The organism is Enterobacter sp. 22452 (genome assembly GCF_052045065.1).
In the GTDB taxonomy this organism is placed as follows: domain Bacteria; phylum Pseudomonadota; class Gammaproteobacteria; order Enterobacterales; family Enterobacteriaceae; genus Enterobacter; species Enterobacter mori.
Window position 1 is genome coordinate 312069 of the sequence record NZ_JBQEOB010000002.1, and the last position, 57671, is coordinate 369739.

At 54.6% G+C, this 57671-nt stretch carries 53 protein-coding genes and 1 pseudogene (2 of these 54 cut by a window edge); 27 read left to right on the top strand and 27 right to left on the bottom strand.

Translation table 11 applies throughout. The annotated features are described in order from the left end of the window. The 7 genes from ACTJJA_RS06685 to ACTJJA_RS06715 all read left to right on the top strand — a co-directional run. Positions 1-221: the 3' portion of a PTS sugar transporter subunit IIB gene (locus tag ACTJJA_RS06685; protein WP_440666960.1), read on the top strand. 91 nt of this gene lie to the left of the window's left edge; 221 of the gene's 312 nt are visible here — the last part of the coding sequence; the start codon falls outside the window, past its left edge; the stop codon is at positions 219-221. A 14-nt stretch (positions 222-235) separates the two neighbouring features. Further along, a complete protein-coding gene (locus ACTJJA_RS06690; RefSeq protein ID WP_015366646.1) occupies positions 236-1558 on the top strand; it encodes a PTS sugar transporter subunit IIC in 1323 nt (440 codons plus the stop codon). Positions 1559-1582: 24 nt separating this feature from the next. Beyond that, the gene (locus ACTJJA_RS06695; protein ID WP_440666963.1) at positions 1583-1897 is read left to right on the top strand and encodes a PTS lactose/cellobiose transporter subunit IIA; all 315 of its coding nucleotides are present in this window, start codon (positions 1583-1585) and stop codon (positions 1895-1897) included. 43 nt (positions 1898-1940) lie between these two features. Beyond that, positions 1941-2846 (top strand): ROK family protein, encoded by a 906-nt coding sequence (locus tag ACTJJA_RS06700; RefSeq protein ID WP_440666965.1) that lies wholly within the window; start codon positions 1941-1943, stop codon positions 2844-2846. Positions 2847-2923: 77 nt separating this feature from the next. Next, the gene (locus ACTJJA_RS06705; RefSeq protein WP_440667705.1) at positions 2924-3883 is read left to right on the top strand and encodes a LacI family DNA-binding transcriptional regulator; all 960 of its coding nucleotides are present in this window, start codon (positions 2924-2926) and stop codon (positions 3881-3883) included. 21 nt (positions 3884-3904) lie between these two features. Continuing rightward, entirely contained in the window at positions 3905-4111 is a 207-nt protein-coding gene (locus ACTJJA_RS06710) for a hypothetical protein (protein ID WP_440666967.1), read from the top strand. A gap of 167 nt (positions 4112-4278) precedes the next feature. Continuing rightward, positions 4279-5313 (top strand): aldo/keto reductase, encoded by a 1035-nt coding sequence (locus ACTJJA_RS06715; protein WP_440666969.1) that lies wholly within the window; start codon positions 4279-4281, stop codon positions 5311-5313. A 64-nt stretch (positions 5314-5377) separates the two neighbouring features. Here ACTJJA_RS06715 and ACTJJA_RS06720 read toward each other — a convergent pair whose 3' ends face one another. Next, on the bottom strand, positions 5378-6325 hold the full coding sequence (locus ACTJJA_RS06720; protein WP_440667707.1) for an aldo/keto reductase: 948 nt from the start codon (positions 6323-6325) through the stop codon (positions 5378-5380). Between the two features lie 280 nt (positions 6326-6605). Continuing rightward, positions 6606-7592 carry an aldo/keto reductase gene (locus ACTJJA_RS06725; RefSeq protein WP_440666971.1) on the bottom strand — a complete coding sequence of 329 codons (987 nt, stop codon included), beginning with the start codon at positions 7590-7592 and terminating at the stop codon, positions 6606-6608. A 215-nt stretch (positions 7593-7807) separates the two neighbouring features. On the opposite strand from ACTJJA_RS06725, the gene ACTJJA_RS06730 reads away from it, so the two are divergent. Beyond that, positions 7808-8716, top strand: a complete 909-nt coding sequence (locus ACTJJA_RS06730; RefSeq protein ID WP_440667709.1) for a LysR family transcriptional regulator — start codon at positions 7808-7810, stop codon at positions 8714-8716. Between the two features lie 36 nt (positions 8717-8752). Here ACTJJA_RS06730 and ACTJJA_RS06735 read toward each other — a convergent pair whose 3' ends face one another. Together ACTJJA_RS06735 and ACTJJA_RS06740 are read right to left on the bottom strand one after the other, a co-directional pair. Beyond that, on the bottom strand, positions 8753-9652 hold the full coding sequence (locus tag ACTJJA_RS06735; RefSeq protein ID WP_440666972.1) for a LysR substrate-binding domain-containing protein: 900 nt from the start codon (positions 9650-9652) through the stop codon (positions 8753-8755). Positions 9653-9796: 144 nt separating this feature from the next. Further along, complete coding sequence (locus ACTJJA_RS06740; protein ID WP_440667711.1) at positions 9797-10150, bottom strand: oxidoreductase; 354 nt, start codon at positions 10148-10150, stop codon at positions 9797-9799. Between the two features lie 3 nt (positions 10151-10153). Between ACTJJA_RS06740 and ACTJJA_RS06745 the strand changes: the two genes are divergently transcribed. From ACTJJA_RS06745 to ACTJJA_RS06770, 6 genes and pseudogenes are all read left to right on the top strand, one after another. Further along, positions 10154-10372, top strand: a complete 219-nt coding sequence (locus ACTJJA_RS06745) for a winged helix-turn-helix transcriptional regulator (protein WP_440666974.1) — start codon at positions 10154-10156, stop codon at positions 10370-10372. Between the two features lie 184 nt (positions 10373-10556). Further along, positions 10557-10865: a hypothetical protein gene (locus ACTJJA_RS06750; RefSeq protein ID WP_056774970.1), complete on the top strand. Its 309-nt coding sequence runs from the start codon at positions 10557-10559 to the stop codon at positions 10863-10865. 104 nt (positions 10866-10969) lie between these two features. Then, positions 10970-11542 carry an NAD(P)H-dependent oxidoreductase gene (locus tag ACTJJA_RS06755; protein WP_440666977.1) on the top strand — a complete coding sequence of 191 codons (573 nt, stop codon included), beginning with the start codon at positions 10970-10972 and terminating at the stop codon, positions 11540-11542. A gap of 107 nt (positions 11543-11649) precedes the next feature. Beyond that, positions 11650-12345 carry an antibiotic biosynthesis monooxygenase gene (locus tag ACTJJA_RS06760; protein WP_440667713.1) on the top strand — a complete coding sequence of 232 codons (696 nt, stop codon included), beginning with the start codon at positions 11650-11652 and terminating at the stop codon, positions 12343-12345. Between the two features lies 1 nt (position 12346). Next, positions 12347-12439: pseudogene (locus ACTJJA_RS06765) on the top strand (carboxymuconolactone decarboxylase family protein); the annotation flags it as partial. Positions 12440-12455: 16 nt separating this feature from the next. Continuing rightward, entirely contained in the window at positions 12456-13025 is a 570-nt protein-coding gene (locus ACTJJA_RS06770; RefSeq protein ID WP_440666978.1) for a hypothetical protein, read from the top strand. Between the two features lie 42 nt (positions 13026-13067). On the opposite strand, the gene silA is transcribed toward ACTJJA_RS06770, so the two are convergent. From silA to ACTJJA_RS06790, 4 genes are read right to left on the bottom strand one after another with little or no spacing between them, the layout of a single operon-like run. Then, positions 13068-16208 (bottom strand): Cu(+)/Ag(+) efflux RND transporter permease subunit SilA, encoded by a 3141-nt coding sequence (gene silA / locus ACTJJA_RS06775; RefSeq protein WP_440666980.1) that lies wholly within the window; start codon positions 16206-16208, stop codon positions 13068-13070. A 10-nt stretch (positions 16209-16218) separates the two neighbouring features. Next, positions 16219-17469 (bottom strand): efflux RND transporter periplasmic adaptor subunit, encoded by a 1251-nt coding sequence (locus ACTJJA_RS06780; protein ID WP_440666982.1) that lies wholly within the window; start codon positions 17467-17469, stop codon positions 16219-16221. A gap of 11 nt (positions 17470-17480) precedes the next feature. Then, positions 17481-17822, bottom strand: coding sequence for a cation efflux system protein CusF (gene cusF / locus ACTJJA_RS06785; protein ID WP_440666984.1), 342 nt, complete (start codon positions 17820-17822; stop codon positions 17481-17483). 29 nt (positions 17823-17851) lie between these two features. Beyond that, positions 17852-19237 carry an efflux transporter outer membrane subunit gene (locus ACTJJA_RS06790; RefSeq protein ID WP_440666986.1) on the bottom strand — a complete coding sequence of 462 codons (1386 nt, stop codon included), beginning with the start codon at positions 19235-19237 and terminating at the stop codon, positions 17852-17854. Between the two features lie 190 nt (positions 19238-19427). Here ACTJJA_RS06790 and ACTJJA_RS06795 point away from each other — a divergent pair, with 190 nt between their 5' ends. Then, entirely contained in the window at positions 19428-20111 is a 684-nt protein-coding gene (locus ACTJJA_RS06795; RefSeq protein ID WP_440666988.1) for a copper/silver response regulator transcription factor, read from the top strand. Then, entirely contained in the window at positions 20101-21558 is a 1458-nt protein-coding gene (locus tag ACTJJA_RS06800) for a Cu(+)/Ag(+) sensor histidine kinase (protein WP_440666990.1), read from the top strand. The genes ACTJJA_RS06795 and ACTJJA_RS06800 overlap by 11 nt, the downstream gene beginning before the upstream one ends. A gap of 3 nt (positions 21559-21561) precedes the next feature. Here ACTJJA_RS06800 and ACTJJA_RS06805 read toward each other — a convergent pair whose 3' ends face one another. After that, a complete protein-coding gene (locus ACTJJA_RS06805) occupies positions 21562-22467 on the bottom strand; it encodes a LysR family transcriptional regulator (RefSeq protein ID WP_440666991.1) in 906 nt (301 codons plus the stop codon). Between the two features lie 117 nt (positions 22468-22584). On the opposite strand from ACTJJA_RS06805, the gene ACTJJA_RS06810 reads away from it, so the two are divergent. Further along, entirely contained in the window at positions 22585-23970 is a 1386-nt protein-coding gene (locus ACTJJA_RS06810) for an MFS transporter (RefSeq protein ID WP_440666993.1), read from the top strand. Between the two features lie 79 nt (positions 23971-24049). Here the strand turns inward: ACTJJA_RS06810 and ACTJJA_RS06815 are convergent, their stop codons facing one another. Genes ACTJJA_RS06815 through ACTJJA_RS06825 form a run of 3 tightly spaced genes read right to left on the bottom strand, consistent with a single transcriptional unit; the run spans position 24050 to position 26760 of the window. Beyond that, on the bottom strand, positions 24050-25045 hold the full coding sequence (locus ACTJJA_RS06815) for a DUF2891 domain-containing protein (protein ID WP_440666995.1): 996 nt from the start codon (positions 25043-25045) through the stop codon (positions 24050-24052). A gap of 9 nt (positions 25046-25054) precedes the next feature. Further along, positions 25055-26041 carry a DUF979 domain-containing protein gene (locus ACTJJA_RS06820; RefSeq protein WP_100166635.1) on the bottom strand — a complete coding sequence of 329 codons (987 nt, stop codon included), beginning with the start codon at positions 26039-26041 and terminating at the stop codon, positions 25055-25057. Beyond that, positions 26038-26760 (bottom strand): DUF969 domain-containing protein, encoded by a 723-nt coding sequence (locus tag ACTJJA_RS06825; protein ID WP_010431244.1) that lies wholly within the window; start codon positions 26758-26760, stop codon positions 26038-26040. Before ACTJJA_RS06825 ends, ACTJJA_RS06820 begins: the two co-directional genes overlap by 4 nt. A gap of 201 nt (positions 26761-26961) precedes the next feature. Here ACTJJA_RS06825 and ACTJJA_RS06830 point away from each other — a divergent pair, with 201 nt between their 5' ends. Continuing rightward, on the top strand, positions 26962-27507 hold the full coding sequence (locus tag ACTJJA_RS06830) for a winged helix DNA-binding protein (RefSeq protein WP_010431247.1): 546 nt from the start codon (positions 26962-26964) through the stop codon (positions 27505-27507). A 1-nt stretch (position 27508) separates the two neighbouring features. Here the strand turns inward: ACTJJA_RS06830 and glgX are convergent, their stop codons facing one another. Genes glgX through treZ form a run of 3 tightly spaced genes read right to left on the bottom strand, consistent with a single transcriptional unit; the run spans position 27509 to position 33852 of the window. Next, complete coding sequence (gene glgX, locus ACTJJA_RS06835) at positions 27509-29584, bottom strand: glycogen debranching protein GlgX (RefSeq protein ID WP_440666997.1); 2076 nt, start codon at positions 29582-29584, stop codon at positions 27509-27511. A gap of 15 nt (positions 29585-29599) precedes the next feature. Next, positions 29600-32068, bottom strand: coding sequence for a malto-oligosyltrehalose synthase (treY, locus tag ACTJJA_RS06840; RefSeq protein ID WP_440666999.1), 2469 nt, complete (start codon positions 32066-32068; stop codon positions 29600-29602). Then, complete coding sequence (gene treZ, locus ACTJJA_RS06845; RefSeq protein WP_440667001.1) at positions 32065-33852, bottom strand: malto-oligosyltrehalose trehalohydrolase; 1788 nt, start codon at positions 33850-33852, stop codon at positions 32065-32067. Before treZ ends, treY begins: the two co-directional genes overlap by 4 nt. Before the next feature lie 131 nt (positions 33853-33983). Between treZ and ACTJJA_RS06850 the strand changes: the two genes are divergently transcribed. Both ACTJJA_RS06850 and ACTJJA_RS06855 read left to right on the top strand, forming a co-directional pair. Continuing rightward, positions 33984-34511, top strand: a complete 528-nt coding sequence (locus ACTJJA_RS06850; protein WP_336665902.1) for a GNAT family N-acetyltransferase — start codon at positions 33984-33986, stop codon at positions 34509-34511. A gap of 77 nt (positions 34512-34588) precedes the next feature. Beyond that, the gene (locus ACTJJA_RS06855) at positions 34589-35335 is read left to right on the top strand and encodes a 5'-nucleotidase, lipoprotein e(P4) family (protein WP_440667004.1); all 747 of its coding nucleotides are present in this window, start codon (positions 34589-34591) and stop codon (positions 35333-35335) included. Positions 35336-35453: 118 nt separating this feature from the next. Here ACTJJA_RS06855 and ACTJJA_RS06860 read toward each other — a convergent pair whose 3' ends face one another. The 3 genes from ACTJJA_RS06860 to ACTJJA_RS06870 all read right to left on the bottom strand — a co-directional run bounded on the left by ACTJJA_RS06860 (position 35454) and on the right by ACTJJA_RS06870 (position 39347). Next, positions 35454-36809 (bottom strand): NosD domain-containing protein, encoded by a 1356-nt coding sequence (locus tag ACTJJA_RS06860; protein WP_440667005.1) that lies wholly within the window; start codon positions 36807-36809, stop codon positions 35454-35456. A gap of 43 nt (positions 36810-36852) precedes the next feature. Continuing rightward, entirely contained in the window at positions 36853-38241 is a 1389-nt protein-coding gene (locus ACTJJA_RS06865) for a glycoside-pentoside-hexuronide (GPH):cation symporter (RefSeq protein WP_440667007.1), read from the bottom strand. Positions 38242-38339: 98 nt separating this feature from the next. Next, on the bottom strand, positions 38340-39347 hold the full coding sequence (locus tag ACTJJA_RS06870; RefSeq protein WP_440667009.1) for a LacI family DNA-binding transcriptional regulator: 1008 nt from the start codon (positions 39345-39347) through the stop codon (positions 38340-38342). A 252-nt stretch (positions 39348-39599) separates the two neighbouring features. Between ACTJJA_RS06870 and ACTJJA_RS06875 the strand changes: the two genes are divergently transcribed. Both ACTJJA_RS06875 and ACTJJA_RS06880 read left to right on the top strand, forming a co-directional pair. After that, the gene (locus ACTJJA_RS06875) at positions 39600-40586 is read left to right on the top strand and encodes an MBL fold metallo-hydrolase (protein WP_440667011.1); all 987 of its coding nucleotides are present in this window, start codon (positions 39600-39602) and stop codon (positions 40584-40586) included. 1 nt (position 40587) lies between these two features. Further along, positions 40588-41499, top strand: coding sequence for a LysR family transcriptional regulator (locus tag ACTJJA_RS06880; RefSeq protein ID WP_440667013.1), 912 nt, complete (start codon positions 40588-40590; stop codon positions 41497-41499). On the opposite strand, the gene ACTJJA_RS06885 is transcribed toward ACTJJA_RS06880, so the two are convergent. Then, a complete protein-coding gene (locus ACTJJA_RS06885; RefSeq protein ID WP_420984466.1) occupies positions 41490-42374 on the bottom strand; it encodes a LysR substrate-binding domain-containing protein in 885 nt (294 codons plus the stop codon). The two genes, ACTJJA_RS06880 and ACTJJA_RS06885, sit on opposite strands and share 10 nt — an antisense overlap. A gap of 112 nt (positions 42375-42486) precedes the next feature. Here ACTJJA_RS06885 and ACTJJA_RS06890 point away from each other — a divergent pair, with 112 nt between their 5' ends. From ACTJJA_RS06890 to ACTJJA_RS06900, 3 genes are all read left to right on the top strand, one after another. Then, a complete protein-coding gene (locus ACTJJA_RS06890) occupies positions 42487-43974 on the top strand; it encodes a UbiD family decarboxylase (RefSeq protein WP_440667015.1) in 1488 nt (495 codons plus the stop codon). Positions 43975-44095: 121 nt separating this feature from the next. Further along, on the top strand, positions 44096-44383 hold the full coding sequence (locus tag ACTJJA_RS06895; RefSeq protein ID WP_010431276.1) for a VF530 family DNA-binding protein: 288 nt from the start codon (positions 44096-44098) through the stop codon (positions 44381-44383). A 7-nt stretch (positions 44384-44390) separates the two neighbouring features. Beyond that, on the top strand, positions 44391-45683 hold the full coding sequence (locus ACTJJA_RS06900; RefSeq protein WP_440667018.1) for a glycoside hydrolase family 10 protein: 1293 nt from the start codon (positions 44391-44393) through the stop codon (positions 45681-45683). Positions 45684-45727: 44 nt separating this feature from the next. On the opposite strand, the gene dsbG is transcribed toward ACTJJA_RS06900, so the two are convergent. The 3 genes from dsbG to ACTJJA_RS06915 are packed head-to-tail and all read right to left on the bottom strand — an operon-like array spanning position 45728 to position 47525. After that, the gene (gene dsbG, locus ACTJJA_RS06905) at positions 45728-46504 is read right to left on the bottom strand and encodes a thiol:disulfide interchange protein DsbG (protein ID WP_440667019.1); all 777 of its coding nucleotides are present in this window, start codon (positions 46502-46504) and stop codon (positions 45728-45730) included. Between the two features lie 41 nt (positions 46505-46545). After that, complete coding sequence (locus tag ACTJJA_RS06910; RefSeq protein WP_440667715.1) at positions 46546-47106, bottom strand: RNA polymerase sigma factor; 561 nt, start codon at positions 47104-47106, stop codon at positions 46546-46548. Between the two features lie 5 nt (positions 47107-47111). Continuing rightward, the gene (locus tag ACTJJA_RS06915; protein WP_440667021.1) at positions 47112-47525 is read right to left on the bottom strand and encodes a hypothetical protein; all 414 of its coding nucleotides are present in this window, start codon (positions 47523-47525) and stop codon (positions 47112-47114) included. Between the two features lie 526 nt (positions 47526-48051). Here ACTJJA_RS06915 and ACTJJA_RS06920 point away from each other — a divergent pair. Then, on the top strand, positions 48052-48411 hold the full coding sequence (locus tag ACTJJA_RS06920; RefSeq protein ID WP_440667022.1) for a LecA/PA-IL family lectin: 360 nt from the start codon (positions 48052-48054) through the stop codon (positions 48409-48411). Positions 48412-48762: 351 nt separating this feature from the next. Further along, on the top strand, positions 48763-50553 hold the full coding sequence (locus tag ACTJJA_RS06925) for a hypothetical protein (RefSeq protein ID WP_440667024.1): 1791 nt from the start codon (positions 48763-48765) through the stop codon (positions 50551-50553). Between the two features lie 88 nt (positions 50554-50641). Here ACTJJA_RS06925 and ACTJJA_RS06930 read toward each other — a convergent pair whose 3' ends face one another. From ACTJJA_RS06930 to ACTJJA_RS06950, 5 genes are all read right to left on the bottom strand, one after another. Continuing rightward, a complete protein-coding gene (locus ACTJJA_RS06930) occupies positions 50642-52192 on the bottom strand; it encodes a methyl-accepting chemotaxis protein (RefSeq protein ID WP_440667026.1) in 1551 nt (516 codons plus the stop codon). 89 nt (positions 52193-52281) lie between these two features. Next, entirely contained in the window at positions 52282-53298 is a 1017-nt protein-coding gene (locus ACTJJA_RS06935) for a LacI family DNA-binding transcriptional regulator (RefSeq protein WP_010431293.1), read from the bottom strand. A gap of 28 nt (positions 53299-53326) precedes the next feature. Beyond that, positions 53327-54733 carry a sucrose-6-phosphate hydrolase gene (locus ACTJJA_RS06940; protein WP_440667028.1) on the bottom strand — a complete coding sequence of 469 codons (1407 nt, stop codon included), beginning with the start codon at positions 54731-54733 and terminating at the stop codon, positions 53327-53329. Continuing rightward, on the bottom strand, positions 54733-56103 hold the full coding sequence (locus ACTJJA_RS06945) for a sucrose-specific PTS transporter subunit IIBC (protein WP_010431297.1): 1371 nt from the start codon (positions 56101-56103) through the stop codon (positions 54733-54735). The genes ACTJJA_RS06940 and ACTJJA_RS06945 overlap by 1 nt, the downstream gene beginning before the upstream one ends. A 67-nt stretch (positions 56104-56170) precedes the next feature. Continuing rightward, positions 56171-57671, bottom strand: partial view of a carbohydrate porin gene (locus ACTJJA_RS06950; RefSeq protein ID WP_440667031.1) — the 3' portion only. It continues 17 nt past the right edge of the window; 1501 of the gene's 1518 nt are visible here — the last part of the coding sequence; its start codon lies beyond the right edge, outside the window; it ends in the stop codon at positions 56171-56173.

Consider the following 57671-nt stretch of genomic DNA (forward strand, 5'->3'; position numbering starts at 1 on the left):
AAGCAGAAATCAAAGCGTATGGCGTTGCCGAATTTGCCGAGCAGGTTGGTCACTACCAGGTGGTATTGCTTGGACCACAGGTGAAGTACATGCAAAACGATCTTCAGAAACAAGCCGATAAATACGGGATCCGCGTTGAGCCAATCAACATGATGGATTACGGCATGCAAAAAGGGGGTGCCGTTCTCGATTTCGCCCTCTCCCTGATAGATAACAAATAACGAAGGGAAAACCTATGAGCTCTCTGTACGCAAAACTAATTCAGGTTATCGAAAAGAAAATTACTCCGATGGCGGGCGCCGTCGGCCAGCAAAAATATGTCACCTCCATTCGTGACGGCTTCATTACCGCTCTGCCGTTCATGATCGTGGGTTCTTTTATGCTGGTGTTTATCTTCCCGCCCTTCTCGCCCGACACGTCCTGGGGCTTCGCCCGGGCATGGCTGCAATTCTCGCTCGATCACCGTGAAGCCCTCATGCTGCCCTTTAACTTCAGCATGGGAATTATGACGATCTTTATTTCCGTCGGGATTGCCGCAAGTCTGGCCAAACACCACGATCTCGACGCACTTACCGCCGGGATGCTTTCTTTAATGGCCTTTTTGCTTGTTGCTGCACCATTGAAGGACGGGCAGATTTCAACGGCCTACTTCTCCGGTCAGGGGATCTTTACCGCCATTCTGGTGGCTATTTACTCCACGGAACTTTACGCCTTCCTGAAGCGACATAATATTACCATCCGCCTGCCGCCGGAGGTCCCAACCGGCGTAGCGCGCTCGTTTGAGATCCTCATCCCGGTACTGGCAATCGTCATCACGCTGCATCCGCTGAACCTGCTTATTGAAGCGCAACTGGGGATGATTATTCCCGAAGCGATTATGTCGCTGGTGAAACCGCTGGTTGCCGCGTCCGATACGCTCCCCGCAGTGCTCCTCTCGGTGCTGGTGTGCCAGGTGCTCTGGTTTGCCGGTATCCATGGTGCGCTGATCGTCACCGGTATTATGAACCCTTTCTGGATGGCAAACCTGTCCGTAAACCAGGCGGCAATCGCCGCGGGTGAAGCTATCCCGCATATTTACGTTCAGGGTTTCTGGGACCATTACCTGCTAATCGGTGGTGTTGGCTCGACGCTGCCGCTGGCCTTCCTGTTGCTGCGCAGCAAAGCCATCCATTTGCGGACTATTGGGCGAATGGGCGTGGTACCAGGGGTGTTTAACATTAACGAACCCATTCTGTTTGGTGCGCCCATCATTATGAATCCTCTGTTTTTCCTGCCGTTTGTGCTGGTCCCGATGGTCAATGCCACCTTCGCATGGTTTGCACTGGATCTCGATTTAGTCAGCCGTGTGGTATCGATGACGCCATGGACAACACCTGCACCCATTGGCGCATCATGGGCAGCCAACTGGAGCTTCAGCCCTGTGATCCTGTGCCTGATATGCATGGTGACATCTGCCGTCATGTACTTCCCCTTCCTGAAGGCCTACGAAAAACAGCTTCTGGAACAAGAGCATGAAAACGCGGTTGAACATGCAGAAGATGCGGCTCAATCCGCCTGAAAGTAGAACGTAGAGGAAAAAAACATGGAATTAGAAGAACAAGTTATGGGCATCATCATTAACGCGGGTCAGTCGCGCAGCCTGTGTTATGAAGCCCTCGGCTGCGCAAAGCAAGGTGATTTTGAAGCCGCAGATCAACTGATGAAAGAAGCGACACATTTTGCCCGCGAAGCACACCTTGTTCAAACCCAGCTTATTGAAGCTGATGAAGGCGAAGGGAAAACCAAAATGACGCTGGTGATGGTGCATGCGCAGGACCACCTGATGACCTCCATTCTTGCCAAGGAGCTGGTGACCGAACTTATTCACATTTACCGCACACGCCGGCACCAGGCATAACGACAGCAGAGAGGCTGCGGCCTCTCTTATGACAGAGGATTGTATGCATTATCTTGGACTGGATATCGGTGGCACAAAAATGGAAGCTGTATTGCTTTCAGCTCAGGGCGATTATCTCTGGCGTAAGCGCCAGCCGACTCAGAAAGAAAGTTACGCTGAATTTATGCTGCATCTGGTGAGCCTTATTGATGATGCCCGCGCGGCTAGCCCGGAACCCTTCACCGTAGGGATCGGTCTGCCTGGCGCAATTGACCCGCAAACGGGGCTCATCAAAAATTGCAATTGCCTGGTTCTTAATGGCCACGATCTGAAAGCCGATCTTGCCGCACGTATCCAGCAGCCAGTGTGGATTGCCAACGACGCTGATTGTTTTACTCTCTCTGAAGCGGTAGATGGCGCTGGTGCAAAGGCAGACACCGTATTTGGTGTGATTATCGGTACGGGGTGTGGCGGTGGGATCGCCGTGCGCCGGCATTTGTTACAAGGTCCAAACGCCATTGCCGGCGAATGGGGGCACAACCCGCTTCCGGGGTACGCACCAGCGATTGATGGCCCCGCTCAGCCCTGCTACTGCGGCAAGTACAACTGTATTGAATCCTTTATTTCCGGTACCGGTTTTGCCCGTCGTTTCCCGGGAAACCTGACCTCTCAGGAAATTATCAGCTCTGCAGAACAGGAAGAACCGAAGGCACGCGAACACTGGCGGCATTTTATTGATGCATTTGCCCGTAGCCTGGCGTCAGTCATCAATATTCTGGATCCCCAGGTCATTGTGTTAGGAGGAGGATTGTCGAATGTCAGCAGAATCTATGATGACCTGCCTGTCGCGATTCTTCCTTATCTCTTTTCTGAAACCTGCCATACGCGCATTGTTCCGGCGCGCTTTGGCGACGCCAGCGGCGTACGTGGCGCAGCCTGGCTTCCCCGGCTGAGCGCGAACGAAGCATGAGCGTCATGACCGGCTACGGGACGATTCTTCGGGAGGGTTATGATAAGATGATGAAAACTCACCACGCAGAAAACGCTATGCCAACGATTGATGATGTATCTCGATTAGCCAATGTTTCCAGAGCAACGGTTTCCCGCGTGCTGACGGGGACCCGAGGTGTTCGCGAAGAGAGCCGTGAGGCGGTATTACGGGCTGTAGAAGAACTCAACTACCGCCCCAGCTTCGCCGCGCAAAACCTGGCGAGTCAGTCATCAAGCCATATCGGTGTGGTGCTTTCCTCACGTGATGAAAGCAGTGGCGCGCGTATTCTCCCCGCGCTTGCGCGCGCAATGAAAGTGTTGAACAAAACGCTGATCGTCGAGTATGTGGATAATGACGTCGAACATGCAGCTTCGGTAGATGATTTACAACGGCAATGCGCCGCCGTTGTGGTGTTTGGACCAGTTGTACCAGGCTGTGGCGATAACGTGATTTCTTTCGACCGCCCCGTGGTGGACGCGAAAAGTCAGGGCTACGATTTCGCCTTTGCTACGGAGAGCGCCTGCCGCTACATGATAGGTAAAGGCCATCGCAACATCGCGCTGGTTATCGATAACGAGACGGATGACGCAAGCAAGCGAATGGTTGAAGGTTATCGCAACGTGTTGCAGAACTACTCATTTCCGTTTAATCGCCAGTTGGTATTAACAGCCAATGAGAGTGTCGAACGCGCGCTGTTAACGCTTATTAATAGTTTGAGCAAGTTCTCTTCCATCGTTGTTAAGCGTGATGCTTACGCTGCAGAGGCCATGCGCCTGTTCCGCGAATTTAATATTGCCGTGCCTCAGGAAGTATCCCTCCTCAGTCTTGAGGATTCACCGTTGGCCACGCAGTTATACCCGCAACTGACCTGCATTTCCTGGCCAATGGAACCCCTCCTGCACCAGTGCGTACAGCGCATTAAAAGCATCGTTGAGGGTCGTCCGCTTCGCGAAACGGAACTGCCACCGATAATTGGTAAGCTTACGCCTCGCCAGTCGGTGTTGGAAATGAGTTAAATATTTTTCAGGAGTGAAGAGATGAATGCAGTCCAGCTTTTGTGTTCTCTGGCATTGATTTTGGTCGCATCCTTTCGCATTTTTGCGCAGGAACCAGGGCTCCCGCTGAAGGAACAGGTCAATACAGATGAAGGTACAATCTGCGTTTATGAACGCGGGGAACACCGTGAAAAAATTGTTATTCCTGTTGGTCAGGCGTGCCCGAAAACCTCACCCAACAAAAATTAATGATGTCAGTGTGTGGGCGCTGTCCTTGTATGTAAAATCTACCGACGATTACGCCCATCTGTGAAAAAAACTCACAACACCATTCGATGACGCATGCTGGTTCCCTTCATGTCAGTACATTACCCTGTCACATACAGAATTGCTGGCAATAAAAGAAGGAACACAGAATGAAGTATGTGAATCTGGGTCGTAGCGGTTTGCAAGTCTCCCGTCTTTGTCTCGGTTGTATGAGCTATGGTGAACCTGAACGTCTGCCTCAACCCTGGTCCCTGGATGAAAAGGCGTCACGTCCGCTCATTCGTCAGGCGCTTGAAGCGGGCATTAATTTTTTTGATACCGCGAATATCTACTCGGGCGGAAGTTCTGAAGAGATCACTGGAAAAGCGCTGAGAGAAATGGCCAGACGCGATGAGATCGTTGTGGCGACAAAGACCTTCTTTCCGTGGCGCAACTCACCCAATACCGGGTTTCTTTCCCGCAAGGCCATTTTTCAGTCTATTGACGATAGCCTGATGCGCTTAGGTATGGATTATGTGGATCTCTTTCAGATTCACCGATTTGACCATTCCACGCCTGTTGAAGAGACCATGGAGGCTCTGCATGACCTCGTAAAATCAGGAAAAGTGCGTTACATCGGCGCATCATCTATGGAAGCCTGGCGCTTTGCAAAAATGCAGCATACGGCAGAGCGTAACGGCTGGACCCGATTTATTACGATGCAACCGCAATACAACCTGCTTTACCGGGAAGAAGAGCGCGAGATGCTGCCCCTGTGTGAAGACCAGGGCGTGGGTGTGATCCCCTGGAGTCCGATGGCACGCGGCAGGCTCACGCGCGACTGGAGTGTCACGTCCCGACGAACGCAAAACGATGCCTTTGCGTTAAAAATGTATGAGAACGCAGCCCTTCTGGATAAGCCCGTTATTGATGTTGTTGCCAGCATTGCTGAAAAGCACGATGTGCCAAGAGCCCATGTTGCAATTGCCTGGTTGCTATCAAAAACGGTCATCACAGCCCCGATCATTGGCGCGACGAAACCAGAACATCTTTCCACGGCTATCAGCGCGCTGGACTTTTCACTTAGCGATGCCGAAATCATGGAACTCGAGGCACACTATCTGCCGCACCCCGTTGACGGGATCATTCCCCCGCTTCCGGATACGCCACCTTCACTCACGCCGCCTTCAGCAATACAGCACTGAACACAGAGGGAGACTTTACCTTCAGTCTCCCTGTGACAGTAAGTATAAAGGTGGCCATCACCGTTTAACTTTTATCAAACTGACTTTCGGTAAACGGATCTGCGCGACCGCCCTGCAATGGGATCTTGGCAAGCGCCGCATCGATTTCGCGTAACTCGCTGTCCGTCAACCGGACTTGCGGTGCACCGCTATTTTCTATCAGGTGCGGATATTGCGTCGTACCCGGGATGGGGACTATCCATGGCCGCTGAGCCATCACCCAGGCCAGCGCGAACTGAACCGGAGTGGTGTTTTTGCGGCGGGCCCACGACTGCGCAAATTCAAGCAGTACCATGTTTTTGGCCAGGGCATCGGCCTGGAAGCGTGGCAGGTTATGCCGCCGATCTGTGCTGTCGAACCGCTGATCTGGATTGACTGCCCCGGCAAGGAAACTCCGGGCAGTCGGGCAGTAAGGTACAAAGCCGATACCCAGCTCTTCGAGCGTTGGAAATATCCGCGTCTCCGGTTCACGCCACCACATGGCATACTCACTCTGTACTGCAGTCACAGGGAGTACCGCATGTGCGCGGCGGATTGTCCTGGCACTCGCTTCCGACAGTCCCCAGTGTTTCACTTTACCCTCCTGGATCAACGCCTTCACGGTTTCCGCTACATCCTCAATCGGCACATTCGGATCGGGGCGATGCTGATAAAGAAGATCGATGTGGTCCGTTTTCAGCCGCTTTAGCGAGCCCTCTACGGCACGGCGAATATGGTCAGGATGGCTGTTGAGTGAGGTCGGCTTCCCCTCCTCCACGCCGAAACCGAACTTAGTGGCAATTACCACACGATCGCGAACGGGGGCCAGTGCTTCCCCGACAAATTCTTCACTGAGATGCGGGCCATACACCTCGGCAGTATCAAAGAACGTGATGCCTTGTTCGAAGGCGGCCCGGATGAGCGAAACCATGGCTTTACGATCGCGCGGACCACCGCCGTAATACCCCACCATGGGCAGACACCCCAGTCCCATGCTTGAAACCTCCAGCGAGCCGAGTTTACGCGTGGTTAAGGTCTCCTTCTGGACGGGAACAGCATCCGAAGGGGCGTTCGACGTGTCCTGACCAGCCGGTTTAGCCATCACTGCTCCGCTCCTGCCAAGGGTGGTAGCGGCCAACGCCAGACCGGCGCCGGCGATCAGAAAATTGCGACGAACCCGGGAAGCGGGTACAGAAGCAGAATGCTGGTCATGCATCATCTTGCTCATAAACTGGAACTCCCTATAGCGAGGAAAGGATTCATTAATGTGGTCATTACCAGGCATAAGCCTGGGGCGCTTCTCCCCCGGGTCCGGGCCAGATTTCGTCGAGGCAGCTCATGGTGTCGTCTGATAGCGTGATTGTCGTTGCGTGAAGCGCCTCCCGGAGTTGTTCGACCGTACGAGGCCCGATAAGTGGAGCAGTAACGACAGGATTCTGCAGGAGCCACGCAAGCGCCACATCGGAAGGGGTTTCGCCGAGGTCCTCACATAATCCTTCGTAGGCTTCCAACTGCGGACGGTGCTGTTCGATTAGACGAGCAAACGCGGGTCTCGCACGGCGCCCGCTTGCCATCTTTTTCAGTACGCCGCCAAGCAACCCTCCGGCAAGTGGGCTCCAGGGAATCAGCCCCAGGCCAAAATGACGGCATGCGGGAATGACCTCCAGCTCAACAGTTCGGGCTGTCAGATTGTAGAGACTTTGCTCGGCGACAAGGCCCAGGGAATGACGAACCGTGGCTACTGACTGCGCAGTCGCAATGTCCCAGCCCGCGAAATTGCTGCTACCGATATAAAGCACTTTTCCCTGCTGAACAAGGAGCTCCATGGCCTGCCAGACCTCTTCCCATGGTGTATAGCGATCGATGTGATGCATTTGATAGACGTCAATATGGTCGGTCTTAAGCCGTCGCAAGCTGTCCTCGCAGGCCTTGCGAATATGATAAGCAGAAAGACGGCGATCGTTCGGACCCGGTCCCATAGGCTGATAGGCTTTCGTCGCCAGAACGATACGGTCACGGCGGCCACCCTGCTGAAGCCAGCGACCAATGATTTCTTCGGACAGCCCCGACCCTTGCTGGATATCGGGTGATTGTTCGGTGCCATACACGTCTGCTGTATCAATGAAATTGATACCCGCCTCAAGCGCTTCATCCAGAATGCGGGCGCTGGTTTTCTCGTCGGTGACGTCACCAAAATTCATGGTTCCGAGACAAAGGCGGCTGACTTTCAGGCCAGTGCGGCCAAGATGCGTATAGTTCATACACGGCTCCGTTAGGTGAATGTTCCGTCCTGACCGACGGCCAGAGCGCATAATTTTCAAGAATAACGAAGCACAACGTGTTCAGTGAGAGGCGATGAGTGGATGGACTTGTGAAAAAAATTCAGCAACGGATTAGCCCTGGTCGGTCTATGGTGTATATCATTTTCGTATCAACGCATTCGGGCCTTAACGCCGCAAGAGGAAAACTATTCTGTATGCAAATAAGCAGAGCTGATGTCGCCGATCTCATTTATTTCATGGCTATTGCACGTCATCGCAGTTTCAGCCGTGCGGCGATTGAATTAGGTGTCAGTGCATCAGCGCTTAGTCATGCCCTGAAGGGACTGGAAACCCGGCTCGGGGTTCGCCTGCTTAATCGCACGACCAAGAGCGTTACCCCTACGGCTGCAGGTGAAGAACTGGTTCAGTCTGTCCTTCAGCCTTTCGACAAGATAGAAGGCGCGCTTGAATCGCTTAACCGGTATCGTAATACCCCTACCGGACGTATCCGCATCAATGCAGCCGTTGAAGCGGCCAATCTTTTGCTTGCGCCGGTTATGCCCGCGTTTATGGATCGCTATCCCGATATTGAAATCGATATTGTGGCCAGCAACCGTATGGTTGACGTCACTGATGCGGGCTTCGATGCCGGTATCCGCTATGGTGGCACTGTCCCGGAAGACATGGTTGCCCGGCGTTTATCTGCCGATATACGCTGGGTTATCGCAGCATCCCCCGACTACCTGGAACGTTACGGAACGCCTGAACATCCGGATGATTTGTCACACCATCGCTGTATAAGCAATCGTCTCGGCGACGATCGGATTTATCGCTGGGAACTTGAGCGAGACGGCGAAACGTACCAAATCACTGTGCCTGGCTCTGTGACGGTCAATCAGGCTGAAACGGGCCTTGTGGCCGTATTAGGCGGAGCCGGCCTGATGTATTTTCCGGAGCCTCTTGTTGCACCCTATGTGAAGGATGGACGGCTCCGCCTGGTGCTTACGGAATGGTCCCCGCTGGAGGAAGGTTTTTATATCTATTATTCAAGCCGCCGGCAACTGCCGACCGGGCTTCGCCTTCTGATTGAGTTCATACAGGAAGCCAGGCCGCTGGGGTTGTGAAATAGCGCTTCCATACGGGACGATGCGTAATCGTCTTTATCGCCCCGTAGCGGATATCAGAAAATCAATCAGGGCCTTTACTCTTTTCGTTTTACCCGCGTTTTTGGGGTAATAGAGATAGACTGGCGGGTAGGTTTTCCAGTAACTCTCCATCACGGGGATAAAGTGCTCCCTGTCGGGCTGTAACTGCCAGATGGGTTCAAACAGGCGTCCAATTCCCAGCCCGTTACGGATCCCGTCTGCCATAACGTCGATATCGTTACTGATTAACTGCCCGGGCATTTCAACCGTCAACTGCTCTCCGCGGTCGTTCAGGATCAACGGAAGGATGCGGTTGTTAGTAATAAAACGGTAGCCAATCAGCTTGTGCTGACTGAGATCTGACGGTACCTCAGGCGTTCCATGCTCGCGGAGATAGGCTGAGGATGCATATAACCCTTCACGAAAGGGTTTCATTAACGGCCGTGCCACCACCCCACCCTCAAGGATATCGCCAAAACGGATCCCAAGATCAAAACGCTCTTCGATGATATTCACGGTACCGTCGTAAACCGAAATTTCCAGCTGTATACCCGGGTATTGCTGACAGAATTCCGCCATTGCAGGCTTAAGAATTAACAGATAGGCAAAACGCGAGAGCGTGATACGCACCACACCAGAGGGCTCCTGATTCTGATCGCGAATGCTTTCAAGCGAATTTTCCAGCGACTCCACCGCCGCAGCGGTCTGTTCCAGCAACAGCTGCCCGGTTTCCGTCAGCTCAATACGGCGGGTCGTACGCACAAAAAGCGGATGGCCAATATGCTCTTCCAGCAGCTTAAGCGCATTGCTGACGGAGGGAGGCGTAATTTCCAGTTTTCTTGCGGCTGCCGAAATATTGCCCTCACGTGCAATGCTCTGAAAGATCCGTATCTGGTTATACAGGGCGTTATTCATAATGTGTTCCTTAAGCAATCACTGCTTAATTATTAAGTACAGCCTAAAGATGCTTAAGTCAATAATATCCATTTAGTACATTTTTACTGATGCTGCGATTCACTGTTAACCACGTATTTTGAAATACACCTGTACTCATGTTTTTTAACTTTTATTGTTTAGTGCGGGATAGTCAGTGTAGCCCACCGCATCGTTCTGTCCCGGCTCATAGAAGGTTGCAGAGTCCGGAACGTTGAGATCGCTGCCGCACGCAAATCTTGCGGGTAAATCGGGATTGGCAATAAATGGAACGCCATAGGCGATGAGATCGGCCTCACCCTTGTTAATTGCATCCTCACCGGTCTGAGCATCATATCCACCATTCAGAATAAAAGTTCGCGAGAAACACTGACGAAGATAAGGTGCAATCCGCTGTGAACCTGCGACCGGAGCATCGGGCCCGGCAATACCTTCGGTTACGTGAATATACTCAGACGTACCATCGGTCAGGTTTCTCAGAGAATGCTGACGTTAACACTGAGAAATCTTGAACGAGACGGGTTAGTATCGCGGACGGTATTCCCTTCGATCCCGCCACGTGTTGAATATGAGCTAACTCCACTTGGACGGACATTAATGGGGCCAGTTATGACACTTATAGACTGGTCCTTGATTCATCAGAGCGAGGTTGAAAAGGCACGTTCTGAATATGAAAACCAGCCCGAACTTTCGACTGATTAAGCCAGAATATTCATATACAGATGCAGGAACAGACATCTCTGGCATAGATTTACCCTGTCGCACTCCTCACCTGATTATTAAGTACAGACTAAATATGCTTAAGCCAATGACCACCTAATCTTCTCAAAATGGCGCTCATATACTCTTCTCTCTTTCACTTTAAACCCGAGAACAAGAGACACTTATGCGAATTTTATGTCTGGACATCCCCGCACCTGGAGCATCGCTGGAAAAATATGCTCCACACCTTAACGCTGAAGCGCTGCACGCCTGGGGATTGTATAAATCCGGCTTCATCCGCGACATCTACTTCCGTCAGGACAGACCAGGCGTCGCTATTTTTCTTGAATGTGACTCTGTCGAAGAAGCGATGAACGTAATGGCCGAATTCCCGCTGGCAAAAGCAGGCTTATTAAGCTTTGAGTGCATTCCGCTTGGTTCCTTTATTAACTGGGAAAATCTCTTTGCCGCTGAATTTAAAAATAAAGAGTGAGGCCCGTTATGAAACCTGCAGATAAATCCGTGCTGTGTGTCGTTTCCAGCCATCCGATTAAAGGCGCATCCGGTGTACCAACCTGGCCGGTTTAACGTATTGAAATGAAAAATATCCTTGTTATTTCAGGTCATCCTGAGCTGAATCATTCCGTCGCCAACGCCACTATCCTTGATGAAGTGGCGACCGCCCTTCCCGATGCTGAAATTCGTCGTCTGGACTGGCTCTATCCGGACGGCAAATTCAATATCGCTGCGGAGCAGGAAAGCCTGCTCAGGGCCGATGTGATTGTCTGGCAGTTTCCTTTTTCCTGGTATGGGCTGCCCGGGTTAATGAAACAATGGCTGGACGAGGTCTTTGTCCACGGCTTCGCGCATGGCTCAACGGCGAAACTGGGCGGTAAAAAGCTGATCCTCTCCTTCACTACGGGGGCGCCACAGGCGCTCTATACCGCTGACGGTTTCTTTGGCCATGCCATTGAAGAGTATCTTATTCCGTTCGAGACCACGGCAAGGCTGTGCAATCTTGAGCTGCTGACGCCGGTTTATACCTGCGGTATCAGCTATGCCGACCGGGATGCCGACAAAATCGCGCAGCAAAAAACGCTTGCCCGGGAACACGCTTCAAGGCTTGTCGATCTGCTCAATTCCGTCGTGAATAATGCAGAGGGAGAATAACGATGCAGTATACCCGGCTCGGGAAAATCTTCGGTCTGTGCGCGGTAGCAAACAGTAATTTCAGTAAAAGGATCAACGTGAAAAAGCCCCTTATGCTTTTAATTTGTATGCTAATAAGCAGCCCTGTCTGTGCAACAAAACCGGACACGCAGAATAAGCCCGTGATGAATATCTTCGAGCTTGGCGTCAGACCCGATCGGGACAAAGAGTTTGAAGACGTGGCCAGGCAGACGATTTCCGCTTCGGTTGATCATGAAGCAGGTACGCTGGCAATGTACGCCCTGCAACGAAGCGACAATCCACGTCAGGCATTCATGGTCGAATTCTATGAAAACGAGAGTGCTTACCGCAAACATTTGAATGCCGAACCGTACAAGGCATTCGCTGCCCGAGCACCTGACATTATCGATCGAAAAAAGAAAATCACCCTTGAGCCACAGTTTCTGGGGGACAAACACATCCTACCGGATGAGCGGACCATCAATAATCTGGTGATCGTCGAGGTAAAGCCTGAATTTCAGAGCGAATTTAAAAACATCGTCCTTCCTGAAATGGCGGAGTCGCTCAAAGTAGAGAAAGGCGTGTTAGCCATGTATGCCGGTACAGATTCAGAGACTCCAAACCGCTGGTATTTCTATGAGATTTACGCCAGTGAGGAGGATTATCAACTGCACCGACAAACGCCGCACTTCCTGGATTACCTCAGGCAAACGGCGCATATGAGCGCCAGGAAGGACGCTATCCCGGTACAACCGGTATTTCTTCGTAACAAAGGCGGAATCAAACAGGATAGTAAGGATTAACATGAAAAGCGTACTTGCAGCGGCGGCTATGTCGCTTGTTATTTCTGATTTTGCCAATGCTGAGGAAACAAGAGGTAAAGCCATGATGAAAATAAACGCTGAGTATTCAAATGTTTAAAGTTTTAACCCGTCGCCTGCAACGCTGTAACGAGGCTGCCGCCAGCATAAACCATGCCGCCCCGACGCAGCTGCAGCAGCTGAAGACGCAGCTGGCCGACGAAATGGGTAAGCCTGTGGGACTGCATACCATGGGGATTCCCGCGGCGATCAGTACGCTTGGGGTGATTGTCAGTTTCGCCATTCCGCAGCTGTGGCTGGAGTATGGCGTACTCGCCGCACTCGGCCAGCCGGCCGAACGCGTATTCGTGTGGGTTGTGCTGATCGCCCTGCTGTTCGCCGGCATTAACGGCGTGACCATGTTTATGATGGGCAAAGGCAGCATGCGCGCCGTGCGGTTACACCTTACGCTGGCGGTGATAAGCCTGGTATTAACGGCGGCCTATCTGCTGGCCGCGCTGAGCGGTAGCGCTGCTCCGGGCGTCAGCCTGACCGCAGCGCTGGTAAGTATTGTCATGCTGGGGCTGAGCGGCAGCTGCATCCTCTCTACCGTTTTCTATAAGATGCTGCTGTTTACTCTGCATAACAGAGCCTGGCGCAAGCTTATCAGCCAGACGCGCTAAGCATTTATCCCGTAAAAACCCCGCCATCGCTGGCAGGTTTTTTTATGGCTTTTTATGCCTGCGCAACCAGATCAGCTTGTACGCCGCGGGAATAATAAACAGCGACAACAGCGGCGCCGTGATCATCCCGCCAATCATCGGTGCCGCTATCCGGCTCATGACCTCTGATCCGGCACCGGTTCCCCAGAGAATCGGCAGCAGACCCGCAATGATCACTGCTACGGTCATGGCCTTTGGCCGCACGCGTAGAACGGCGCCATGATAGAGGGCGTCATCAAGCCCCTGTTCGGTGAACGTTTCGCGCTGGGACAGCGCCGGATGCGCTTCAATGGCCTGACGCAGATACATCAGCATGACCACCCCAAACTCTGCCGCCACCCCGGCCAGGGCGATAAACCCGGTTCCGGTTGCGACAGACATATGGAAGCCCTGCCAGTACAGGAACCATATCCCTCCAACCAGTGCGAACGGCAGGCTCATCAGAATCAGTAAGGCTTCATCCATGCGACGGAAGGCCAGATATAACAGAATGAAAATGATCATCACCGTCATCGGTACCATCAGCTTCAGTTTTTTATTGGCATGCTCGAGTAATTCAAACTGTCCAGAGAATGACACGCTGGTCCCCGGCCTCAGTTTGACCTTCTGGCTGATGGCTGTCTTAATGTCGTTTACCACCGACACCATATCCCTGCCCCGCGCATCAATGTAAATCCAGCTGGCGGGACGGGCATTTTCCGTTTTCAACATGGTTGGACCGGAAACGACGTTAATCTCTGCCACATCGCCAAGGGTGATTTGCTGCTTCATCGGCGTAAGGATCGGCATCTCCTTCAGCGCCTGCGGGCTGTTCCGGTAATCCTGCGGATAGCGGATATTGATCGGATACCGGGCCACGCCTTCAACCGTTTCCCCTACCGTCGCGCCACCGATGGAGGAGGAGACGAAGAGTTGCACATCGCCCACCGTCATGCCGTAGCGGGAGGCTTTTTCACGGTTGATATCCACATCAACGTAGCGCCCCCCTTCCAGACGCTCAGCCAGTGCTGAGACCACGCCCGGCACGGTTTTGGCTACCGCCTCAATGTTCTGCGCCGTTGCGTCGATATCCGACAAAACGGTACCCGACACCTTGATCCCTATCGGACTTTTGATCCCGGTTGAGAGCATATCAATGCGGTTACGGATGGGCGGCACCCAGAGATTGGCAAGCCCCGGCAAACGAACCGTCTGATCCAGTTCATCGATAATCTTGTCAATCGTCATGCCCGGCCGCCACTGGTCTTCCGGCTTGAGCTGAATGGTCGTTTCAACCATTTCAAGCGGCGCGGAATCTGTTGCGGTTTCAGCCTTACCCGTCTTACCAAACACGGAAGCCACCTCCGGGACGGTTTTGATTAACTTGTCCGTGGTCTGTAATAGCGCCGCCGCTTCTGCCGGAGAGACGCCCGGCAGGGTCGACGGCATATACAGCAGATCGCCCTCATTGATCTTCGGCAGAAACTCACCGCCCACCTGACTTAAAGGCCAGATAACCGTGAAGATGGATAACGCCGCAACCAGCAGGGTGGTTTTTGGCCAGCGAAGCACCTTAAGCAGCAGCGGATGATAGGCTCCGATCAACAGCCGGTTCAGCGGGTTACTGTTCTCAGCGGGGATTTTTCCCCGGATCCAGAACCCCATCAGAATCGGAATGACGATGATAGCCAGCGCGGCCGCCCCCGCCATGGCGTACGTTTTCGTGAAGGCCAGCGGACCAAACAGCCGCCCTTCCTGCCCTTCAAGGGTAAAAATCGGAATGAAGGATAAGGTGATGATCAGCAGGCTGATAAACAGCGCGGGGCCAACCTCCACTGAGGCGTTGGTGATCACCTGCCAGCGGGTGGCGTTATCAATCTGCTCCCCGGGATGCTGATGATCCCACTCCTCGAGCCGTTTATGCGCATTTTCAATCATCACAATGGCGGCATCCACCATTGCGCCGACGGCGATGGCGATCCCACCCAGCGACATAATATTGGCGTTCAGCCCCTGGGCGTGCATGACGATAAAGGCAATGCACAGGCCGAGCGGCAGAGAAATGATGGCGACCAGCGCAGAGCGGACGTGCCAGAGGAACAGGGCGCAGACAATAGCCACCACGATAAACTCTTCAAGCAGCTTTGAACTCAGGTTGTCGATTGCCCGGTCGATTAGCTGGCTGCGATCGTAGGTGGTCACAATCTCAACGCCTTCCGGCAGACTGGCTTTCAGCGTCTCCAGTTTATCCTTCACCGCAGTAATGACCTCACGCGCATTTTTGCCCGAACGCAGGATCACGACGCCCCCGGCGACTTCCCCCTGCCCGTTTAGTTCGGCTATACCGCGTCGCATTTCCGGCCCCGTCTGCACGCGAGCAACATCACGGAGATAAATGGGTACCCCGTTTTCCCCGGTTTTCAGGACGATATTATTGAAGTCATCGAGGGTCTGGAGATAACCGCTGGCGCGAACCATATACTCCGCTTCCGCGATTTCAATGGATGAGCCCCCTGCTTCCTGGTTGGACGATTCAAGGGCCTGCTTAACCTCAGGCAGGCTTACGCCGTACTGGGCCAGTTTTAACGGATCGACCTGAATCTGGTACTGCTTCACCACGCCACCGACCGACGCCACCTCGGCCACGTTCGGAATGGTTTTCAGTTCAAATTTGAGGAACCAGTCCTGAAGAGATCGCAGTTCCGCGAGATCGTGTTTTCCGCTGCGATCGACCAGCGCATACTCAAATATCCAGCCCACGCCCGTGGCATCAGGCCCGATTTCAGCGCTCACCCCTGCGGGCAGTTTACCCTGCACCTGATTCAGATACTCCAGCACGCGTGACCTGGCCCAGTAGAGATCTGTCCCGTCTTCAAAAATGACATACACGTAGGAATCACCAAACTGAGAAAACCCGCGCACGGTCTTTGCGCCCGGCACCGACAGCATGGTGGTGGTGAGCGGATACGTTACCTGGTTTTCAACAATCTGCGGAGCCTGGCCGGGATAGCTGGTTTTAATAATCACCTGAACATCAGACAGATCGGGCAAGGCATCGACCGGCGTGTTGATGATGGTCCAGGTTCCCCAGACGCTAAGAAACAGCGCCCCCATCATCACCAGAAAACGATTGGCGACTGACCGCCGGATAATCCATTCAATCATCGTCGTCTCCTTAGTGACCAGCATGCGCGTCGTCAGGTTTTGCAGGATGCCGCATGCGCTCCAGCGCACCGGTAATATTGGCCTCAGAGTCAATCAGGAACAGACCGCTGACCACCACCGACTCCCCTTCATTCAGGCCTGAGCCAATACCGGACTGTTGCTGAGATTCGTGCAGCACGTGGATCGGTTTCGGCACAAAACGCCCCTCCGCATCGACCGTAATCACGCGCTGTTCCTTGCCGGTATCGATAACGGCCTGAGACGGGATCAGCAGCATGTCCTGGCTTTGGGTATTCAGTTTCAGATAAGCGTTCATACCCGGTTTCAGACGTTCATCTTTATTGGAAACCTGCAGGCGCACCTGCAGCGTGCGAGTGGCCGGGTCCACGCTCGGCAGAAGGTTCCATTTTTCAACCGGGAACGATGTGTCCGGATAAGCCGGTACGGAAACAGCAAACTGCGACGTGTCTTTCAGGAGATACGCGATGGACTCAGGGATGGCTGCGCTGATCCAGACGGGGTCCATCCCCTGAATCTGTGCCACCACTTTATCTTTTGAAATATTCATTCCGGTGCGCAGGTCAAACGCGGTGATCACCCCGTCGATGGGGGCTTTAATGGTAAATCGGGTCTGAATCGTTCGGCTTGCGCGCAGCCTTTGTATATCATCGTCTGGCATGCCTGCCAGCCGCAGCCGCTCAAGCACCCCTTTAATCTGGGTAGGCGTTCCGCCGGTGCCGGATAACAGCAAAAACTCACTCTGCGCTTCGACCCAGTCCGGGATCGTGATATCAATCAGCGGTGTGCCTTTCTTCACATGGTCGCCCGTTGTCAGCGGGTACACCTTCTCAACGAAACCTTCAGCGCGCGCCTGCACAATGACAAACTGATAGTCGTTATAGCTGACGTTGGCCGGGATGGTCTGGGAATAATTCAGCTTCCCTCGCGTGACTTTTTGCGTTTTTAATCCCAGATTCTGAACCTGTGTCGGATCAATACGAATACCGGCGCTGCTTTTCTCGTCGTCTTCATCCGCATATTTCGGCACCAGGTCCATATCCATAAAAGGCGATTTACCGGGTTTATCAAATTTAACGTCTGGTTTCATCGGGTCATACCAGAAAAGTACCTTTCGCTCGGGTACTGTCTTTTCTGTTTTATCCACTGAATGCATCATCTGCCAGGCCGTCACTGAAATCAGCCCGCCTGCGATGAGGCTGGAAATAATCATTGCAGCATATTTTATTTTAAAAGACGCCATGCCGTTTCTCGCTATTTAATGCTCTTCAGTAAAGAGATATTGCCCTGCTGCACAAACGAAAAATTAACCTGGCTACCCACTTTTAACGCCGTAATACTCTCGTCAGCCTGGGTAAAGGTGAAGCGCATGGTCATCGCGGGCCAACCCACCGCCGGGATAGCATCATGAGAAATGGTGATTTTCTTATTGGTGAGATCAATGTCCTTCACAATGCCAGTTCCTTCGATTACCTGCTCTGAAGCGGCGTCGCTGGCAGCAGCCATTTCACTATGCTGATGAACTTCAGCCTGAAGGCCAGCAGAAAACATCACAGAGAGAGCACCAAATACAACGGCTTTAATGGAATTACGCATATTCATTGTCCTGTTAAATGATAAATAAGTTATTCAACCCAGCCGCCACCCAGTGCGGTGTAGAGATTAATTTCATTCACCTGTCTGGAATTGGTCAGGTCGAGTAGAGTTTGCTGTGTGGCGAAAAGGGAGCGTTCAGCATCAAGCACTTCGATATAGCTCACCGCGCCGCTGGCATATAATCCTCTGGCGCGCTGAAGGGTAATTTGCAGTGAATCCAGATAACGCTTCTGCGCATCATTTTGCTTGCTAATGCTTTCACGCAGGGCGAGCGCATCCGCAACGTCTTTAAATGCAGCCTGAATTTTTTGTTCGTAATTCACAACCGACTGCTGCTGGCGAATTTCAGCCAGCTTCAGGTTGGCGTTATTCCTTCCGGCATTGAAAATCGGAATGTCGATTTTAGGAATAAAATTCCACATTCCGCTCGCCGGTGTGAATAGGCTGGATAACGCCGTACTGCTTGTTGAAAGTCCACTGGTCAGCGAAATGGAGGGGAAAAAAGCGGCTCGCGCAGCGCCAATATTGGCATCAGCCGCTTTCAGCTGATACTCCGCCTCCATGATATCCGGGCGCTGAAGCAGAATGTCTGATGACAGATTGGGCGGCAACTTTACGGGTGTCAGAGCGCTATCGCTCGCACCGTTTTCTGCCGGGAGCACGCGATACGTGCCCAGCACTCGCTGCAGGGCATTATTGGCCTGCGCCAGCTCGCCCTCTCTTTTGGCAATCTCCGCGCGGGTGCTTTCGATTTGTCCACGAGCCTGCTCCAGCGCGAGGACATTCGTGCTGCCCGTCACCAGCTGCTGCTCTACAAAAGCATAAGACTGTTGATAATTTTTCAGCGTCTCGCGCGCAATACGCAGCTGTTTGTAGGCCAGCTGCTGGCTGAAATAACTCTGCGACACGCTGGAGACAAGCAGAATATGTACCGCCCGGCGGGCTTCTTCGCTGGCAAAAAAGTTTTGTCTGTCTGCCTCACTCATGTTCCTGAGCTTGCCGAAAAAATCGAGTTCGTAGCTAAGCTCAAGGCCCGCGTCATACTCTTGTGATGTCGGCTTGTCACTTTTCAGCCCGCCGCTGTAAGTAATACCTGACGACGCATTCAACTGCGGATAGCGGTCTGCATCCGTGATGTTAAACTGCGCCCGGGCCTCTTCCACCTTCAGGGCCGCCATGCGCAAATCGCGATTGTTGCTCAGGGCCTCGGCGATCAGCCTTGTCACCTGCGGATCGGCAAAAAAGTTGCGCCACCCGCTGTCCTGATAATTCTGCGCTGCGGGCATCAGACCGTTGCGAGACAGTGAAAACTGCTGTGGGACCGGTGCCGCGGGTCGCTGGTATTCAGGGGCCAGAGAAACGCAGCCTGCAAGAAGGAAAATAGTGCTGATGCTAAGTCGTTTTAAGGTGAACATAACGCTTCTCGTCCAGGCAGACCTGGTAAATGATTCCAATGAAGTCCAGAGTGTTATCAGGGTTACTCTAACGAAATCATCCTGTTTGCCTGGTGACAGGATAATGACAATGTTGTCATTTTTAGCGTAAGCCGTTGATTACGGCCTTCGGCGCAATAGAATGTCGCGAGCAGCCAGCCAGGGGAGCAAGATGAAAATACTGATCGTTGAAGACGAGATTAAAACAGGCGAATACCTCAGCAAGGGGCTGACGGAGGCGGGCTTTGTGGTGGATTACGCTGACAATGGCCTGAACGGATATCATCTCGCCATGACCGCCAGGTATGATCTGCTGATTCTGGATATCATGCTGCCTGATGTGAACGGCTGGGATATCGTCCGCATGCTGCGTTCTGCCGGGAAAGGGATGCCGATACTGCTACTGACGGCCCTCGGCACGATTGAACACCGGGTTAAGGGGCTTGAGCTGGGTGCAGATGATTACCTGGTAAAACCTTTCGCGTTTGCTGAGCTTCTCGCTCGGGTGAGAACGCTGCTAAGGCGCGGTAATACGGCGATAGCCGAGAGCCAGTTCAACGTGGCGGACCTGACGATCGATCTCATCTCCCGGAAGGTCACCCGCGCCGGAAACCGTATTCTGTTAACCAGCAAAGAGTTCAGCCTGCTGGAGTTTTTCATCCGGCATCAGGGCGAAGTCCTGCCCCGCTCCCTGATTGCTTCGCAGGTGTGGGACATGAACTTTGACAGCGACACCAACGCCATCGACGTCGCGGTTAAGCGCCTGCGCGCCAAAATAGATAATGATTATGAGCCAAAACTGATCCAGACCGTCCGCGGCGTCGGTTATATGCTGGAGGCGCCGGATGCACAATAAGCCCGCCAGGCGTCCATTCTCTCTTGCCCTGAGGCTGACGTTTTTTATCAGCCTCTCTACGATCCTCGCTTTTTTCGCTTTTACCTGGTTTATGTTGCATTCGGTTGAAAAGCATTTTGCCGAACAGGATATTAGCGATCTGCAGCAAATCAGCACCGCAATGCACCGCATACTGCAGTCACCGGCCGATCCCGATGAACGAAAGGTCAGTAAAATCAAAGAGTCGATTGCCAGTTACCGCAACGTCGCCGTGTTGCTTCTGGATCCTCAGGGGAATGAACTGTTCAGTTCAGCGCAAGGCGCGGCATTACGCCCTGCGGTAAATACGGCGGATTTTGGCACACACCGCCGCGCGCAGGATGTGTTTCTCTGGACGGTAGAAGATCCGTCCATGCCCGCGCATTCCGGCCCCGAAATGAAAATGGAAACCTACCGAATTATCGCCTCTTCTGGGACGGCTGCATTTCAGGGAAAAACGCAGAACTACGTCATGCTTATCGGGCTTTCCATCAATTTTCATCTTCACTACCTCGATGCGCTAAAAAAGAATCTGCTCGCGATTGCTGCTGTTATCAGCGTGCTGATTATTCTTGTCATCCGCATCGCGGTTCGCCAGGGACACCTGCCCCTGCGTAACGTCAGCACCGCTATCAAAAATATCACCTCTGAGAATCTGGATGTGCGGCTGGAGCCGTCCCGCGTGCCTGTTGAGCTGGAACAGCTGGTGATCTCGTTCAACCATATGATTGAAAAAATTGAGGATGTCTTTACCCGTCAGGCCAATTTTTCTGCCGATATCGCGCACGAAATCAGAACCCCCATCACCAACCTGATGACGCAAAGCGAGATTGCCCTAAGCCAGAACCGGACGCAGAAAGAGCTTGAAGACGTGCTCTATTCCAGCCTTGAAGAGTACACCCGGATGACCCGCATGGTCAGCGACATGCTGTTTCTCGCCCAGGCGGATAATAACCAGCTGATCCCTGACCGGGTCATGTTTGATTTACGTGCAGAGGTGATGAAAGTTTTCGATTTCTTCGAAGCCTGGGCGGAAGAGCGCAACATCACGCTCAAATTCAACGGGATGCCCTGCCTGGTTGAAGGCGATCCCCAGATGTTCAGGCGAGCAATCAATAACCTGTTATCCAATGCCCTGCGCTATACGCCGGAAGGACAGGCTGTGACCGTCTCACTCACAGAACAAGATAGCTATTTTGTTCTGATGATTGAAAACCCCGGCACGCCCATCCCGGAAGCGCATTTGCCGAGACTGTTCGACCGCTTCTATCGGGTGGATCCGTCCAGGCAACGTAAAGGCGAAGGCAGCGGGATCGGGCTTGCCATCGTCAAATCCATTGTGGTTGCTCATCATGGAAAAGTGCGTGTGGAATCGGACGCTCGCTCGACGCGGTTTATCTTGTCTGTGCCAAAGGCGATATCGCGCTAAGGCTCACTGCGCATCCTGACAGACTTCGCGCACTTTCTCTCTCAACCAGCGGTGCCCCGGATCCTGCTCCATTCGCGGGTGCCACATCTGGGAAACCGTAATGGTCCGGGCTTTAAACGGCAGTTCGAAGACGTGCAAATTTTCCGTCATGGTTTGATTGCGCAGATACAGTGCGGGAACCATCGCAATGAGATCGGACGCCAGCGCCACGGATAACGCCGTCGGGAAGCCCGGCACCACGCTGGCCACTTTACGTTTCATACTCTGTTCCGCCAGAACGTCATCGACGAAGCCGTGTAACGAACCATCGGGCGAGGCGACCACATGGCCCCATGACACATAATCGTTGATGCTGATTGCCGACAGCGCGGCCAGCGGATGTCCTTTGCGTACCGCCCCCACAAACCGGTCCTGAAATAACCGCTGCAAACGTATCTCCGGTCCCATGTTGCCCTGTACGCCAATTTCCAGGTCAACCAGCCCCTCGCGCAAGTACCGCGACGTTTTTTCAGGCTTCGGTGCGAAGCGTATGCAGACCTCTGGGGCAACCGCGGCAACGGCGGCAATCAGGGCAGGACCAAAGGCCACCACGAAGCCATCATTTGCCCGAATGGTGAAAAGTCGCGCCAGATTTTGGACGTTAAGCGTCTCGGTGGAGGGCTGGAGCACCGCTCTCGCCTCGTGCACGGCGTTTCTGGCCCGGTCCCGGGTGGCTTCTGCCCAGGGCGTCAGCACCATATGACGTCCGGCCCGAACCAGAATCGGATCGCCGGTGACTTCACGCAGCCTGCTCAGCGTTCGGCTCATGGCGGAGGTGCTCAGGTTTAAACGCCGCGCCGCAGCCGCTACGCTGGCTTCAGCCAGCAAAACGTCGAGGGCAACCAGCAAATTGAAATCAGGGTCGGTCACGTTATCTCCTCATATAAGGCGTTATACGCAACGAATGAGTGCACAGGCTGCGTCTTCCGCCTTGTATACCCCATGATTATAGTTTCGTCATCACTATTCTTTTCTGGAGTAAATATCATGACGCTGTTTTCAAACCAGCCCGGCGATGAGGGATTACCGGGACATGAACGTGCCCGGGTCATGGTCGCGCTGATGACCACCACGCTGATGGGGGTCTTTGATGGCACCATGATTAACGTTGCGTTGCCCTCCATGGCAAGCGCGATGCAGGTCTCTGCGAATGTCGCTGTATGGTTTGCCAACGGTTACCTGCTGTCGGCGGCGATGACGCTGGCTATCTTCGCGGCGCTGGCAGCGCGAATGGGCTATCGCCCGGTGTTTCTGGCGGGTCTTGCGACGTTCACGCTTACCTCCCTAGGCTGCGCGCTGGCGACGACGCCCGAAATGCTGATCGGGATGCGTGTTTTGCAAGGCATAGGGGGGGCGGCCACGTTGAGCATCGCCCCGGCGATACTGCGCTCCGTTTTCCCTGGACGACTGCTTGGCCGCGTTCTGGGTCTGCACGCCCTGCTGATTGCCGCCAGCACGGCCATAGCGCCGGTGCTGGGCGGCACGATCCTGGAGGCGCTACGCTGGGAATGGCTGTTTGCAATTAACATTATTCCGGGAAGTGTCGCACTGCTGCTGGCCTGGAAGGCGTTACCGCGCGGTTCGGCTTCCAGTAAAACGCCCTTTGACACCGCAGGTGCTGTACTCTCGGCGATTCTGCTCGGTTCGACAATCATGACCGCGAACAGTTTCCAGCACGTCAGCCATGAGGCGGCGTTCTGGGCGGGTATTGCCCTACTCAGCGCCACCGCGTTCATCTGGCATATTCGCCGCATCCAAAGTCCCTTGCTGCCCCCCGTTATCTTCCGCAACGGTCGCTTTACGCTCGCCGCACTCACCTCACTTGCGTCGTTTGTCAGCCAGGGCATCACCTTTATCGCGCTGCCGTTTCTGTTTCAGAGCGTGTATGGCTACAGCCCGCTGGAATCGGCCCTTCTGTTCACGCCCTGGCCGATTGGCATCGTGCTCATCGCGCCGCACGCGGGCCGTTGGGCAGATACGATTTCCGCGCCGCTGATTTCCACCATCGGGCTGATGATTTTTGCCGTTGGGTTGATCCTGCTGGCGACGTTACCGGCAAGCCCTCCCACATGGGATATCTGCCTGCGCAGTCTGGTGTGCGGTATTGGGTTTGGCTGCTTCCAGAGCCCCAATAATCGGGAAATGCTCGCTAACGTGGCGCGCGAGAATGCCAGCTATGCGTCCGGGGTATTGTCCATCGTCAGGACGTTCGGGCAGTGTCTGGGTGCAGCCGTGGTAGGGGTTTGGCTGGCCGCGACGACGGGCTCGGACCAGGCCGTTCACTTTGCGCTGTGGACTGCGGTGGTAGCCTCGGCCGGGTCGGTGTTGTTTAGCCTGAGCCGACTACGCCCTGCGGTTCGGGCATCAGCCTGATTCGCCCGGCGGCGCTACGCTTGCACAATGTAGGCCGGGTAAGCGCAGCGCCACCCGGCAAAAAAGACGACTGGTTTATTTACTCCAGCGCCAGCAGCGCAAAGCTCGCCAGCCAGTGCCCGCCGCTATAGTGGCTGCCCACCACGTGCTCGACGCTTGCCGTCAGGTGTTTCGCCACGGCATCACGCAGCGCCTGCTGTCCCGGATGGTTCTCCGGCAACGCCTTTGCGATGTGTTTCATACACCAGGCGCGGCTGAGGTTTAACCCGTCCAGATGGGCAATTTTCGGATCGGTACGGTCGCTCACCTCCGCCGGGTTCATCAGTGCCGCAACAGTCCCTACATCAGGGAGGAATTTATCGAACCATGCCGGGAAGTTATCCGTTACCTTGCTCATCAGCAGCGCCTCGGTCAGCGCGCCGGAAATATACTCATCGCCGCCCGGTTCGTAGTGTGCAGGATAGCGCGTATCCGCGAGATAAAACCGCTCAGCCGCCGTCAGAATTGCCTGCTCCAGCGCGATATCTTCTACGGAGCGGGCGTAATCCAGCCCCAGCGCGAGGGCAAACGCTGTGTTGTAGTGCGTCCCGACGCGGATCGGATAGGTGAGCTTGCTGAGATAATCCACCAGCCGGTTGCGAATATCCTGGGTTAACGGCTCAAGCGTCTGGTACCAGACTGCGGCCTGCGGCAGCGACGACTGTTTCAACTCCTGAGCCAGCGCCAGCAGCCAGCCGTAGCCATACGGACGTTCGAACGAGGCGCGGAACGGCGCGGTGAAATAGGCCAGCTCTTTCGCCACGTTCTCGTTGGTCAGATGCTCGTCGATAAGCGCGACGATTTCATTCCGACACGGTAGCTCAGGGTAGAGGCGCACGCAGCGCAGCAGCAGCCAGTAGCCGTGCACCGCCGAGTGCCAGTCAAAACAGCCGTAGAAAATGGGGTGCAGCTCGCGAGGCGGCAGAACATCGCCATCATCATTCAGCAGGTGCATGATGTGGTTCGGGTATTCCTGGCGCAAATAGGTCAAAGGCATGCGGGCAAACGCGTCTGCCTGATGTTGCGTTAATTCCATATCAGCTCCTTAGCGAAACACGAGGAAATACATTAAGAACACGTTCACCACCAGCAGGGTTAACGCGGTCGGGATCTGGATCTTGATCACCTGATACTTGTCTTTCAGCTCCAGCAGCGCGGCGGGAACGATATTGAAGTTCGCGGCCATCGGCGTCATCAGCGTGCCGCAGTAGCCCGCGTACATGCCAATCGCCAGCAACGGTGCCGGGTTGCCGTGATGCACGTTAATCAGGAACGGTAAGGCGATGCCGGCACTTAATACCGGGAAAGCGGCAAAGGCGTTACCCATGATCATGGTAAACAGCGCCATACCCACGCAGTAAATCACCACCAGCATGAAGCGGCTATCCGGGTTCACGAACAGGCTGACCACCTTCTGTACCGAATCGCCGGTATTGGCCGCCACGAACACGCCGCCGAGCATCGCCAGCATCTGCGGCAGGATCACCGCCCAGCCGATGGTGTCGACAAGACGACGAGACTGGCGGATAGCGTGCAGCGGCGTTCCCTTCGTTAGCCACCATCCGGTGAGGATCGCCGCGACGCAGGCCACGCATAGCGCCGCCAGGGTAAGCTGTTTCTGGTCGAGAAGATAAACGCCGCCAATCGACACGCCCTTCAGGAACAGCGTTCCGATAACCGTCACCACCGGGATCATCAGCGCGGGCAGGAACAGCCAGTTTTTGAGCCGGTTCGATGAGGCAACGCGCTCCTCGTCGGAGGCCATTTTATAGTGCCCTTTCCCGACCAGACCAAAGCCCGCCAGCAGCGCGATAGCGATGACGCCGCCACCAATGATCCGGTACGCCAGGGATTTCCCCAGCTCCTGCACCATCAGGTCGCCAAACAGGAAGATCCCGCCAAACAAGAACCAGAACAGCGCGGTGGTAAAACGCTTCGGATTGGCGCGATCGCGCAGGGTCATCACGACCAGCAGCATCACGACAAAGCCGATGAGGTAGTACACGCGGTTAATGGTGATAAGCGTCATCATTGCGCCACCTCCTGTTTACCCTGCTCTGCACGCCAGGCCATGACGTCGCGACGAATGCTGGCATCCAGGCGCAACAGGCGCGTCATATGAATAATTAATGCCGCAATGGCGGTGGGAATAGCCCACAGGCCGATATGCAGCGGTTCGATCCCCTGGATCCCGTTCTCTTTCAGGAAAGCGTCAATCAGCAGAACCGCACCGAAGGCGATAAAGATATCTTCACCAAAAAAGACCGCGATATTGTCGCACGCGGCGGCATGGGCTTTGATTTTGTCGCGGATATGCTGCGGCAGTTCGCCATATTCGTTCAGCGCCGCCCCTTCGGCCATCGGGGCCAGCAGCGGGCGCACCGTCTGGGCATGGCCGCCAAGAGACATGAGACCCAGCGCCGCGGTCCCTTCACGGGCGACAAAATAGAGCATCAGAATGCGCGCCGAGGTAGCGCTGGCGATCTTCGCCACCCAGGCCTGGGCGCGCTCTTTCAGCCCGTAGTATTCCAGCAGACCAATCACCGGCAGGATCAGGATGAAGGTGGCCAGCGATCGGCTATTCACGAACTTTTCACCGAAGGTCTCCAGCAGCATCCCAAAATCCATCCCGACCAGCAGACCCGTCGCCAGCCCCGCCACCACGACCACCAGCAGCGGGTTGAAGCGCAGTGCAAAACCAATAACCACGATCGGTATCCCGATCAGCGGCAACAGCGTAGTACCGTCCATAAACGTTTACCCTATCCAAAGTGAGCGTTGCGCGCCGACGGCTATTTTTTTAATTTGCGGCGAGCGATGTTGTGTTTTGTTGGCAGGCTTCGCAAAACCTGCGCTAAAAAGCTATATCTGAACCTCAAAAACATGTAAACAATTTATCAATAAAATGTTCTTATTTTATCGATGAGTTTACATTTCTGGCTAAGGAACGTTATGACCTCAAAAAAGAGTGTTGCCTCAAATCACGACGATATTACGGATGGCCGCATCGTCTCCTCTCGCCACCTGGTGTCGGAACGCTGCGCGGAGCTATCGGAGCTGGAATACGCGCTGATCATGACCAGCAACGCGTTTAACAAATGGATGGTGCGCTGCATGACGGCTGCCGGCGAGCCGGATATGGGGGCGTTTGACGTGTCGCTGCTGCATCATGTGAATCATCGCAACCGCAAGAAAAAGCTGGCCGATATCTGCTTTGTCCTGAACGTGGAGGACACGCACGTGGTGACCTATGCGCTAAAGAAACTGGTGAAAGCGGGCTATGTGACGAGTGAGAAAGCGGGCAAGGAGCTCTTTTTCTCGACCACGGAGGAAGGCAAAGCCTTATGCATGAAGTACCGCGACGTGCGGGAAGCCTGCCTGATTAACATTCATGGAGAGAGCGGTATTTCAGGAACGTCTATCGGGGAAACCGCGCAGCTGCTGCGCACGATCTCCTCCCTGTATGATACCGCCGCACGGGCGGCGGCATCGCTGTGAGTTAAGGACGTCTGAAAAGCGAGATACTGCGTCCGGCCAGTTCGTAATCTACGGCCTGGGTGATAACCGTTCCGGCGGCAGTATCTTCAGCCGTAGACAGTTCAAGCACCCATCCACCTTCCCCAAACTGCGGGATCTGGAACGGAACCGGGCCTTCAAACGGGTTAAACAACATCAGCACATCGTGCCAGATGCCGTCCTCCTGTTTGAGATCCGACCTGCTGATGGAGACCCCGAGCGTCGAGCCCTCATCCCACTGTTCCTCCTGCTGCGGCCCGCCTCCGGCATTAAACCAGCGGATCTCCAGCCCGTCGCGCCAGCTTTCACGGCGCAGTAACGGCTGTGAAGCGCGCAGGGCAATGAGACGGCGGGTAAAATCGCGCAGCGCCTCGTCGTTTTCGGATAGCCCCTTCCAGTCTATCCACGAGATCTCGCTGTCCTGGCAGTAGCCGTTGTTATTGCCCTTTTGCGTGCGGCCAAACTCGTCGCCCGCCAGCAGCATCGGCGTGCCGTGGGAGAACAGCAGCGTGGTCAGGAAATTACGCTTCTGCCGCTCGCGCGTGACAATAATATCCGGGTTCTCCGTCGGCCCCTCTTCGCCATAGTTGTACGAGCGATTATCGTTATGCCCGTCGTTATTATCTTCTCCGTTGTCGGCGTTGTGCTTCTCGTTGTACGACACCAGGTCGTTCAAGGTAAAGCCGTCGTGAGCGGTGATGAAGTTAACGCTGGCCCACGGACGACGACCGCGCAGATCGTAGAGATCGCCGGAGCCCAGCAGACGCGCGGCAAAATCGGTTGAGACGTTATCGCCCTTCCAGTATTCGCGGACGGTGTCGCGGTATTTGTCGTTCCACTCGCCCCAGCCCGGCGGGAAACCGCCGACCTGATAGCCGCCGGGACCGATATCCCAGGGTTCGCCGATAAGCTTAAGCTTAGAGAGCACCGGATCCTGGGTGACCGCGTCAAAAAAACCGCCGCGCGGATCAAACCCTTCCGGCTCGCGGCCGAGGATGGTCCCTAAGTCAAAGCGAAAACCGTCAATATGCATCGATTCCGCCCAGTAGCGCAGGGAATCCATCACCATCTGCAGCACCCGCGGGTGCGAGGTGTTGACCGTGTTTCCCGTCCCGGTGTCGTTAATGTAATACCGGTGCTGGTCCGGCAGCGTGCGGTAATAGCTGTAGTTATCAATGCCCTTAAACGAGAGCGTTGGCCCAAGCTCGTTACCTTCCGCCGTGTGGTTATACACCACGTCCAGAATGACCTCGATGCCCGCATCATGATACGCACGCACCATGTCGCGGAAACCCTGGATCCCCGCCGGGCCGTAGTAGCGCGACGCCGGAGCGAAAAAGCCCAGCGTGTTATAGCCCCAGAAGTTTTTCAGCCCGCGGTCAAGCAGATGCTGATCGTCCGGGAACCAGTGAACCGGGAGCAGCTCAACCGAGGTGATGCCAAGACTCTTGATGTAATCGACCGAGGCTTTGTGCCCCATCCCCTCAAACGTCCCGCGCAGTTGGGGCGGAATGGCCAGGTTCATCTGGGTAAAGCCTTTCACGTGGCTCTCGTAGACAACGGTATGCGGCCAGGGCACCTCCGGCCGGTTGTTGTCCTGCCAGTCGAAGGCGTCCGGATCGATAACCTTGCATTTGGGCGTGAACGGCGCGCTGTCGCGAGTATCAAAACTGAGATCCAGTTCATCATGCCCAAGCTCATAGCCAAAATGGGCGTCGTTCCAGTCGATATCGCCCACCAGTTCGCGCGCGTACGGGTCGATAAGCAGCTTATGCGGGTTGAAGCGGTGGCCGTTTTCCGGGTCATAAGGACCATAGACGCGATAGCCGTACAGCGCACCGGGCTTTAGATCGGGCACGTAGCCGTGCCAGACTTCATGGGTATATTCCGGGAGTTCCAGCCGGGCAATTTCCGTTTTCCCGGACGGGTCAAACAGGCAGAGCTCCACCCGCTCTGCGTGCGCGGAGAAGAGCGCAAAGTTCACGCCTTTTCCATCGTAGTTTGCGCCCAACTGCTGGCCGTGACCGGCCCGAATTTCAAACCTGTTATCCTTTGCCATTTTCGTTCTCCACGATTATTCGCAGGTAAGCAGAACCAATACACATCCCTTTTCTGACGTTAGATCCAGCGTCTCTTGCAGAATGCGGCTTTCACCGCTGAACACATCGCGATAGCGCTTCCCGACCAGCTCTTCGGGTATGGCTACCGAGGTATTGACCCACAGTTTTTCGTTCCTGGTGACACTGAAAACCAGGCGCGGCACAGCAACAATCAGCGCCTCGTCGTCCTTCACGCGCGCATACACAATCAAATGCTCCTCGCGCTCACCGGTCACTTTAAGCGGCAGCCAGTCGCCGTAGCGGAACAGCGCCGGGTAGTGCGGACGCAGCCGCAGCAGCGTGGCAGTGACATACTGCTTCACGCGTCCGTCCCGCCAGCACTGTTCGTCGTTAAATACCCTGATGTTCGCCGTACTGAGGTTGTGCACCAGCGCAGCGAAGTCCGGTTCGCGTCGGTTATCCGGGTCAACCAGGCTAAAGTTGAGTGCTTCGCTGCCCTGATAGATGTCCGGTACGCCGGGCGCGGTAAGTTTAATCACCGTCTGGCTCAGGCTGTTCATCAGGCCTGCGCGAACAAACGGCTGTAAGGTTTCACTGAAATCATGCAGGAACAGCGTGTTGTCGGGCGACAGCAGATGACGAACATAGTCCATCACCACGTTTTCATAGCTCTCGTTACTGTCGATCCAGTCGGTTCGCTGCTTGGCCTCGCGCAGCGCTTTTTCGATAAAACCGAGGAAACGCGCTTCAAGGGTTTGCAGCCCGTCCCGGTCGTCGGGTGAGAGCGTGGCAGGCCAGACGCCAGCCATCGCCTGATAAATCATCCAGGTATCAGCGGCGTTCGGCGCGGTGCCGTCGTTAAGGAAACGCACGTGCGTCTGGTTCATCTGCCGCCAGCGGGCCAGATTTTCGCCCCACTGCTCGGGCGCTTCGGTCAGCGTATACAGGCGCGCCCGGGCATCCTCCCCGCGCTTGGTGTCGTGCGTCGAGGTGCCCAGCAGCGCATCGGGCTGACGGGCAAGACGGATGCGCATCTCCTGATGGAAACGCGACAGCGAGAAGGCGCGCGGCGTCGGGTCGGCCCCCACTTCATTAAGCGCAAGCTCCAGGTTGTGGCGAAAGAACAGCGTATCTTCCACGGACTTCGCCATCAGCGGCCCGGTCAACTGCTGGAAACGGGTCCTGAACAGGGTTGCCGCATCGCGGTCACGCTCCGGCAGATCGCCGGTCAGAATCCGCACGATCAGGCTAAGCGCGGGTTCTGAGGCGTTCACACTGGCGACAACGCGGCTCAACAGCGTAACGTCAGAAGGCGTTAACCCCTCCGCCGTCCCGTAGGTGCGGTAAACCGGAAAGGCGATAAGCAGTTCGCGTAACGCATGGTGAATATCATCCGTCTGTATCTCAACGCCGTTGTGCTGAGCCAAATCGCGGGCGAGGTTGAGGAGCGTGGTAAATTCCCCTTCGAAGTTGCGGTCGGTCATCAGCCCTTTGGCATCCCGCAGCGCGTTTTGCCGATCGACCGTAACGCCAAGCGTCTCGTTATGGACTTTCTCCAGACGCTCCAGGCTATTGTCATCCACCAATACCTCCGCCAGCGAGGCGATGAATTCATACCCCGTCGTGCCGGACACGGGCCACTCGGCCGGGAGCTGTTCTCCCTTCGCGAGGATTTTTTCCACCGTGATGTAACAGTCTGGCCCCGTGGCCTGGCGCAGGCGCTGCAGATACCCCAGCGGATCCGCAAGCCCGTCAATATGGTCAATGCGCAGGCCGTCAACGGTCCCGTCGTGAACCAGCTCGAGGATCAGGCGGTGCGTGTCGTGAAAAACCTGTTCGTCTTCAACCCGGACGCCGACCAGCCCGGTTATCTCAAAGAAGCGTCGCCACGACAGCTGCTTCGGCGCTTCGCGCCATGACATCAGCCGCCAGCTCTGTGCCTCGTGCAGTTCGGCGATGCTTTTGTTCTCGTCCCAGGTACCCGGGTTAAGCGGATAGGCCGTGTCGTAATAGACCAGCGCGGCCTTATTCGTGACACTGTCACGATGAAGCCTAATGACACCCTTCTCCAGTTCGGCTTCAAAGGTATCGCCAAGAAACGGCAGCGTCAGCGGTCGCGACCAGTCGATATCGAAATAACGCGCGTAGCGGCTCTGTTTGCCGTGCTCAATCACGTCTCGCCACCAGCGGTTTTCCAGCGAGGTCGACATATGGTTAGGGACAATATCCAGTATCAGCCCCATGCCAGCCTGCCTGAGCGCCGCGGCCATGCGGTTAAAACCGTCTCGCCCGCCTATCGCGGGGTCAATTTCATTGGGGTCGGTAACGTCATAACCGTGGGTGGAATCCGTTGTCGCGGTAAAAACAGGTGACGCATAAAGATGGCTAATGCCGAGATCGCGGAAATACGGGATCAGAGCAACTACCCGGTCAAACGTCATGCCATTGCGAAACTGTATGCGGTACGTGGCGGAAGGGATCATAACGCGGCTTCTCCATCAGCAAAGCGAACAACAATACTGTTCGGCGTCAAAACGTCTCCCGTCTCCGGCCAGCTAAAGAGGGTTTCTCCGGCCAGTTCGGGCATTGGGGCAGGTTTTTTGCCAATATTCAGCGCCATCGACAGCGTCCCCTGCGGGAACTGCCAGCTCACCGCGACCCTGCCGTGCGCCGTGTGCAGGATCTTGCCCTCAACGGTTCCGCCCTGGCGCAGCAGCGGGACGATATGACGATGTCGCAGCGTAAGCAGGCTTTGGGTAAAGCGCAGCCATGATTTTCCCTCCTCCTGTGACAGCTTATCCCAGTCGAGCGTTGAGCGAACAAACGTGTTCAGATCGTTAGGATCGGGGACGGTTTCATCGTGCCCGGCATGGCCGGTAAACTCCTTCGCGCGCCCTTCCCGCACGGCTTTTGCCAGCTCGCCATGGAAATCCGTGAAAAAAAGAAACGGATGGGTTTCACCGAACTCCTCGCCCATAAACAGCAGCGGGATATGGGGTGAAAGAAGCAGCGTCGCCAGCAGCACGCGGGTCTTTTCCGCGCCCGCCAGCGTGATGAGCCGCTCCCCCTGGGCGCGATTCCCGGTCTGATCGTGGTTTTGAATAAAATCGACGAAGAACGGTGGCGGCTGGGTGTGGCACTCCACGCCGCGCGATTGACCGGTTTGCAGAGAAACCTCGCCCTGATAGACAAAGCCTTCCGCCAGCGCCCGGGCGAATTTTTTCTCCGGCTCAAAGGCAAAATCCTGGTAGTACGCGTGCGTCTCGCCGGTGGCAAACACGTGGGCGGCATTGTGGAAGTCATCATTCCACTCGGCGGTGAACAGTGGCGTATTTCCCTGTTCATCTCGCGGATGCAGGAAAATCACGTTGCGGCTGTCTTCCGTGGTCAGATGAACGTGACGGTGCGGGATCGCTTCTCGGATCTTTTCGGCTACCTCCTCAAGAATATGCGTATCCGAGGTGTCTTTGATCTGGTCGATGGCATCAAACCGTAGACCATCCAGACGATATTCCGTCAGCCAGTAAAGCGGCGCTTCAGTGATGTACTGCCTCACCGGCTCGCGCTCGTAAGCAATGCCGTTGCCCCACGGCGTCATCCGATCCGCATCGAAAAATGCGGGCGACAGCAGGGGCAGATAATTCCCTTCCGGGCCGAAGTGGTTGAGCACAATATCCAGTACCACCGAAAGCCCCAGCCCGTGCGCGGCGTCGATAAACGCGTGAAAATCCTCCGGCGTACCGTAGGCGGCGTGCGGAGCGTACAGCAGCACGCCGTCATAGCCCCACCCGCGGGATCCGCCAAACTGAGAGACGGGCATCACTTCAAGCTGGGTAATTCCGAGCTCTGCCAGATACGGCAGCTTGTCGATGGCCGCCCGGAAGGTGCCCTCCGGGGTAAAGGTACCCATATGCAGTTCGTAAATGACCGTCTCTTCCCACGGACGCCCTTTCCAGTCATGGTTAACGTTCGCATACCGGCGATGATCGATCACAACCGATGGTCCGTTAACATCCCCTTTCTGAGCGCGTGACGCAGGGTCAGGAACGGTCATGCCGTCCTGTAAAACAAACTGATACTCTGCGCCATGCCTGATGCCCGGAACATCAGCCTGGAACCAGCCATTGCTGCTGGCAACCATCTGAATGTCGTTATCATTAAGACGCAGCGTGAGATTTTTTTGTCCTTCAGCCCAGACGCGAAAGCGGACAACGTCATCGGAAATATACTCAGCACCCCAGTGCCTTTGACATGTTCTGAATTCCATTCCTTGTCCTCGAATGACCGCATTTTACGCGAAACGAAGTACAAGCTTAGTTCAGGATGAAAAGTGTGTTAGCTCAGCGGATTTAACCGCTTCGTCTATTCTTTATGAAATAACTCACCACAGGGAATACTATGCAGATTCGAAAAGGATTAAATACTGACCTCGTACGTCTTGAATGCTGTGACTTTTCTTTCACCATTAGCCATATTGCGCGAGAGCCCTTTATCCATTGCGATTTGCATATCGATGCCGTCGCCGAGCCCTGGACAAAAACCTATGAGCTCGACATTCAAACCCTTGAAAACCACTGCGTTAACCCGGATGCAATATTTCTTATCGCCGAAACGGATGACGGTGAAATCGCCGGATTTATTACTGCGTCAATCGGCTGGAATAAGTTTATCTCAGTGGATTATATTGCCGTTGAGCGAACAAAACGCAGAACCGGCGCTGCGCAAAAATTAATGGCCGCCGCCCACGTCTGGGCCCGCAGCGTAAACGCGCCGGGATTACGGCTTGAAACACAAAATGTGAACGTCTCTGCCTGTCTGTTTTACCGTAACTACGGGTTTACCCTGGGCGGATACGATCGTTTTCTCTACAACGCCTTACCGGAAAAAGACGAAGTCGCCCTGTTCTGGTATTACATGCTGGTGTAGTAACGCAGCCTTCATATTTCTGTCATTAGATTTCATTACGCTTTCGGGATTTTAACCACGGTGTTGAGGAAAGAAGTGTGAATTCAATGGCTAAGGCATTACTGCTGGCATTACCTGTTTTGAGTGCAACGGCAGCGGCGACGGCCGCTGAGCGCGACCTGTGTGAACCCAAAGCGTACGAAATGGCGCTGCGCTATCAGCAGAAATCGGCAGAGATTATGGCTCTTCAGCTGCAGACGTATCGGTTTGCCACCGAGCGTTTCAGCGAAAAGGTAAAAGACCTTAAAACGCCTGAAAATTACGCCGTGGTAATGGATCTGGATGAAACGGTACTGGATAACACCCCTCTGCTGGTGCGCGACACGGAGCAGTGTCACGACTATACAAAATGGGACACCTGGAGCGACTGGGAGAAACAGGGAAAACCCGGCTTAATTCCTGGCGCGAAGGCGTTTCTTGACCATGTGAATCAAAGCAATGTCCGTATCTATTATGTCTCGGACCGCATGCAGGAAAATAAAGCCGATACGCTCAGAACGTTAAAAGCCCTGGGACTTCCGCAGGTATCCGATGAAAGCGTGCTTCTGGATACGGTCAGCAAGGAAGAGCGTCGCCAGAGCATCCTCAAAAAGCAGCAGATCGTGATGCTGTTTGGCGACAGCCTGCCGGATTTCGCCGTGCAGTTTAAAAACAAGAAGCCGAGCGAGCAGCAGCGCGAGCTGGTTGAGGCCAGCAAAGCACACTTCGGCGATGACTGGATTGTGCTGCCTAACGCCGCTTATGGCGCCTGGTCGAAAGTCTCCCTGGACAGCTGGAAACCATGAGTTTTGCCCGGCGGCGCTGCGTTTACCGGGCCTACGTCCTGAATGTAGGCCCGTGCAAGCGTAGCGCCGCCGGGCGATACTTACATTTTCTGGGATGCTAAATATTCATCAACATCTTTCACGCAGGCGTGGGCGTCGCTCTGAAGGCATTCGCGGTTTTATCCATCACGACCTGAGCGTCAGTGCCGGAATCCAATACGGTATTTTGCACCGATGCCGCTTCAATCTGGACGGTTGTTACCGTCAGCGCTTCAAGACCCTCAGTCGCCAGTAACGCATTCACCTGCGTAGCGAAACACGCGCTGGCGTCTGCCGCTGCCGCTTCAACAGTGGTTTCGGTTGTGGCAACAATATGATTATCAGAAATATAATTTCCTTTACCGGACACCACCCGAATAATGACCGGAGTTGCGCCCGGTGGGGTTATATATTGCGTATCAATTGTCTCGGAAATATGGTTGGCAATGACGGAATTATTATCGCCGCTGATATACAGCAGGCCATATAAATCATCTAAGCCGTTACTGTAGCTCTGCATCGGCCCCCAGGGTTCACGCTCGCGGAAGAAATGGTTTGACGATACCAGGTTTTCAGCGCTCCCTTCTTCGAGGACCAGCATGCCCGGGTAAAACGAATGGAATCGGTTGCTGCTGACCGAGGAGCGAACCACCCCGGAGAAATGCACGCTGCTTTTTCCGCGCGGGAATATATTATTAGCGGTAATCAACAGGCCGCCGAAGTTTTCAGCGTAAACAGAGTAGCCTCTGTAGCCCGCACCAATCAGGTTATCGGTGATTTTTGAAGCCTGACCGGATCCACGTAGCTCAATGCAGTTACCACATTCCGCGATGAAGTTGTTATGGATAGCCAGGGCATCGGCATTATAAATCGCTACGCCGTGCTCGAGATAGACCAGCCCCATGCCGCTGATGCGAAAGGAGTCTTGCGCGCTGGCAATGTAAATGCCGGTCTTACCGTTAAGGTAGCTGTTCTCCGGGTCATTGCTTCCAGAACCGTCGTCAACAAAGTGCAAACCATCAATGCAGAAGTCAGCAAACTCGACCGAGCTTATTCGCGGGTCACCACTGCGTGCAACATAGAATGCGGCTCCGGCTGATTCCTCGCCCCCCTCTTGAGGTGACATATCCACCAGAATACGGCTGCCACCCGGCCATAATTCATGCCAGTTTGGCCAGTCGCTTTCTGGCGTATTAAAGCGGATACTGGAAGAGGTAAAACCATGCCCGGAACCCATGATTTTTAAATAACTTATATCAATGACAACCTGCGTCAGAAGATGATAATCGCCGGGTGGAATATAAATCACCGCGCCGGGTTTACCCCCTTCATTCACATCGGCGTTTGTTTGCCGACTCTTAATATCTGCGATAATGCTATTAATCACTTCACCTATGTCATCATACGGATTACCGGTATTCCACTTAGTGACATCGTAATAATTATTACTCGACATGTATAAAATCCTTCTGGTCTATTAATATTGAGCAGGCTTATAGCTACGCGTAAGTAGAGTTAGCTTCTAATTCACGTTTAGCGAGATCGACTTTAATTTTTTCAAGGAACGTTTGGTTGAGTTTGAAATAGCGCACTATCCATGCGCTAAAGAAATAGCTCACCATCGGCAATAACGAAAACATCATAATAATGCCCTGAAGGGTCTGCGGATTTTGCTGCGCCTGATTCGCAACATAACCGGTCCAGGACAGTATCCATGCGACAATAGCTCCGGCGACAGCCAGCCCCATTTTCAGCATGAAGAGATTTCCGGCAAAAGAAATACCGGTCAGACGTTTACCAAACTTCCAGTCACCGTAATCGTCGACATCGGACATCATTGCCCACAAAATTGGCCCAGACTGAATCAGGTGCAGAATATTGATGATGATAAACAGCGTCAGCAGCGGCGTCAGTGAATGCCGGTCGACAAACCACAGGGCAAAGGAAAGTATGCCGAGAATAATATTAATGATGCGAAAGAGTTTAACTTTATCAAAACGATCGGTCAGAGGTTTCGCAATAACGCTGCCCAGCATATTACAGGCCACGCCGAGAGCCATAAAGAAGGTGATAAATCCTATGGAGGCTTGCATCACATAGGTAGCATAATAGATGGTTACCGCCCCCCGAATGAATGCTGGAAAAACGTTCAGGAAGGTAATGGTGATCATCAGCAGCCATTGGTCATTTTTAATAATGTCGTTAAGGTCCTTTCTTAAGGAGTCATTGGTCTTAATCGAGACCACGCGCTCTTTGATAGTGGAAAAACAGAACAAGAACATTAATGTGGCGGCTCCCCCCATAATCATCATGGTCAATTGAAAGCCAGATGCCCGATTACCGTCGCCCAGCCAATCGGTTAACGGCAAAATGGAGGAGGACACAATCAGCGTGGCGAGACCATTCAGGAAGAAACGCCATGAGAGACAGCCCAGACGCTCTTTCTGATTAAGCGTAATAACCCCAGCCACCGAGCAGTACGGGATGTTTATTGCTGTATAAATTAAAGACATAACCAGATAGGTAACCCATGCATAAATGATTTTCCCATTCATGCTCAGGTCTGGCGTTGTGAACATCAACACTGCGCCCAGACCAAACGGTACGGCCATCCACAGCAGCCACGGCCGGAACTTACCCCAGCGGGTTCGGGTACGATCGCAAATTGCGCCCATGACGGGGTCGCTGAAGGCGTCAAAAATACGGATGACCAGAAAAAGGGTCCCGACAATACCGGCATCAAGGCCATACACGTCGGTATAAAACCAGGTCAGATATAGCGCCAGCACGCTCCAGATCATACATGACCCAGCATCGCCCATACCGTAGCCGATTTTTTCTTTCAGACTCAATTTTTCATAAGCGCTGTGTTTATCTGCGGCTGTCATATATATCCTTAAATATTGATAATAAATACAAAGCAAGGTTTACCCTGTGAAGCCAGGGAAACATTACCCTCTTCCACTTGCAAATGATTAATAAATACTTAAAGCGTAGTGATATTAAGGGTGATGCTGCTCTCACGGATAATCAGGCGAGAGTCTATTTCAACCATTTCGATACTTTCCTGTTTGTTATTATTAACCATCTGAAATGCCAGATGCGCAATTTCATTTATCGGTTGTGCGATGCTGGTCATTTTCCTGGTCTGCGCCAGCAGTGTATTATCGAAACTGACGATGGCAATGTCCTGTGGAATGCATAAGCCCTTAGCATTCAACCCGTCAATAATGTAGCTGGCAGCGACGTCGTTATAGATCATCAGGCCCGTGCATACCGTTTTTCGGCTGGCTAATTTTTCTATAATATCGTCAAGGATACTGATATGGCCTGATATTTTTTCAACCTCACCTTTTGCTATCCAGAACTGGTTCTGTGGATTAAGTGCTATTCCGTGACTGGTAATTTTTTTACTCCAGGCGGATACTTTTCGATTGTCTACGCCCTCCTGTGCAATAAAACCTAATGCGGTATGTCCGGTCTGGATAAAATGTTCCGCAATCTTTTCCGCGCCTTTGCTCTGATCGATCGACACCGAGTTAAAAAAACGGGAAACCTGTGTCACCACGGCAACCGGAATGTGTGTTGCGGTAAGCCACTGTGCAAGCTCAGCTTCCGCTTCCGTCGGAACCCACAGCAGGCTGTCAATTCCCATCCCGATCAGGGTGTGAACGATCTGTTTATCCTGCTGCGGCTGGTTCTGGTGCGTTTTAACGATCACCGTTTTGCCAATGTATCGCGCTTCTTCCTCAAACGTTGCCAGCAGTTCGCAGAAATGTGGGTTGACCAGATTCGGCAGCACGACGGCAATCAGGCCTGAGCATTTACCGCTCAGTTGAATCGCGCTTTTATGGGGTACATAACACAGGTAATCCATCGCATCATGTACCGCCCGACGCGTTTCGGGCACCACGCTGGGGTGATTGTTCAGCACCCGCGATACGGTAGCTGTTGATACTCCAGCTTTTTTTGCGACATCTTTAATGGAAGCCATAATGTTGAAACGCACCCTCTATACAGTGACGTCACTATAAAGTGTGATAGAGGTCTAAAATGTAAGCCAGTTCACATGTTGTTTCGTTACATGAATTCCGGTTCACGCTCTCATTTTTCCATTTGCGTCGCGAAACGTGAGTCGCTGTTTTCCCGCTGGACCTATCCATCCTATTTATAGGTCCTATCATTATTAGGCAGGTTCTTATAATTTTACGGAGAAGTAAGATGAGCACTTTCAAAGGAGACTCGTATGCTTACCGTGAAAAAACTTGCTCTGTCCACGCTGATTTCCAGTTCATTGCTTTTCTACCCTGCGCTGCAGGCGTTTGCAGAGACGCCCCAGCACGTCGTTAAACAACCGGCGGGCGGATACAGCGTTCAGGTCGGCGATGTGCTTGTCACCTCGTTTACGGACGGGAGCGTCGCGCAGGATCTGCACAAGCTGCTGCGCCGGACGACGCCGCAAAACATTGATGCACTGCTGGCGAAAAATTACCAGACTAACCCGGCTGAGGTGTCCATCAACGCTTTCCTGATTGCGATGCCCGGACATAAAATTCTGGTGGATACCGGCTCAGGCCAGCTGTTTGGCCCCGGCAACGGCGGACGTCTGATTGAGAGCCTCGCCACGCAGGGAATTAAGCCGCAGGACATTACTGAAGTCCTGCTGACTCACGCCCACTCCGACCATGCTGGCGGCCTGGTAAAAGACGGCAAGGCGGTGTTCAGCAACGCCCGCGTTTTCGTGGGCAAACCGGACATCGACTTTTTCTTTAACGACGACAACCAGAAAAAAACCGGCTACGGCAAGAACTACTTTACCGTCGCGCAGAAGACCTTAAAGCCCTATCTGGACGCCGGCAAGGTCGTGCCGTTTAGCGGCACCTCTGAACTTCTGCCGGGTATTACCGGCACGGTTCATCCAGGCCATACGCCGGGTTCAGCGTTTTATACCCTGGAAAGCAAAGGCGAGAAGATCACCTTCGTGGGCGACATTATTCACGCCGCGGCGGTCCAGTTCCCGCAGCCTGACGTGACCATTACCTACGATGAAGATCAGAACAAAGCAGTAAGTGTGCGCGAACATGCTTTCGCGGAATTTGTGAAAAACAAAGACCTGATTGCCGCGCCACATCTGCCGTTCCCGGGTATTGGCTATGTCAGCAAAGGCGAAAACGGCGGCTATGTCTGGGTCCCTGTGACCTATACCAACCGGGACGCCAGCAGCGCGAAATAAGATGACGCCCATCACTGACATGGACATAGACCTGATCCTGACCCTGGACGCCCTGCTTCAGGACAGGAATATCACCCATGCGGCCGCGCGGCTGGGCATCAGCCAGCCCGCGATGTCCGCCCGTCTCGCGCGCCTGCGCTCGCTCTTTGGCGAACCGCTGTTTATTCCCTCCCCACACGGACGTGGGGTGTTACCCACGCCGAGAGCGGAAGCCCTCAGGCCGCAGGTGGAGAGCGTGCTGCGCGGCATCAGCGCGATGTTTGCCCCCACCGCGTTCGAGGCGCAAACCAGCAGCCGGACCTTTGTTATCGCGCTGCATGAAAACCCGGCGCTGATGCTGGGCACCGGGCTGCTTAACCATGTAGGCGCAGCAGCCCCCGGCGTTCGCCTGCGCTTTGCCCTGCCTCAGATGGCCGAACTGCCGCAGCAGCTGGAAAACGGCGATGTGGATATCTACATCGGCGTAAGCGCGGGAGCCCACGACGGCTGGGTAAGACGCAAACTCATCGACGACGCGTTTGCCACCGCACAGCGCAAAGGCCATCCGCGCGGGACAGGACCGTTAGATCTGGAAAGCTACTGCGCCCTTTCTCATCTGGTCGTGTCATCGGCGGGGGATCCGTTTACCGGCTTTGTCGATCAAACCCTCGCAGGGCTGGGCCACCAGCGGCACGTCGCCATGTCGACGCAGAGCTACGCCGTGGCGCCTGCGCTTGTGGCCGGTACCGACCTGGTGTGCACCCTGCCGGAGCGGATGCTGAAACAGTTTGCCAGCACGCTGGATCTCTTCGCGCCGCCGCTGCCGCTCCAGCCGATTACCATCAACATGTACTGGCACCCGAAAAACAGCCATGATCCGGCGAATACCTGGCTGCGCGAGCAGCTGCTGCTGGCCGCCGGACGTCAGGTGTGATCGAGGGTAACCAGAAACTTTTTAAGCACCTCTGAGCGGATAATCCGGTGGCAAACCAGCGTCAGCTCGCTCTCCCGCAGCCGGTCGAGGATGTCCACGTAAACCACATTCTCGACGCTCACCGCCTTTGCCGAGGCGGGCAGCAGCGCCAGCCCAAACCCCGCCGAGACCAGGCTTATCACGGTGGGCACGTCGGTCGCATTTTGTACCACGTCCGGCTGAAAACCCGCTCCGCTGCAGGCGTCATAAAAGTATTGTTCCAGCCCCATTCCCTCCGGGTCGCGAAGGGAGATCCATTTTTCATCTTTAACGGAGGCGAGCGTCAGCGCGGATGAGCCCGCCAGCGGATGCTGACGATACAGCGCCAGCACCGTTTTCTCGGCGGTGAACGGTCGGCTCTGGAGATCGTCAGGCAGCGTGGGCAAGGGCGCCCGTATGATGGCCACATCCAGCTGATTGCTCTGCACGGCCGCGTAGAGCGTCTGCACATTTCCCGTCACCAGCGACATGGTGATGTCCGGCCAGCGCGTATGCATCTGGCGCAGCGCGGCGGGCAGCCTGCCGTCGAACATCGCGCTCGACACGCAGCCCAGGTTTAACACCCCCTGCTCGCCCCTTGCCGTTTGCCTGGCGTCCAGAACCGCCTGCTCGGTCAGGGAGATGGCGAGCCTGGCTTTCACCAGAAACGCTTCGCCAGCGGGCGTCAGGGTCAAGCGGCGGTTCGCCCGGCTAAAGAGCGTGACGCCTAAACGTTCCTCCAGCGCCTTTATCTGCTGACTCAGCGCCGGTTGCGCCATGTTCAGACGCTCGGCGGCCCGGTGCATGTGGAGCTCTTCGGCAACGACGATGAAATGGCGCATCTGACGAAACTGCACGGAACGCCTCCTTTTTTGATATGAATTTACTTATCAATTTAGCAGTAATGATGCAATTGATGCTATTGGTCATTGCCATAAGAATGGAGGTATTCAAACGAGGGAGGAAAATATGGAAAACCCGATCAACGATCTCCGCAGCGCCATCGCCCTGCTTCAGCGCCACGAAGGGCACTATATTGAAACCGATTATCCGGTCGATCCCAACGCGGAGCTGGCGGGGGTCTATCGTCATATCGGCGCGGGCGGTACGGTAAAACGTCCGACCCGTACGGGCCCGGCCATGATGTTCAACAGCGTGAAGGGCTATCCGGGCTCCCGCATTCTGGTGGGCATGCACGCCAGCCGCGATCGCGCGGCGCTCCTTCTGGGCTGCGAGCCTTCTGAACTGGCAAAACACGTCGGGCAGGCGGTGAAAAAGCCGGTGGCACCCGTTGTCGTCCCGGCCTCGCAGGCGCCCTGTCAGGAGCAGGTCTTCTACGCAGACGACCCTGATTTCGACCTGCGCAAACTGCTTCCGGCACCGACAAACACGCCAATCGATGCGGGCCCGTTCTTCTGTCTGGGGCTGGTGCTGGCAAGCGATCCTGAAGATAGCTCGCTCACGGATGTCACCATCCACCGTCTCTGTGTCCAGGAGCGCGACGAGCTTTCCATGTTCCTCGCCGCCGGTCGGCATATCGAAGTCTTCCGTAAAAAGGCGGAAGGTGCCGGAAAACCGCTGCCGGTGACGATCAACATGGGGCTCGATCCCGCCATCTATATCGGCGCGTGCTTCGAGGCCCCCACCACGCCGTTTGGCTACAACGAACTGGGCGTCGCAGGGGCGCTGCGCCAGCAGCCGGTTGAACTGGTGCAGGGCGTGGCAGTGAAAGAGAAAGCCATTGCGCGTGCGGAAATCATCATCGAAGGCGAACTGCTTCCGGGCGTGCGCGTAAGGGAAGATCAGCACACCAATACCGGCCACGCGATGCCGGAGTTCCCAGGCTACTGCGGTGAGGCGAACCCCTCCCTGCCGGTGATCAAAGTGAAAGCGGTGACCATGCGTCATCACGCAATCCTGCAAACGCTGGTGGGACCAGGAGAAGAACATACCACGCTGGCCGGTTTGCCGACGGAGGCCAGCATCCGCAATGCCGTTGAGGAGGCGATTCCGGGCTTCCTGCAAAACGTCTATGCGCATACCGCAGGCGGCGGTAAGTTCCTTGGGATATTGCAGGTGAAAAAACGCCAGCCGTCAGACGAAGGACGACAGGGCCAGGCGGCGCTCATAGCCTTAGCCACCTATTCGGAGCTGAAAAACATTATTCTTGTCGACGAAGACGTGGATATTTTCGACAGCGACGACATCCTGTGGGCGATGACCACCCGCATGCAGGGAGATGTCAGCATCACGAATATACCGGGGATCCGCGGCCATCAGCTGGATCCGTCGCAGTCGCCGGACTACAGCAACTCAATTCGCGGAAACGGCATTTCCTGCAAGACAATCTTCGACTGCACGGTGCCGTGGGCGCTGAAGGACCGCTTCGAGCGCGCGCCGTTTATGGAGGTGGATCCGCGTCCGTGGGCGCCGGAGCTGTTTAAAGATAAAAAATAAACGCTTTTTCTTCACCCCTCAGGGGTGAAGAACCTCACGCTTAAATTGCCGCTTCCCCTGCTTTCTTGTACCCTTTCACCGGAACCCCTTCCCCCATAAACATTGAGATATCCGGACGCCTATGACTGCACACATTTCTAACGATCCTTTACATGGCGTAACGCTGGAGATGATGGTCAACGCCCTGGTGGCGAAATATGGCTGGAGCGAGTTGGGCGACCGAATCAAAATTAACTGTTTCAGAAAAGATCCCAGCGTTAAATCGAGCCTGAAATTTCTGCGCCGCACCCCGTGGGCGCGCGCGGAAGTCGAAGCCCTGTATCTGGACTCCCTCAACGATGAGGTAAGCACAGAACAGGCGGAGCCCGCCTTTAATCCCTGGGCTAACAGTCGGATTATCAAGAGCTAAAACGCAAATGACGCGACACGTAAAACGGATTGGTGCGCTGGCTGCCTGCGCGCTTTTACTTGTGAGTTGCTCCTCAACACCACCCAAATCACTGGTTACCCCTCTCCCGACCGTGAACAAACCGACGCAGCAGGCAAACGCGCCGATGCGCGGGATCTGGCTGGCGACCGTCTCTCGTCTCGACTGGCCGCCGTTGGCGTCGGTGAATGGCCGCAGCGCTGACCAGCGTATCGCGATGCAAAAGCAGGCGCTGACGGACAAACTCGATAAGCTGAAAAGCCTCGGGATCAACACCGTATTTTTCCAGGTGAAGCCGGACAGCACGGCGCTGTGGTCATCTAAAATCCTGCCCTGGTCGGATACCCTGACGGGAACCATTGGAGAATATCCGGGCTACGATCCGCTCCAGTTTATGCTGGATGAGGCCCACAAGCGCGGCATGAAAGTCCACGCCTGGTTCAATCCATACCGCGTATCCACGAACACCAAACCTTCGACCATTGCCGCGTTAAACCGGACATCGTCACTGCACCCTTCCAGCGTTTACGTACAGCACCCAGAATGGATCCGTACCTCAGGCGATCGTTTCGTCCTCGATCCGGGTATCCCGGAGGTGCGTGACTGGATAACCCAGGTTGTGACCGAGGTAGTGAGGCAATATGCGATAGACGGCGTGCAATTCGACGACTATTTCTACACAGAAACGCCCGGGTCGACCCTGAATGATGCCTATACCTACAGGCGATATGGCGAGGGATTTGCCTCAAAAGCAGACTGGCGACGTCATAATACGCAAGAATTGATCGTGCAGGTCTCCCGTGCGATTAAACAGGCAAAACCCAACGTTGAGTTTGGTGTAAGCCCGGCGGGTGTCTGGCGCAACCGCTCCTTTGACCCGGCAGGCTCTGACACGCGCGGTGCTGCCGCGTATGATGAATCCTACGCCGACACCCGCAAATGGGTTCAACAGGGGTTGCTGGATTATATCGCACCGCAGATCTACTGGCCTTTCGCCCGCGACGCCGCGCGCTATGATGTTCTGACCAAATGGTGGGCTGACGTGGTGAAACCGACCCATACCCGCCTTTACATCGGCATCGCGTTTTACAAAGTGGGCGCACCCTCTAAAAATGAGCCCGACTGGACGGTTAACGGCGGCGTGCCTGAGCTGAAGAAACAGCTCGATTTGAACGATTCACTGCCCAACGTGAATGGCACCATCCTGTTCCGTGAAGACTATCTCAACCAGCCGCAAACACAGGACGCGGTAAGCTATCTCCGTGGGCGCTGGGGTAGCTGAGAGGGAAAACGCGGGCAGGAACAGGCCGTTTCTGCCCGCGCCGATCAGGGTTTCGGCCCGAACATCTCTACCAGCTGTTTCTCGTTCGGCAGTCCCATTACCTGCTGAAGTTCGTTCTCTTCATTCAGATAATAAATCGCCGGAGTGGCATTCCCCCCCAGACTGTCCATTAATGCCTGATGCTTCTGCAGGATCTCGACGGTTTCACGCGTCGCCGCAGCGTCTGGTTTAGGCAATTTTTTCCCACCGGAAAGCTCGTACTCTTTCCAGGCCGAGACCGGATCTTTGGCATTCAGAATGGCTGAGGCGTTACGCCCGCTGTTGGGGTTGAGAAACGCAACCAGCAGTGTGTTCAACTGGACTTTGCCCGCCTTCACCCACGGTTGCGCTTCGGCCCAGAAGGCTTTGCAGTACGGGCAGAACGGATCGGCAAAGACAAAGACTTTACGCGGCGCAGCGTCAGCCCCCTCTTTCAGCGGATGTGCTGAATTGAGCTTTTTCCACATTTCACGCCCCATCGGCGCGTAGATCTCTTTCTGGAAATAGGCCTCACTGAGATTGTTCCCCTTTTCATCATACAGATACCCCGAAACCACGTGCTTTCCGTCAGGGGTTAAAAAAAGGGTGACGCCCATGTCCTGGTATTGTCCCAGCCAGGCAGGTGCACCGCCTGGGGCGTCAATCTTCTTGAGGATCTTGATATCCTGTTGTTCACTGAAGTTCTTCACGGCATCAGGCAGCGTCTCTTCCGCTTTGAGTCCTCCTGAAACCATGAGAGCAGCAAGTAACAACACTTTTTTCTTTGCAGGCAGCTGAAGCATAACGATCCCTCTAACATATTGTTTTTCAGAGTGGTCGAACTTCAATCCCCTGTCAACGCTTCATAGATATCCTGCAGGCGACTACGCAGAAATCGCACGGCCTTGTGCTTGCGGGATAACAACGCCTGCACCGTGTCCCCCGTTTCATCCGCCAGCGCTTTCATGCTGTACCCCTGAAATTCCGTTTTTTCGAATACCTCCCGCTGCGACGGCGGCAGTTCCAACAGGGCTTGTTCGAGTTCTTCCCACAGCAGCGATTTAAGATACTCCTCCTCCGGCGTTTGCGGCACGCCGAATAACGTTTCTGCTAACTCCTCTTCGGGGAAATCCTCGTCGTCGTCAGCGGTAAAGTCGCCAGCGAGCGAAACCTCGCGCTTTTTCCGCGCCCGGTCGGTCATCTCATTGCGTGCCGCACGAAACAGCCAGGCGGCGACGTTCTCCACCGGCTGTTCCACTTTCATCAGCTGATACGTCACTTCCTGCAGGATATCGTCGGCATCATCGCGAACCGCCGTCCGCCCGCGAATAAATGCCTTCAGGCGGGCGCGGCAGGCATTCAGCGCCGAGACCAGTAATGATTCACCTGCCTCACCGGCTTTCATATCGTTCACTCTGCTTCCGGTGTTTTCGCCGCATTGTCATCGCGCTTTTCATCACGATGGTCGTGCCAGCCACAATGGCCGTGGCGTCCAAACCCAGCGCGGCGCTGCTGAATAAAGGCTTCACGCTGTTCGGGCGTCATGTTCATCCAGCGCTCGTGCATCCGGCGGTGTGCGCCGAACATGCCAGGCCTGACGCCCAACCCGCCGAACAGAATGCGGCTCAATAGCAGAACGCCCAGCGCCTGCCAGAAGCCGATGGCTTTCACGCCGAGGATGGCGGGAAGTAATGCGTTCCACAGGGTCATCACCAGCAGGCCGAGCACGATGAAAATCACCGCGCCGATGATCAAGCCCTTACCCATACGGTGGCGACCGAATCCGCGTCCGTGACCTCTGCCGTGCAGTTCAAAATCTCTCATGGTGTTTACCTCGTTTACAGTAACTGATTATGGCTGGTAATGAGGTAGACGATTCAGGAAGAAAAATATTGCTAAAAACTTCAAAGACCACTTTTCAAATAGGGCTTATGCCTTGTAGAAGATAACGCGCACGCTGCTGATTTTTAATATAGCGATATTCATCACATTTCGTAGAGAAAATTAACATTCCCAGGTTCCATGAATTTCAACATTGAGTACAAAGCCTGCAGTGACAATTGGCCTGACCAGTTTAATTATTCACCACAATATTATATTAACGCTTGTAAAATACTTTACTTGGCACATGAGACTATTCCTATAAACTGCATTTTTTATTGTTAAAAAACAATGTGCTGTAGTGAGGCTAAATTAACTTATTTTATTTAAAGGTTTGTAATCACTGAACGCATGACTATTATTCAAAGCGTCAAAGCAAACGCCTTTGAATTAGATTTTTGCCACACTGTTTGTGATGACATTATTTCTACGCATAAAATGTCTTAATCGATAAATTGAGGAGTAATTTATGAGTTATACCCCAGCATGGTCTGGTGAGATCCCGGCTAATGTTTCTACGGGTGTGAATACAGGTATTGAACTGAATAAAGGTGACGAAATCACAATTATCGCTTCAGGCTGGATTCGATATGGCAAAGAGGAATTTGCACTGGCTTCCCCTTTCGGCCGTGTAAAAGAAGGACTTGCCACTAACTCTGACACCGTACTAAAAGCAAGGTTCGGTGAATCCGGCAAGGGACATAGTATCGGGAGTGGTGAATATAAATGGTCCGCTCCGGAAAGTGGCGTTTTATACCTGTATGTCGCGGATACTGATGTTGGGTATAAGGACAACTCAGGAAGCTTTAGTGCCAAAGTGTACAAATAGCCCCACCTAAGGAAATAACTTACCTTTTTATGCTCGTGGGTAAGTTATTTCCCGCCGCAAAATATATTCATTAAACAGGAGCAGTCCAGTAATGATAGGCAGACTGACAGATTATCTTTTCTGGTACCACACGGTTTGGGTGTTCATATTTTTACTCATGGTTGGGGTAGCTGCAGGAGTAATTGTCAATTCCTTACTGCATTTTCATGGGGATGACGCATTCCTGGTAGGATTAATATTCTTCTTATTTCCCGCAATGCTGGTATGCCTTCGGTTACATCGGCTATCAGCGAAACATCGTCAAAATTGAATCGCGACACATCCGTTATTATATCAAAAGGAGTATCAGTGATGTCCCAAGACCTGAAACCAGTTGATCTGGTAATCGTTATCGATACCAGCCTTTCTATGGAAGATGAAGCGGAAGCGCTTAGCCGTGCGCTCAGTGCTGCCGTTGATGAAGCAAAACAATCCTGCCCCTCCGACTTGCGCGTAAAGTTTTTAGGGATTGAAGGTACGTTTGCCAACAGTGAATTCAATCAAACCGTTCGCCAATACCTGAGCGAGAAAGGCGTGAATGAAAGCACCCTGAGAGGTCGGGTGAGAGACAGTGTAGCCAACGCTGGCGCGCAGGAAGATGTTGCCCGCGCAGTTGAAGATATCAGTACCCATTACGACTGGCGCTCAGGGGCAGAGCGTAATCTGTTTGTGCTGGGAGACGAAAGCCTCGAAGGGGGCGAAATGACGCTTGATCAGAGCAAAATCCAGGCCTGTGACAAAGCCATCGAAAGCGCCCTGCGTAACGGCGTAAAGGTTCACTCGTACCTTGGAACCCCATACAAAACGACGCCCTACCCAACACCGGCCGATGAAGCCGCAATGGAAAAAGAGTATAAACGCCTGGCGCTTCGTACCGGTGGTGAACACTATATCTACACCAAAGGCGTGCCGGATTTTGCCGCTGTACTCAAGCAAACGATCTGTGCCAGCCGGGTTCCACAGAAAGAGAGCATCGCCGATAAAAAAGGTGAGGCCGATAAGCTGGAGGGCGTCGCCCCATCAGGATCGTCCAGCAATATCTGCGATCATGCCGGAGAGATCATCAAGGCAGTTAACACCCTGGCGGGAGTACTGGATAAGCTGGTCGATGTCTGCGGAAAGGACGGTGGGAAACAAAATGGTTGTAAATGTCATGATCATCCTGAAACCGCTACGGATACGCGCAAGGAGGTGGTCGTCCCAAAGCCTGAACCGACTCCGGAGCCTGAGGAAGCCCCGACACCTACACAACCCGAGCCTAAACCTGCACCTCAGGAAGACCAGGTTCCGCCACCACCGCCGCAAAAAGATGAACTGTATGCCATCGTGCTACAGGATCGGACCTGGTGGAAAGGCAACAAAGACGATAATGGCGATCTCTACTCTCACGATGCGAAAACCGGTGAGCGTAAAGCAAAAATTAACGATGCGCATAACTATGCGGGTCAAAGTAACGCCGTTGCGCCCGACGGTACGCACTATATTGTTCAGCATATCAGCGACGTATGGATGGGCCCGGCAGGTCAACATTTCGTGAAGTCCAACACCCTTTCAGGTGGCAGGACCTCCATCGACAGTTTTGCCTTCCGTCAGGATGGCACCGGCTTCTTCTTCCATGCAGCAAAATATGTGGTGAATTATTTCAAGCATGATCCAGCAAACCCTAATCCGCCGAAGAGTTCGCTCAGGATTGTTCCCGCGCCAGGAGAAAGCCAGATTCCTTTCGGCAGAAGTGATAACCAGTTTGTGGCGGATATTGCTTTCGATGGTAACAATCGCGCCTGGCTTATCGGCCTGACGGGCAATTTATGGGTAGTGGATGATACCTCTTCCACAACAGAATGGCAGGCCCGGTTCGTTCAACAATTCCCTCAACTTGAGCTGCCCGGAGCCAGCAAATACATCGGCATTGCCTTCGACTCAGCGGGAAATGTCTACCTGTGCGGGGGGCAGAAAGAGAACAATACCTCCTGCCGCCGTTTTATTGCCCGCGGTTCGGTTCAGGATAACAGCAAGCTGGAATTGATTTACGACGGGGGCCCGATGTCGGGTTCATATGGCGATCTGTCATCCAACCATTTCCCCAAAATTAAACTGAAATAAGTTTGCTCCAAAAAACCGGTGAAATGGTTGTTTGTGTTTCACCGGTTTATTATTTAAATGAGGCTCCGTGGGAACCTCCACCTTTCAATCACGCCATTGTTGGCAATCTAAAACTCGAAATACTCCGTGAAAGCTGCTGCGCCTGCTCTTCCAGCGAGGCGGCTGCCGCCGCGGACTGCTGCACCAGCGCCGCGTTCTGCTGGGTCACGCCATCCATCTCCGTAACGGCCTGGCCAACTTGCCCAATTCCCCGACTCTGCTCTTCCGAAGCAACGGAAATCTGTTCCATCAGCGTATTCACTTTATTCACCGAAGAAATAATTGATTCAATAACGTCTCCCGAGCGGTTAACCAACTGCGCCCCGTTTTTCACGCTGGAAACAGACTGCGCGATAAGACTTTCAATGTCCTTCGCCGCCACCGCGCTTTTCTGCGCGAGTGTTCGCACTTCGCTGGCAACAACCGCAAAGCCGCGGCCTTGCGTGCCCGCGCGCGCGGCTTCAACCGCCGCGTTGAGTGCCAGAATGTTGGTCTGGAAGGCGATGCTGTTAATGACGCTGGTAATATCCTCGATGCGCTTCGAGTTCGCCGCAATGGTGTTCATCGTTTCGATCACTTCGCGGGTCACCGCTTCTCCGGTATGGGCATTTTTCACCGCATCCTGCACCAGCTTCCCGGCCTGGAATACATTATCGGTATTGTTCGCCACCGTCGCGCTCAGCTCTTCCATACTGGCTGCGGTCTGGGTCAGTGCAGAAGCTTGTTGTTCGGTGCGTGAAGCCAGGTCGATATTTCCGGAGGCGATCTCTTGTGCCGCATGCGTGACGGTATGGCTCGCGTCGCGCACCTGGGCGATAGTGGCGAGCAACGCCTGACGCATCTGCTCCATCGAACCCATCAGGTGATCGATTTCATTCCCGGCGCTGCCCTTCACGGGCACCGGTATGTCCAGCTTGCCCGCCGCAATCTGGCTGCAGTGTTCACGGGCCAGGTTAACCGGCGCGAAGACAAAGCGCTTCATCAGCAGGCTGACGGCGAAAATCACCAGCACAAACAGGCAGGCGATAACGGCAATCATCACCAGGCCAGAAACAAAGTTGCTGCTCGCATCCTCGTTAAGACTTTTGGCATATTTCTGATGAATGGAAAGGACCTGGTCGAGAACGATCTCGTACTGGCGGTCGAGGCGGGAGACTTCCGGGATCAGCGCGTTAAATTTGGCTACATCGTGCGCCTCGGCGGCCTCGATCAGCGGAGCCAGCCCCTGGTTGCGGTAGTTTTGCCAGGCATTCTGATAGGCTGTCACCTGCTGGGCTTCATCCGTCAGACGCGGCGAAGCCATAAAGGCCGCAAAGGCGTGGTCCGCTTTGGTCAGCGCCTCTTTCACTGCAGAAAGCTTGGCAGCCTCATCGGCAGTATTGCCCGCTTCCACCATCTTCACATACTCCATCACCCTGACGCGCAGCGTACGGCTATGGTTGATTGGGTCAATAATGGAGAGCACAACCTGGATCTCTTTGTTCACGTTATCCAGGGAATTATTACTTTTAATGATGAGGCCAACGCTGGTAGCAGTGCTGACAACAAAGAAGAAAAGCAGTGAGAACAGGACAATCAGGGACGACTTCTTCAACGACATAAACCAATACCTCAAGGAAAATTATTCCTTATGGTTATCGGCTATTCCAAAACTAAAATTAATTAAAGTTATTGATGTATTGGCCGAGGCTATACCGCTGACTTATAGCGCCGCTGAAGGGTGGCATCCAGCTTCCGCTGCACAGGTTGCGGCGCCTCACCGTCGATCAATTTACCAATCAGATCAAAGCAGTGCCACGCCAGCTGGCGGTTATCCTGGCGAATAGTATCAACCGGTATCGTCAGCGAATCATACAAATAATGATCGTCAAAACTGGCTAACCTGATATCACTTTGCAACAGATTATGCTGGCCCATATAGCGTAATACCCCTTCCAGCAGGCCACAGGCGGCGGTAAAGAGGGCTTTAGGCGGACGGCCTAAGCGCGCGCAAAGCTCAGCGAACATCTCGTAGCCGGAGCTCGGGTGATAGTTGCCGTGAATGATCCACTCCGGACGTAGCTCGACGTTGGCCTCACGTAAACCTTGCTTAAAGCCTTCCAGACGGTCCCGCGTCGGGGAAAGCCGTGGCTGCCCGCCGAGGAAATAAAACTCATCAGGATGCTGGCGGGCGATCTCGGCCACCAGTTCCGCCGTGGGGGTAATCGAATCGGTAATGACCAACGGCAGAGAGCTGTCGTTCATATGGCGGTCAAAGAGGACAACGGGCAGCTGCTCGCTCAGTTTCTGGTAGTCCGCATCATTCAGCATGCTGGAGGCAACAATCAGACCGTCCACCTGGCGCGCCACCATGTTATTGACCACCACGGTCTCCTGCCCCGGATTCTCATCGCTACAGGAAATCAGCAGCTGGACACCCGCCTCGCGGCACAGTGTTTCCAGTTCGTGAGAAAAGACGGCAAAACCGTAGTTGGTGATCTCCGGAACCACCAGACCAATGGTGTGGCTGCGGTTATCACGCAGCGAACGGGCGTGAATGCTCGGCTGGTAGTGATGCTCTTTGGCAATCGCCAGAACGCGATCGCGGGTCTCTTCCGCCACCCGAAGCTCTTTACTGCGTCCGTTCAGTACCAGGCTGGCGGTGGCTTTTGAAACCCCCGCCAGCTCCGCGATGTCTTTAATTGTGACGCGTTTTGTTTTTCTCACAATGACTTAGATCCGGCTGCCAAAACCCCTATTCTATCATGCAGCGGCGCAGCGACCAGTAGCGTAATGTGATGTCGGACGCACCTTCGAAGCGCACCTGAGCCGGATGAGCAGGAAAATAGCGGCTGCTCATCACCCCTTCGCCATGATTGATGAAAATCTCAACGCTGGAACGGTCGCACAGAACGCGTAAATGGTTAACGTCGCCCTGCCAGTAGCGGGTCAAGGTTTCGCCGTTTTTCAGGCTGGCGCGTTCAAGACGCAGCCCCTTCTCATCCCAGCGAAGGCGCATCGCGCCGGCAAAATCAACATTCACACAGGCCGTTTCCAGCTCAAACTCAAGACTCGTCGCATCCAGAACGGGCGCATCGAGAGCAGTACCCTGCCACTGGCATTCGGTCTCGCGCAGCGTTTCCAGTTCACGAACGGGCGTTTGCCACAGCCTGCCGTCGCGATACCGCAGTTCACGCGGGCAGGTCATCTGGTGGATCCAGCCATGGGCCCGCGTCGGCTGGAGCATCTCTTCCCCGTCCGGCACGCCCATCCAGCCAATGAGGATACGCCGTCCGTCTTCCGCCAGCGTGGTTTGCGGGGCGTAGAACTCGAACCCGGCGTCCAGTTCATGTAACTCGCCGTGATCAAACGTCGCGCGCTGATAGTCAAACGCCCCGCTCATCCAGGTCGCCGGATAAGTATTGAGGTAGCGATGCGGCTCGCGCGCCAGTCCTTGCGGACAGCAGATCAACACGTGCGTCCCGTCGAGCGCGAACAGGTCCGGGCACTCCCACATATAGCCCGCGTCCGACAGGCCGTTGACGCCGTGACCGGCAATTTCGCCGCAAGGCTGCCAGCGCTGTAAATCACTGGATGTGAACAGCAGCACTTTGCCGCGTTTTTGCAAATCTTGTGCGCCCAGCACCATGTACCACTCCCCGTCGTGTTGCCACACCTTCGGGTCGCGAACGTGTCCGGTATAACCGTCCGGCAGCGGCAGCACCGGGCCCCGTTTTTTAAAGCTTCCATCCGGTTGTTCGACGGCCAGGCACTGCCAGGCGGTGCGGCTTCCGTCGTCAAACTTCACGTTGCCGGTGTAGCACAGCGTCAGTTCGCCGCCATTGTCCACGGCGCTGCCGGAGTAGCAGCCGTTGCGGTCATATTCCTCATCCGGCATCAGCGCCAGCGGCTCATGCTGCCAGTGCACCAGATCCGCTGAACTCCAGTGTCCCCAGCATTTGTAGCGATGATCGCAATCCAGCGGATTCCACTGATAAAACAGGTGATAGCGCCCGGCAAACCAGATAAACCCGTTGGGATCGTTCATCAGCCCCGTTACCGGCGCGGCGTGCCACGCAGGGTAATGGCTGTCGGCCAGCGCGCGGGGCTGGCCCTTCATGACGGCCTGCAATATCGCAGGCCAGCGGGAAGCGAAGGTCATTATTCAGAGTCCGTTTTATATTTCAGCAGCAGCGAGACGGTAAACGCCACGCCGAACGCAATCACCATGCCGATAATATAGTTGAGCAGCGAGCTGGCCTGCACGATGGCCATTCCCGGAATAGCGGTCAGGCCAACGGCGGTCATATAGACATGGACCGACACCACCCAGGCACCGCCCACCGCGCCGCCGATCAGCGCGGCGATAAACGGTTTAACAAAGCGCAGGTTGATACCAAAAATGGCCGCTTCGGTGATGCCCAGCATCGCAGAAAACGCCGAGGGTAAGGTAATGGCTTTGATTTTGGCATCTTTGGTCTTGAACCACACCGCCAGACAGGCACCGCCCTGCGCCACGTTTGCCATGGCCCAGATTGGCAGCAGGAAGTTAACGCCAATCGACGGGTTACCCAGCAGCCCGGCCTCGATGGCGTGGAAGCTGTGGTGAATACCGGTGATCACAATCACCGAATAAAGCCCACCAAACAGCAGCCCGGCCAGCCAGCCCGCGTGTTCAATGAGCGTGCTCAGGATAAAGGAGATGCCGTCGCCCAGCGCGCGCCCTGCCGGACCGATAATCAACAGCGCAATAAAGCCGGAGATCACCACGGTCAGGAAAGGCGTCAAAATCAGATCCAGCGCGTCCGGGATCGCGCGGCGCAGATTTTTTTCGACGATGCTCATAAACCAGACGGCCAGCAGCACCGGGAACACCGTGCCCTGATAGCCAATCATGGCGATCTCAAGCCCGAAGAAGTTCATGGTGTGGAAGCCGGATGCCACGCCCCAGGCGTTGGTCAACGCCGGGTGCGTCAGGATCCCGCCCAGCGTGGCCCCCAGATAGGGGTTGCCGCCAAATTCGCGTGCGGCGGTGAAGCCAATCAGGATAGGCAGGATGATAAACGCCGCCGAGCTGCACATGTCCAGCATGATGTAGAGCGCATTGTCCGCATTAACCCAGCCGTAGGTTTTCACCATCCCGAGCAGCCCCATCAGCAGACCCGAGGCCACAATCGCCGGAATAATCGGCACGAAAATATTGGAGAGCAGACGCGCGATGCGCTGGAACGGGTTGAGCTTGCGCGCCGCGATATCCGCCGCTTCCGACTTGCTGGACTCACTGATACCCGCCGCCTGAATAAACGCCGCGTAAACCTTGTTGACCACGCCCGTGCCAAAAATTACCTGCATCTGCCCGGCGTTACGAAAACAGCCTTTTACACCCTCGACCTTGCCGATAGCCTGCTGATCGGCAAGCGCGTCATCGACCAGCACCAGACGAAGACGCGTTGCACAGTGGGCGGCGCTGGCGATGTTTTCCTTGCCACCGAGCAGCGGAATAAGCTCGCGGGCGATTTGATTAAAATCCATAGATACCTCTGCCTGACTTCTTTTTTATGATGTGCGAAACGCTCCCGCCAGGCGGGAGCGTGATGGGTTAAAACCAGGTTTCCATCTGAACCCCAAAGTTCCATTCCCCGCCAGCGTTGAAGCCGCTGCTGCCAAAGGCATCATCGCTGGCGTAATTATCCAGTTTGCTGCTCCAGTCCATCCAGGTGGCAAACAGGCGCAGCTCCGGACGGCTGAAGAAATCGCCAATCTTGCCCGCTTTTAACGTCGGGGCGAAGGTCAGCTTGTAGAAGCTGCCGTTGACCGCATTGCGATCCTTGTAGCCTTCCGGGTTTAAGTCCATGTACTGATAGCTGCCCTCGAACGCGAGGGCGAAATTCTGCGTGACCTCTTTGATCAGACGCGTATTCAGGGTGACCCACTCATAGCTGTCGCCTTTCACGTAGCGGTCCTTGCTGCTCTGCGCCAGCACGGCAGGCGCGATATGCCAGCCACCGCCTAGCGGCGTGACACCGTAACTTGCAAAGCGCCAGGTATCGGCTTCCGACAGCAACGCGCCATCCGAACCGATGCTTTTGACCTCGGCGCCCAGACCGTGGCCGTAGAGCAGCGCCGTTTTGGCGGAACCTTCACGCAGTCCGTAGAAACTCTCGTTATGCAGGCCGACCAGGGCGTGCACGCCGTTGTTCGCCGCATCGGTTTTAATCAGATCGCCGCTGCTGTCTTTACGGTCGTCATTATCCTTCGCGCGTAAGCCGCTGACCATGACCTGGAGCGGACCGGCGAAGTGGTTCATGCTGAGGATGTAGTTCTGAACGTTATTGTCGATCTCCTCTTCGCTGCCAAAGTTGCGGCCATAAATCGAGAAGTTGCTGCGCAGGTTCTCGTTCCATTTCACGTCATACACGCCGCCGCCGGTCCCGGCGAGAAACACCACGTCGGAGTCCAGCCAGTGAATGTCAAAGTTATCGCGATCGAATCGTTTACCCGCCCAGAAGGTGCTGCCCTTTAGCGCGCCGGTAAAATCGGGCAGATTGCCCAGTTCGGCAAAGGCCTGACGAATATTGAGATCGCTGGTATCGGCGGACCAGTCGTTATAGGTCTTCTGGCCATCGGCGAGCATTGCCTTGAAGCGAGTGGTCGCCCCGCTGTCGAGCGTCTGTTTGTGCTCCACGTTCAGCTCAACATAGGTGTCTGCTTCGTTACCCAGACGCCCTACCGCGCCACCGGTTTCCCCGGCTGGCGTCAGGTATGGACCACTTTTACTGCTGGAGGCCGCGTCGTTCATCAGCAGGCCCGAACGGGCGTAGCCGTGGAACTCAAACCCGCTGCTCTGGTCGGCTTTTTTCTCCAGCACCGTGGTACGTTGCGCCACCTCCTGAGTGGTGGTTTGCGCCTGCTGCTGAGCCGCCACCAGCTGCTGCGTTTTTTGCTCCGCCGCCGTGGCGCGTTTCTCGGCAACCTGTACGCGGGTTTCCGCAGCCTGGAGGCGCTGTTCCATCGCGGCAAGGCGCGCTTCGATGCTTGTCATATCCGTTTGGGCAAAAACAGAGGTACTGCCGGCCAGCATGCCTATCATCACGGCAAGT

Excerpts from the sequence above, each read along its gene's own strand:
- ACTJJA_RS06930 (WP_440667026.1), bottom strand. The coding sequence starts at position 52,192 with ATGTCGTTGAAGAAGTCGTCCCTGATTGTCCTGTTCTCACTGCTTTTC.
- ACTJJA_RS06735 (WP_440666972.1), bottom strand. The coding sequence starts at position 9,652 with ATGAATAACGCCCTGTATAACCAGATACGGATCTTTCAGAGCATTGCA.
- ACTJJA_RS06725 (WP_440666971.1), bottom strand. The coding sequence starts at position 7,592 with ATGAACTATACGCATCTTGGCCGCACTGGCCTGAAAGTCAGCCGCCTT.
- ACTJJA_RS06910 (WP_440667715.1), bottom strand. The coding sequence starts at position 47,106 with ATGAAAGCCGGTGAGGCAGGTGAATCATTACTGGTCTCGGCGCTGAAT.
- ACTJJA_RS06715 (WP_440666969.1), top strand. The coding sequence starts at position 4,279 with ATGAAGTATGTGAATCTGGGTCGTAGCGGTTTGCAAGTCTCCCGTCTT.
- ACTJJA_RS06890 (WP_440667015.1), top strand. The coding sequence starts at position 42,487 with ATGGAAAACCCGATCAACGATCTCCGCAGCGCCATCGCCCTGCTTCAG.
- ACTJJA_RS06720 (WP_440667707.1), bottom strand. The coding sequence starts at position 6,325 with ATGGGACTGGGGTGTCTGCCCATGGTGGGGTATTACGGCGGTGGTCCG.
- silA (WP_440666980.1), bottom strand. The coding sequence starts at position 16,208 with ATGATTGAATGGATTATCCGGCGGTCAGTCGCCAATCGTTTTCTGGTG.
- ACTJJA_RS06755 (WP_440666977.1), top strand. The coding sequence starts at position 10,970 with ATGAAAAATATCCTTGTTATTTCAGGTCATCCTGAGCTGAATCATTCC.
- ACTJJA_RS06865 (WP_440667007.1), bottom strand. The coding sequence starts at position 38,241 with ATGACAGCCGCAGATAAACACAGCGCTTATGAAAAATTGAGTCTGAAA.
- ACTJJA_RS06940 (WP_440667028.1), bottom strand. The coding sequence starts at position 54,733 with ATGACCTTCGCTTCCCGCTGGCCTGCGATATTGCAGGCCGTCATGAAG.
- ACTJJA_RS06770 (WP_440666978.1), top strand. The coding sequence starts at position 12,456 with ATGTTTAAAGTTTTAACCCGTCGCCTGCAACGCTGTAACGAGGCTGCC.
- ACTJJA_RS06870 (WP_440667009.1), bottom strand. The coding sequence starts at position 39,347 with ATGGCTTCCATTAAAGATGTCGCAAAAAAAGCTGGAGTATCAACAGCT.
- ACTJJA_RS06690 (WP_015366646.1), top strand. The coding sequence starts at position 236 with ATGAGCTCTCTGTACGCAAAACTAATTCAGGTTATCGAAAAGAAAATT.
- ACTJJA_RS06795 (WP_440666988.1), top strand. The coding sequence starts at position 19,428 with ATGAAAATACTGATCGTTGAAGACGAGATTAAAACAGGCGAATACCTC.
- ACTJJA_RS06880 (WP_440667013.1), top strand. The coding sequence starts at position 40,588 with ATGACGCCCATCACTGACATGGACATAGACCTGATCCTGACCCTGGAC.
- ACTJJA_RS06695 (WP_440666963.1), top strand. The coding sequence starts at position 1,583 with ATGGAATTAGAAGAACAAGTTATGGGCATCATCATTAACGCGGGTCAG.
- ACTJJA_RS06790 (WP_440666986.1), bottom strand. The coding sequence starts at position 19,237 with ATGTTCACCTTAAAACGACTTAGCATCAGCACTATTTTCCTTCTTGCA.
- treY (WP_440666999.1), bottom strand. The coding sequence starts at position 32,068 with ATGATCCCTTCCGCCACGTACCGCATACAGTTTCGCAATGGCATGACG.
- cusF (WP_440666984.1), bottom strand. The coding sequence starts at position 17,822 with ATGCGTAATTCCATTAAAGCCGTTGTATTTGGTGCTCTCTCTGTGATG.
- ACTJJA_RS06745 (WP_440666974.1), top strand. The coding sequence starts at position 10,154 with ATGCTGACGTTAACACTGAGAAATCTTGAACGAGACGGGTTAGTATCG.
- ACTJJA_RS06815 (WP_440666995.1), bottom strand. The coding sequence starts at position 25,045 with ATGGAATTAACGCAACATCAGGCAGACGCGTTTGCCCGCATGCCTTTG.
- ACTJJA_RS06780 (WP_440666982.1), bottom strand. The coding sequence starts at position 17,469 with ATGGCGTCTTTTAAAATAAAATATGCTGCAATGATTATTTCCAGCCTC.
- ACTJJA_RS06760 (WP_440667713.1), top strand. The coding sequence starts at position 11,650 with ATGCTAATAAGCAGCCCTGTCTGTGCAACAAAACCGGACACGCAGAAT.
- ACTJJA_RS06875 (WP_440667011.1), top strand. The coding sequence starts at position 39,600 with ATGCTTACCGTGAAAAAACTTGCTCTGTCCACGCTGATTTCCAGTTCA.
- ACTJJA_RS06915 (WP_440667021.1), bottom strand. The coding sequence starts at position 47,525 with ATGAGAGATTTTGAACTGCACGGCAGAGGTCACGGACGCGGATTCGGT.
- ACTJJA_RS06710 (WP_440666967.1), top strand. The coding sequence starts at position 3,905 with ATGAATGCAGTCCAGCTTTTGTGTTCTCTGGCATTGATTTTGGTCGCA.
- ACTJJA_RS06900 (WP_440667018.1), top strand. The coding sequence starts at position 44,391 with ATGACGCGACACGTAAAACGGATTGGTGCGCTGGCTGCCTGCGCGCTT.
- ACTJJA_RS06750 (WP_056774970.1), top strand. The coding sequence starts at position 10,557 with ATGCGAATTTTATGTCTGGACATCCCCGCACCTGGAGCATCGCTGGAA.
- ACTJJA_RS06830 (WP_010431247.1), top strand. The coding sequence starts at position 26,962 with ATGACCTCAAAAAAGAGTGTTGCCTCAAATCACGACGATATTACGGAT.
- ACTJJA_RS06825 (WP_010431244.1), bottom strand. The coding sequence starts at position 26,760 with ATGGACGGTACTACGCTGTTGCCGCTGATCGGGATACCGATCGTGGTT.
- ACTJJA_RS06860 (WP_440667005.1), bottom strand. The coding sequence starts at position 36,809 with ATGTCGAGTAATAATTATTACGATGTCACTAAGTGGAATACCGGTAAT.
- dsbG (WP_440667019.1), bottom strand. The coding sequence starts at position 46,504 with ATGCTTCAGCTGCCTGCAAAGAAAAAAGTGTTGTTACTTGCTGCTCTC.
- ACTJJA_RS06920 (WP_440667022.1), top strand. The coding sequence starts at position 48,052 with ATGAGTTATACCCCAGCATGGTCTGGTGAGATCCCGGCTAATGTTTCT.
- ACTJJA_RS06730 (WP_440667709.1), top strand. The coding sequence starts at position 7,808 with ATGCAAATAAGCAGAGCTGATGTCGCCGATCTCATTTATTTCATGGCT.
- ACTJJA_RS06850 (WP_336665902.1), top strand. The coding sequence starts at position 33,984 with ATGCAGATTCGAAAAGGATTAAATACTGACCTCGTACGTCTTGAATGC.
- ACTJJA_RS06945 (WP_010431297.1), bottom strand. The coding sequence starts at position 56,103 with ATGGATTTTAATCAAATCGCCCGCGAGCTTATTCCGCTGCTCGGTGGC.
- ACTJJA_RS06700 (WP_440666965.1), top strand. The coding sequence starts at position 1,941 with ATGCATTATCTTGGACTGGATATCGGTGGCACAAAAATGGAAGCTGTA.
- ACTJJA_RS06800 (WP_440666990.1), top strand. The coding sequence starts at position 20,101 with ATGCACAATAAGCCCGCCAGGCGTCCATTCTCTCTTGCCCTGAGGCTG.
- ACTJJA_RS06810 (WP_440666993.1), top strand. The coding sequence starts at position 22,585 with ATGACGCTGTTTTCAAACCAGCCCGGCGATGAGGGATTACCGGGACAT.
- ACTJJA_RS06925 (WP_440667024.1), top strand. The coding sequence starts at position 48,763 with ATGTCCCAAGACCTGAAACCAGTTGATCTGGTAATCGTTATCGATACC.
- ACTJJA_RS06820 (WP_100166635.1), bottom strand. The coding sequence starts at position 26,041 with ATGATGACGCTTATCACCATTAACCGCGTGTACTACCTCATCGGCTTT.
- glgX (WP_440666997.1), bottom strand. The coding sequence starts at position 29,584 with ATGGCAAAGGATAACAGGTTTGAAATTCGGGCCGGTCACGGCCAGCAG.
- ACTJJA_RS06895 (WP_010431276.1), top strand. The coding sequence starts at position 44,096 with ATGACTGCACACATTTCTAACGATCCTTTACATGGCGTAACGCTGGAG.
- ACTJJA_RS06705 (WP_440667705.1), top strand. The coding sequence starts at position 2,924 with ATGCCAACGATTGATGATGTATCTCGATTAGCCAATGTTTCCAGAGCA.
- treZ (WP_440667001.1), bottom strand. The coding sequence starts at position 33,852 with ATGGAATTCAGAACATGTCAAAGGCACTGGGGTGCTGAGTATATTTCC.